50 protein-coding genes, 6 tRNA genes and 1 riboswitch (1 of these 57 running past the window's edge) are annotated in these 57,671 nt (G+C 58.0%); of the genes, 25 read left to right on the top strand and 31 right to left on the bottom strand.

Translation table 11 applies throughout. The annotated features are described in order from the left end of the window. From ACWI6D_RS02735 to ACWI6D_RS02695, 9 genes are all read right to left on the bottom strand, one after another. Positions 1-283, bottom strand: the 5' portion of a protein-coding gene (locus ACWI6D_RS02735) for a diguanylate cyclase (RefSeq protein ID WP_449133578.1). Its footprint begins 1,625 nt before the window's first position; 283 of the gene's 1,908 nt are visible here — the first part of the coding sequence; its start codon is at positions 281-283; its stop codon lies off the left edge, out of view. 273 nt (positions 284-556) lie between these two features. Then, complete coding sequence (locus ACWI6D_RS02730) at positions 557-1,420, bottom strand: alpha/beta fold hydrolase (protein ID WP_449133567.1); 864 nt, start codon at positions 1,418-1,420, stop codon at positions 557-559. A gap of 306 nt (positions 1,421-1,726) precedes the next feature. Then, positions 1,727-3,658, bottom strand: a complete 1,932-nt coding sequence (gene menD, locus ACWI6D_RS02725; protein ID WP_449133566.1) for a 2-succinyl-5-enolpyruvyl-6-hydroxy-3-cyclohexene-1-carboxylic-acid synthase — start codon at positions 3,656-3,658, stop codon at positions 1,727-1,729. Beyond that, positions 3,655-4,944: an isochorismate synthase gene (locus ACWI6D_RS02720; protein WP_449133565.1), complete on the bottom strand. Its 1,290-nt coding sequence runs from the start codon at positions 4,942-4,944 to the stop codon at positions 3,655-3,657. The genes menD and ACWI6D_RS02720 overlap by 4 nt, the downstream gene beginning before the upstream one ends. Positions 4,945-5,197: 253 nt before the next feature. Next, positions 5,198-5,467 (bottom strand): ACT domain-containing protein, encoded by a 270-nt coding sequence (locus ACWI6D_RS02715; protein WP_449133564.1) that lies wholly within the window; start codon positions 5,465-5,467, stop codon positions 5,198-5,200. A gap of 138 nt (positions 5,468-5,605) precedes the next feature. Continuing rightward, entirely contained in the window at positions 5,606-6,403 is a 798-nt protein-coding gene (locus tag ACWI6D_RS02710; RefSeq protein ID WP_449133563.1) for a sulfite exporter TauE/SafE family protein, read from the bottom strand. Between the two features lie 12 nt (positions 6,404-6,415). Further along, the gene (gene folE, locus ACWI6D_RS02705) at positions 6,416-6,997 is read right to left on the bottom strand and encodes a GTP cyclohydrolase I FolE (RefSeq protein WP_129423568.1); all 582 of its coding nucleotides are present in this window, start codon (positions 6,995-6,997) and stop codon (positions 6,416-6,418) included. A gap of 145 nt (positions 6,998-7,142) precedes the next feature. Continuing rightward, positions 7,143-8,084 (bottom strand): exodeoxyribonuclease III, encoded by a 942-nt coding sequence (locus tag ACWI6D_RS02700; RefSeq protein WP_449133562.1) that lies wholly within the window; start codon positions 8,082-8,084, stop codon positions 7,143-7,145. 443 nt (positions 8,085-8,527) lie between these two features. Further along, the gene (locus ACWI6D_RS02695) at positions 8,528-9,007 is read right to left on the bottom strand and encodes a 23S rRNA (pseudouridine(1915)-N(3))-methyltransferase RlmH (RefSeq protein ID WP_303251055.1); all 480 of its coding nucleotides are present in this window, start codon (positions 9,005-9,007) and stop codon (positions 8,528-8,530) included. A gap of 201 nt (positions 9,008-9,208) precedes the next feature. Next, positions 9,209-9,353: riboswitch (glycine riboswitch) on the top strand. Between the two features lie 182 nt (positions 9,354-9,535). Between ACWI6D_RS02695 and ACWI6D_RS02690 the strand changes: the two genes are divergently transcribed. After that, the gene (locus tag ACWI6D_RS02690) at positions 9,536-11,110 is read left to right on the top strand and encodes an alanine/glycine:cation symporter family protein (protein ID WP_302936831.1); all 1,575 of its coding nucleotides are present in this window, start codon (positions 9,536-9,538) and stop codon (positions 11,108-11,110) included. A 229-nt stretch (positions 11,111-11,339) separates the two neighbouring features. Here ACWI6D_RS02690 and ACWI6D_RS02685 read toward each other — a convergent pair whose 3' ends face one another. The 3 genes from ACWI6D_RS02685 to ACWI6D_RS02675 all read right to left on the bottom strand — a co-directional run bounded on the left by ACWI6D_RS02685 (position 11,340) and on the right by ACWI6D_RS02675 (position 15,066). Then, positions 11,340-11,864, bottom strand: coding sequence for a shikimate kinase (locus tag ACWI6D_RS02685; RefSeq protein WP_129423559.1), 525 nt, complete (start codon positions 11,862-11,864; stop codon positions 11,340-11,342). A gap of 82 nt (positions 11,865-11,946) precedes the next feature. After that, positions 11,947-12,864, bottom strand: a complete 918-nt coding sequence (locus ACWI6D_RS02680; RefSeq protein WP_449133561.1) for a DMT family transporter — start codon at positions 12,862-12,864, stop codon at positions 11,947-11,949. 186 nt (positions 12,865-13,050) lie between these two features. Then, the gene (locus ACWI6D_RS02675) at positions 13,051-15,066 is read right to left on the bottom strand and encodes a DUF2207 family protein (protein ID WP_449133560.1); all 2,016 of its coding nucleotides are present in this window, start codon (positions 15,064-15,066) and stop codon (positions 13,051-13,053) included. Between the two features lie 65 nt (positions 15,067-15,131). On the opposite strand from ACWI6D_RS02675, the gene ACWI6D_RS02670 reads away from it, so the two are divergent. Continuing rightward, a tRNA-Ser gene (locus tag ACWI6D_RS02670) sits at positions 15,132-15,222 on the top strand. Positions 15,223-15,271: 49 nt separating this feature from the next. Here the strand turns inward: ACWI6D_RS02670 and ACWI6D_RS02665 are convergent. The 4 genes from ACWI6D_RS02665 to ACWI6D_RS02650 form a co-directional block, all read right to left on the bottom strand. After that, complete coding sequence (locus ACWI6D_RS02665) at positions 15,272-15,628, bottom strand: hypothetical protein (protein ID WP_288284302.1); 357 nt, start codon at positions 15,626-15,628, stop codon at positions 15,272-15,274. After that, a complete protein-coding gene (locus ACWI6D_RS02660) occupies positions 15,629-16,180 on the bottom strand; it encodes a LemA family protein (protein ID WP_288284303.1) in 552 nt (183 codons plus the stop codon). Positions 16,181-16,367: 187 nt separating this feature from the next. Next, positions 16,368-17,330, bottom strand: a complete 963-nt coding sequence (gene ispE, locus ACWI6D_RS02655; RefSeq protein ID WP_449133559.1) for a 4-(cytidine 5'-diphospho)-2-C-methyl-D-erythritol kinase — start codon at positions 17,328-17,330, stop codon at positions 16,368-16,370. Between the two features lie 62 nt (positions 17,331-17,392). After that, positions 17,393-17,902, bottom strand: coding sequence for a nucleoside deaminase (locus ACWI6D_RS02650; RefSeq protein ID WP_201738661.1), 510 nt, complete (start codon positions 17,900-17,902; stop codon positions 17,393-17,395). A gap of 24 nt (positions 17,903-17,926) precedes the next feature. On the opposite strand from ACWI6D_RS02650, the gene ACWI6D_RS02645 reads away from it, so the two are divergent. Then, a tRNA-Ser gene (locus ACWI6D_RS02645) sits at positions 17,927-18,014 on the top strand. Between the two features lie 241 nt (positions 18,015-18,255). Here ACWI6D_RS02645 and ACWI6D_RS02640 read toward each other — a convergent pair. The 5 genes from ACWI6D_RS02640 to ACWI6D_RS02620 all read right to left on the bottom strand — a co-directional run bounded on the left by ACWI6D_RS02640 (position 18,256) and on the right by ACWI6D_RS02620 (position 28,012). Further along, positions 18,256-19,602, bottom strand: coding sequence for a citrate/2-methylcitrate synthase (locus ACWI6D_RS02640; RefSeq protein WP_337368846.1), 1,347 nt, complete (start codon positions 19,600-19,602; stop codon positions 18,256-18,258). Between the two features lie 96 nt (positions 19,603-19,698). Beyond that, positions 19,699-19,848, bottom strand: coding sequence for a DUF5679 domain-containing protein (locus ACWI6D_RS02635; protein ID WP_449133558.1), 150 nt, complete (start codon positions 19,846-19,848; stop codon positions 19,699-19,701). Positions 19,849-19,980: 132 nt separating this feature from the next. Beyond that, the gene (locus ACWI6D_RS02630; RefSeq protein WP_449133557.1) at positions 19,981-23,571 is read right to left on the bottom strand and encodes a hypothetical protein; all 3,591 of its coding nucleotides are present in this window, start codon (positions 23,569-23,571) and stop codon (positions 19,981-19,983) included. 55 nt (positions 23,572-23,626) lie between these two features. Next, entirely contained in the window at positions 23,627-24,937 is a 1,311-nt protein-coding gene (locus ACWI6D_RS02625) for a hypothetical protein (RefSeq protein ID WP_449133556.1), read from the bottom strand. 12 nt (positions 24,938-24,949) lie between these two features. Then, the gene (locus ACWI6D_RS02620; protein WP_449133555.1) at positions 24,950-28,012 is read right to left on the bottom strand and encodes a helicase C-terminal domain-containing protein; all 3,063 of its coding nucleotides are present in this window, start codon (positions 28,010-28,012) and stop codon (positions 24,950-24,952) included. Between the two features lie 153 nt (positions 28,013-28,165). On the opposite strand from ACWI6D_RS02620, the gene ACWI6D_RS02615 reads away from it, so the two are divergent. Further along, positions 28,166-28,810: a hypothetical protein gene (locus ACWI6D_RS02615; protein ID WP_449133554.1), complete on the top strand. Its 645-nt coding sequence runs from the start codon at positions 28,166-28,168 to the stop codon at positions 28,808-28,810. A gap of 194 nt (positions 28,811-29,004) precedes the next feature. On the opposite strand, the gene ACWI6D_RS02610 is transcribed toward ACWI6D_RS02615, so the two are convergent. Continuing rightward, positions 29,005-29,958 (bottom strand): D-alanine--D-alanine ligase family protein, encoded by a 954-nt coding sequence (locus tag ACWI6D_RS02610; protein ID WP_449133553.1) that lies wholly within the window; start codon positions 29,956-29,958, stop codon positions 29,005-29,007. Positions 29,959-30,065: 107 nt separating this feature from the next. Here ACWI6D_RS02610 and rlmN point away from each other — a divergent pair, with 107 nt between their 5' ends. Next, positions 30,066-31,115 carry a 23S rRNA (adenine(2503)-C(2))-methyltransferase RlmN gene (gene rlmN, locus ACWI6D_RS02605; protein ID WP_449133552.1) on the top strand — a complete coding sequence of 350 codons (1,050 nt, stop codon included), beginning with the start codon at positions 30,066-30,068 and terminating at the stop codon, positions 31,113-31,115. A gap of 95 nt (positions 31,116-31,210) precedes the next feature. Here rlmN and ACWI6D_RS02600 read toward each other — a convergent pair whose 3' ends face one another. From ACWI6D_RS02600 to rpmH, 8 genes are all read right to left on the bottom strand, one after another. After that, on the bottom strand, positions 31,211-32,344 hold the full coding sequence (locus ACWI6D_RS02600) for a ParB/RepB/Spo0J family partition protein (RefSeq protein WP_449133551.1): 1,134 nt from the start codon (positions 32,342-32,344) through the stop codon (positions 31,211-31,213). Continuing rightward, positions 32,337-33,086: a ParA family protein gene (locus ACWI6D_RS02595; protein WP_337368849.1), complete on the bottom strand. Its 750-nt coding sequence runs from the start codon at positions 33,084-33,086 to the stop codon at positions 32,337-32,339. The genes ACWI6D_RS02600 and ACWI6D_RS02595 overlap by 8 nt, the downstream gene beginning before the upstream one ends. Before the next feature lie 405 nt (positions 33,087-33,491). Continuing rightward, complete coding sequence (rsmG, locus tag ACWI6D_RS02590; protein WP_449133550.1) at positions 33,492-34,133, bottom strand: 16S rRNA (guanine(527)-N(7))-methyltransferase RsmG; 642 nt, start codon at positions 34,131-34,133, stop codon at positions 33,492-33,494. A 313-nt stretch (positions 34,134-34,446) separates the two neighbouring features. After that, a complete protein-coding gene (locus ACWI6D_RS02585) occupies positions 34,447-34,983 on the bottom strand; it encodes a Jag family protein (protein WP_302717094.1) in 537 nt (178 codons plus the stop codon). A gap of 75 nt (positions 34,984-35,058) precedes the next feature. Further along, positions 35,059-35,850, bottom strand: coding sequence for a YidC/Oxa1 family membrane protein insertase (locus tag ACWI6D_RS02580; RefSeq protein ID WP_449133549.1), 792 nt, complete (start codon positions 35,848-35,850; stop codon positions 35,059-35,061). A 56-nt stretch (positions 35,851-35,906) separates the two neighbouring features. Beyond that, positions 35,907-36,101, bottom strand: coding sequence for a membrane protein insertion efficiency factor YidD (yidD, locus tag ACWI6D_RS02575; protein WP_288284327.1), 195 nt, complete (start codon positions 36,099-36,101; stop codon positions 35,907-35,909). 51 nt (positions 36,102-36,152) lie between these two features. Beyond that, on the bottom strand, positions 36,153-36,479 hold the full coding sequence (gene rnpA / locus ACWI6D_RS02570) for a ribonuclease P protein component (protein WP_288284316.1): 327 nt from the start codon (positions 36,477-36,479) through the stop codon (positions 36,153-36,155). An 11-nt stretch (positions 36,480-36,490) separates the two neighbouring features. Continuing rightward, positions 36,491-36,625 carry a 50S ribosomal protein L34 gene (rpmH, locus tag ACWI6D_RS02565; RefSeq protein ID WP_042432297.1) on the bottom strand — a complete coding sequence of 45 codons (135 nt, stop codon included), beginning with the start codon at positions 36,623-36,625 and terminating at the stop codon, positions 36,491-36,493. 958 nt (positions 36,626-37,583) lie between these two features. Between rpmH and ACWI6D_RS02560 the strand changes: the two genes are divergently transcribed. The 7 genes from ACWI6D_RS02560 (at position 37,584) to gyrA (ending at position 48,419) form a co-directional block, all read left to right on the top strand. After that, on the top strand, positions 37,584-38,705 hold the full coding sequence (locus ACWI6D_RS02560; protein WP_449133548.1) for an ATP-binding protein: 1,122 nt from the start codon (positions 37,584-37,586) through the stop codon (positions 38,703-38,705). 55 nt (positions 38,706-38,760) lie between these two features. Beyond that, positions 38,761-40,389: a chromosomal replication initiator protein DnaA gene (dnaA, locus tag ACWI6D_RS02555; protein WP_449133547.1), complete on the top strand. Its 1,629-nt coding sequence runs from the start codon at positions 38,761-38,763 to the stop codon at positions 40,387-40,389. Positions 40,390-40,751: 362 nt separating this feature from the next. Then, entirely contained in the window at positions 40,752-41,852 is a 1,101-nt protein-coding gene (dnaN, locus tag ACWI6D_RS02550; RefSeq protein ID WP_449133546.1) for a DNA polymerase III subunit beta, read from the top strand. A 16-nt stretch (positions 41,853-41,868) separates the two neighbouring features. Continuing rightward, on the top strand, positions 41,869-42,978 hold the full coding sequence (recF, locus tag ACWI6D_RS02545; RefSeq protein ID WP_449133545.1) for a DNA replication/repair protein RecF: 1,110 nt from the start codon (positions 41,869-41,871) through the stop codon (positions 42,976-42,978). 11 nt (positions 42,979-42,989) lie between these two features. Next, entirely contained in the window at positions 42,990-43,571 is a 582-nt protein-coding gene (locus tag ACWI6D_RS02540; RefSeq protein WP_303251573.1) for a hypothetical protein, read from the top strand. Between the two features lie 141 nt (positions 43,572-43,712). After that, the gene (gene gyrB, locus ACWI6D_RS02535; protein ID WP_449133544.1) at positions 43,713-45,674 is read left to right on the top strand and encodes a DNA topoisomerase (ATP-hydrolyzing) subunit B; all 1,962 of its coding nucleotides are present in this window, start codon (positions 43,713-43,715) and stop codon (positions 45,672-45,674) included. 9 nt (positions 45,675-45,683) lie between these two features. Beyond that, on the top strand, positions 45,684-48,419 hold the full coding sequence (gene gyrA / locus ACWI6D_RS02530) for a DNA gyrase subunit A (protein ID WP_449133543.1): 2,736 nt from the start codon (positions 45,684-45,686) through the stop codon (positions 48,417-48,419). 157 nt (positions 48,420-48,576) lie between these two features. On the opposite strand, the gene ACWI6D_RS02525 is transcribed toward gyrA, so the two are convergent. Continuing rightward, entirely contained in the window at positions 48,577-49,089 is a 513-nt protein-coding gene (locus ACWI6D_RS02525) for a bifunctional nuclease family protein (protein ID WP_129423507.1), read from the bottom strand. A 205-nt stretch (positions 49,090-49,294) separates the two neighbouring features. Between ACWI6D_RS02525 and ACWI6D_RS02520 the strand changes: the two genes are divergently transcribed. The 13 genes from ACWI6D_RS02520 to rpsR form a co-directional block, all read left to right on the top strand. Further along, positions 49,295-49,371: transfer RNA gene (locus ACWI6D_RS02520), tRNA-Ile, on the top strand. A 73-nt stretch (positions 49,372-49,444) separates the two neighbouring features. Further along, a tRNA-Ala gene (locus tag ACWI6D_RS02515) sits at positions 49,445-49,520 on the top strand. 162 nt (positions 49,521-49,682) lie between these two features. Next, positions 49,683-50,243, top strand: coding sequence for a J domain-containing protein (locus tag ACWI6D_RS02510; RefSeq protein WP_129423505.1), 561 nt, complete (start codon positions 49,683-49,685; stop codon positions 50,241-50,243). A 9-nt stretch (positions 50,244-50,252) separates the two neighbouring features. Next, the gene (typA, locus tag ACWI6D_RS02505) at positions 50,253-52,064 is read left to right on the top strand and encodes a translational GTPase TypA (RefSeq protein WP_302936783.1); all 1,812 of its coding nucleotides are present in this window, start codon (positions 50,253-50,255) and stop codon (positions 52,062-52,064) included. A 266-nt stretch (positions 52,065-52,330) separates the two neighbouring features. Beyond that, positions 52,331-53,542, top strand: a complete 1,212-nt coding sequence (locus ACWI6D_RS02500) for a peptidylprolyl isomerase (protein ID WP_449133542.1) — start codon at positions 52,331-52,333, stop codon at positions 53,540-53,542. A gap of 81 nt (positions 53,543-53,623) precedes the next feature. Further along, positions 53,624-54,439, top strand: a complete 816-nt coding sequence (locus ACWI6D_RS02495; RefSeq protein ID WP_288285614.1) for an ABC transporter ATP-binding protein — start codon at positions 53,624-53,626, stop codon at positions 54,437-54,439. A gap of 73 nt (positions 54,440-54,512) precedes the next feature. After that, positions 54,513-54,604: transfer RNA gene (locus tag ACWI6D_RS02490), tRNA-Ser, on the top strand. Between the two features lie 79 nt (positions 54,605-54,683). Further along, positions 54,684-54,776, top strand: a tRNA-Ser gene (locus ACWI6D_RS02485). 327 nt (positions 54,777-55,103) lie between these two features. After that, positions 55,104-55,577 carry a MarR family winged helix-turn-helix transcriptional regulator gene (locus ACWI6D_RS02480; RefSeq protein WP_288285613.1) on the top strand — a complete coding sequence of 158 codons (474 nt, stop codon included), beginning with the start codon at positions 55,104-55,106 and terminating at the stop codon, positions 55,575-55,577. 128 nt (positions 55,578-55,705) lie between these two features. Then, a complete protein-coding gene (locus ACWI6D_RS02475) occupies positions 55,706-56,236 on the top strand; it encodes a hypothetical protein (protein ID WP_449133541.1) in 531 nt (176 codons plus the stop codon). A gap of 375 nt (positions 56,237-56,611) precedes the next feature. Next, positions 56,612-56,905: a 30S ribosomal protein S6 gene (rpsF, locus tag ACWI6D_RS02470; RefSeq protein WP_129423495.1), complete on the top strand. Its 294-nt coding sequence runs from the start codon at positions 56,612-56,614 to the stop codon at positions 56,903-56,905. Positions 56,906-56,962: 57 nt separating this feature from the next. Further along, the gene (locus tag ACWI6D_RS02465; protein ID WP_449133540.1) at positions 56,963-57,430 is read left to right on the top strand and encodes a single-stranded DNA-binding protein; all 468 of its coding nucleotides are present in this window, start codon (positions 56,963-56,965) and stop codon (positions 57,428-57,430) included. Positions 57,431-57,448: 18 nt separating this feature from the next. Next, positions 57,449-57,671 (top strand): 30S ribosomal protein S18 (gene rpsR / locus ACWI6D_RS02460; RefSeq protein WP_449133539.1); only part of this gene is annotated, 223 nt, incomplete at its 3' end.

The following is a 57,671-nucleotide window of genomic DNA, read 5'->3' as shown; positions in this document are numbered from 1 at the left end:
CAACGTAGCGCACGTTGGCAAGGTGCTGCTCGTCGCCCATGCGCAGCGAATGCGTTTGGTGGCCGCCGTCGTGCAGCACCTCTTCGCACACCTTGCGCATGCAGATGCATCCGTTGCCACACAGCAGGCAGAACTGCTCTTCGTCGATGTTGTCGGAATCAAGTAGGCGCACCACCGGGTAGATTTCCCGCAGACGGTCCATCTCGCGGCGGATCTGGTCGTGCGTCACGGCAACGGAAGCTTTATCTTCCGGGTCCGTTTCGTGAATGTTGATGTCTCCCATAGCCGTCACGCCTCTGCTCCTCAGCTGAAAGATGAAAGCGCACTCTATATAACGTAGTCATTGTAATAAAAGCGATACCCCAATACGCGCGAACAGGGAAAAGGGGCAAGCTTGCGAAGAAAAACGCACAACCAGGGGAACAGGGTGCAGCGCAAGGCCGCCTGCGCAAGGGTACGGAGAGGAGCCGGTACCGCTCATGGCGGTCGGCGTTTCCTTTGCCGCGTCCTTGCTGGCATTGGCCCTGCGCCTGCTGCCGGAAAGACTGCACGAACGCTAGGCGACGCTGTGGACGCAGGCGGCGAATGCGGCAGGGTCTTCCAGGTGCACGTTGTGGCCGGCCTTCGGTGCCATGCGCGTTTGCACGATGCCCGCTGCGTGCAGATCGTTGGCGATGCGGCTGTACTTTTCGTCCTTCGCACCCGTGAGATACAGCGTTGAGCAACCGCGAAGCCCCAGGTCACGAAGTGCTTCAGTTGTTTCGTGATACGAAGGCATGCGGTGCTGGCCTGCGCATTCCACGCAACGGGCCAGCGCCTCGGCGTCATTTGCCAGCCGACCCGCTTGGATAAGCGCACGCGTGCGCTTCGGCAGCGAGCGCTGCGATTCGAACAGGGGCAGGTTTTCCCAGTACGTCATGAAGTCGCGCAGGCTTGTCTCGCGCAGGCGGCGCACGGTGGCCGCGTCGCGCTCGGCAGCGGCGACGCGGTCGCTTTCCGTTTTCGGGCCCATGCCGGCGCTTTCAAGCAGCAGCCCGCGCGTTTTCTTCGCGAACGCGGCGGGGCCGGCCTCAAGCAGCGCGCTGAGCGCCACGCGGCCGCCCATGGAATAGCCCACCACAACCGGCTTGCCCGGCACCAGATCGATGAAGTCGAGCAGCGCTTCGCCCATGGAACGCAGGCTGTAGGGCGCCGGGCTTGCCGGCACGGCCGAGCCGCCGTGTCCTACCAGGTCAATAGCGTACACGTCGCGCTCCTGCGCAATAAGATCCATCGCGCCGATCCACGATGACGAGCTTTGCGCGAACCCGTGCACCAGGATGGCCGGCGGGCGGCGGCGGCCCGTTGCGCCCTGCGCCTTGCAATACAGGTAGCGGTAGCGGACGCCGTCGGAATCGAAGCAATCGGTCATCGGTGCCATAAGAGCCTCCCCAGTCTCTTGCAACATTCAAACATGAGCGGCGCGCCTTTCGGCGCTATCTCATGAGGCGCGCGCTTTCGCTCGCATCCACGAGGCCAACCTGTAAGCAACTTGGTACGTCGCAAATCGGCTCAAAACGTTTCATCGTCACTTCGTAGGGTTGAGCGAAAGCTCAACCCGCAATTGAGAGCGCGAAGCACGACACTCCATTCCTGCACGCAAGCGTACAAGCATTTCTGTACAACAACGGTATAGAGAAAGCCGATACGCCGCAGGTCGCCGTCTGCAGGAGCGGCTTTGTGCAGCCTACCAGAAACGGCCGTAACGCTCGCGAATGCCCTCAAGCGGCACCGGCACCTCGATCAGGCTGATGCCCGGCACGTCAAGCGTTTCGCAATACGCCTGGTCAAACGCCTGCAACGTGTCAACTTTCGCATACGGAACGCCAAACGCCGCCGCGGCAGCCTGGAAGTTCACGTCTTGCGGCGTCAAGAACAGGCGCTCGAAATACGCTTCGCTCGACTTCTGCGGAAGCATGTCGAAAATGCCGCCGCCGTTGTTGTTTAACAACACGATGGTAATGCCCAAACGCTGCGCTTGTATTTCAACGTTGCTATCCGGCGTGGTTTCGCCCGGTGTGCGGCCGGCGGCAAGCTGGCGCTGCACGCGCAGCTCGCGCTGCAAGGCAAGCGCGTTGATGTCGTGCAGCATGGTCAGGTCGCCGACTACCAGCGTGGTGCGCTCGAACAGCTGCGCGGCGCCAAGCGCCGTCGACACCGTGCCATCGATGCCGTTCAGCCCGCGATTCGCCAGCACGCACAGGCGCTTGTTGCCCTTCAGGTAGAACGTGTCCACGGCGCGCACGCTCATGGAGTTGGCCGCGAACAGGCACGACCCCTCGGGGGCAAGCTGCAGCACGCGGCGCACGTACGCACCCTCGAACGCATCGGCCTGCTGGTTTGCGGCGGTGTCGGCGGCGAAGATGCGACCGGCGGCCTCGGCGTTGGCGCGCTGCCACGCGGCCGCGAACGCGTGCTCTTTCGCAGCTGCGGCGGCGGGGCCGCCCTCGGTGCGCTTGGCGCGGATCATGCTGCGCGCGAAATCGACGGGCATGGCGCGCACAAACGCCGTGGTGCCCGCGTTCGTGTCGCGCGTTTCCAGCGGGTCCACCACGATCTGCAGCGCGCCCGCTTCCTCAAGGCGGCGCACCCACTGCGTGGCTTTCTTCGAGATAGGATAGCGTCCGAATCGTACGATGACCTGCGGGTTCAGCTGTTCATCGGCAACTTCGCCGCCCGTTTCGAACACGCTGTCGTAGTTTTCAACCAGCAGCTCATCGGGACAGCAGCGCAAACCCGACAGAGGATCGGCCAGCACCGGCATGGCGAACGCGCGTGCGAACTCCATGACGGCCTTCGCGTCCTCGATAGTGGCGCACGACCCTTCGCCGGCAAGCAGCAGAGCGTCGTTCGCCTGCAGCGTGCGCGCCATGTCGGCCGCCGCCGCACCCGCGATGTGACCCTGCGGCTGGACAAGCCCATGAGCCGCGTCGTTTGCGGGGGCGGGAGCAAGCCCGCCGTCGAACAGGTCATCGAGCTTCGTGTCCGGCTTCAGCGGCTCGTCGAACGGGAAGTTCAGGTGCACCGGGCCGCCGAAGCAGGCACCGGCGATGCGCTGATGCGCGGCTTCGGAACCAGCTGCACCACGCGCCTGCGACGGCGGCGGGCAGGCGCCCATGGCCGCGATGCATGCCTCGCGCGCAGCCTGGCGGGCAAAGCGCAGCGACTGCTTATCGGCCGCCGGCAGCGGCATAGCGCGAAACGCGCGCACGTGGCTGCCGTACGCATGCAGCTGATCGCACGTTTGCGGCGCGCCGAGACCCTGCAGCTGCGGCGGGCGGTCGCCCGTCAGCACCACCAGCGGCACACGGGAAGATTCCGCCTCCATGATGGCGGGGTAGTAGTTGGCAACGGCGCTGCCCGACGTGCACACGATGGCGGCAGGGCGCCCCGACGCTTTCGCCAGGCCAAGCGCGAAAAACGCCGCACCGCGCTCGTCGACGTCCACGTACACGCGCATGCGCTCGGGCGCGCGACACGACAGCTCGTACGCCACCATGGACAGCGGGGTAGAGCGCGACCCGGGACTTACCACCACGTCGTGCACGCCCCATTTCGCCAGCTCATCGAAGAATGCGCCCAGAAAACGCGCCGTTTGACGCGGGTCGGCAACCGTCATCGCGCACCCCCGTCCACACCGGCTACCACTGTTTCGGTGCCGCCGCCGAACGCGGACAGCACCGTTTTCAGCTTCAGCGCGATTTCGTCGTACTCGTCGGCAGCGCGGCTTCCGTCAACGATGCCGCAACCCGCGTACACATATCCGATTTCGCCGTCAAACACGCCCGTGCGCAGCGCCACGCTGAACTCGCCGTCGCCGGCGGCATCCACGTAGCCGCACGCACCCGCGAAAAAGCCGCGGTTGTACGCCTCGATCTGGCGGATAAGCATCTTCGCCTCGCCCACAGGCGCGCCCGACACGGCCGGCGTGGGATGCAAATCGCCCATCATCGACCACAAATCGACGCCGTCAAGGAGCTTCGCGCGCGCCGGCGTCATAAGATGCTGGATGCACGTGAGCGGCATGATGGTAGGTTGCGCCGGCACATCGACGCTATAGCACGTGCGGTTGAGCACGTCGCGGATGAAGCACACTACGTAATCGTGCTCCGTGCGGTTTTTCTGGTCGGCCATCAGCGCCGCCGCCAGGCGAGCGTTTTCCTGAGCGTCGGGCGACGTGGGGCACGTACCGGCCAGGCACATGCTTTCCAGATCTGCGCCGCGCTTGCGCACCAGCAGCTCAGGCGTGCAGCCGCAGAAGAACACGTCAGCGTAACGGTACAGCAGCACGGTGCCGTGCGCCGTGCCGTCGATAAGGTTCACCAGCAGGTCTTTCGAGGAAAACGGCTCGGCAGCGCGCACTTTCAAGCGGCGCGAAAGCACCACCTTGTCAACGCGGCCGGCGTGGATAGCGGCAAGCCCGTCGTCTACAGCGCGCTCCCATGCCTCGCGCGAATCAAGAGTCAGCGTGTAGTCGATGCTGCGGCGCGTGCGCGGGCGCGCGGAAAGCGCCAGGCGCGAGAAGCGATCCACACGGCCGGCGTACACCGGGCCAAGCGAGTTGACCTGCAAAAACGTTCCGCGCTCGTTTTCGATAAGCACCACTTCGGGAAGCATGAAGTGCAAGCTGGGAAACGACTGGAACAGCTCGTCGGCAGGCGCCGGGTTGTGCGCGTCGAAGCGGTTGAACGAGAAGAACACCGGCTGTTCGCCCGCCGGTCCGGAAAGCTCGCATTCCGCGTCGTCAAGCGTGGGCAGTGCAATGCAGCGCCCCAGGCCCATGAAGCGAACGGGGCGGTCTTTGCAGTAGTAGACGAACTGGTCCGTGAAGCCCTTTTGCAACAGGCAGAACGCATTGACGATATCGACGTCAAGCGGCTGAGTGAACGAGAATATCCTGGTCATTCGCCATCTCCTTCAATACGAAATGGATAGCTTGCAACTGTTACGGCACTTTTGCATCCATGCAAAAGCCCGGGCCACACACGACCCGGGCTTTCATTTACGAGACGGCGCCCACCTGCAACCCGCCTAACGCAATACAACAGGTGCGCCTTCGCCTTTGAGGCTTCGCCCTGCGCGCAGCCGATTGCAAAAACGCCGTTTGCAAATAGGGTCGAAGCAAAGGCGTACGCCCGTACTTCGACCCCGTCTTCCTTTAAATCTTGTACATGAACTGGAACACGTCTTCGCGCTGAATGGTAATCTGCACGCCCAGGTCGGATGCCACGGCGCCAAGGCGCTCCTGCACCGCGTTGAAGTCGGCCTTTTCCGTGTCAAGCGTGGTCAGCATGGTCATGGAGAACATCTCGCCCAAGATGGTCTGGCTGATGTCGTCGATGTTCGCGCCGCACTCGGCCAGCGCCACGGAAACGGCGGCTACGATGCCGCTGCGGTCCTTACCAAGAACGCTGATAACGCACTTCATGTTTCGTCCTTTCGCTTGCGCGCCGCGGCGCGCCCTCTACGTTCACAACTATAGTACCCGATTGCCGTGCAGGTTTTGTTGCAAGCCGATGTTCCGCGTGAAACATGCTCCGCAAGCGGCGAACGAAAACCAGGCTCTTTACGCCACGAAATCCCAGATGACCTTCACGAAGAAGACTGCCAGCACCACGATGGTAATGGGTCTCGCGATGGCGCCGCCGTTTTCCGAGAAGCTTTTCGAGCCCAGATAGTTGCCCGCGATGCCGAACACGCCCGCCAAAAGCCCCATGGGGATAAGCACCTGCCCATGCAGCAAAAACACCGCCAGCGCCGTGATGTTCGTGGTGAGGTTGATGGCCTTCGTCACGCCCGCGGCCTGCTTGAGGGCCATGTGGGCCGCTCCCGTGAGCAGCAGCATCAGGAACGTACCCGTGCCGGGCCCGTAAAAGCCGTCGTACGCGCCAACGACCAGGGCAACAACCACGCTGATAACAACGGTGCGACGCGGGCTGAGCGCCTCGCGGCTTTCGTCGTCGAACGCCTTCGAACGCATGACGTACACAGCCGTAACGGGAAGCAGCACTAGCAACAGCACGCGCAGGTAGAAATCGGCCACGAACATGACAAGGTTCGAGCCAAGCGCCGAACCTATCAGCGCCGCGGCCACGCACATGCCGGCCGTTTTCCACGGGATGTAGCCCGACCTCGCGAAACGCCAGGTGGTAAGCGTGGTTCCCATGGCCGAGCTCAGCTTGTTCGTGGCGATGGCGGCATGCGTGGGCAAGCCGACGATCAGATACGCGGGCAGCGAGATAAGCCCGCCGCCGCCCGCGATGGCGTCGACGTATCCCGCCAGGAACACCAGCGCGCACAGCAGCGCCATGCCCAGCGGAGCAACGCCGAACAGCTGCTGGCACGCGTCGATCACAACGTCCATCAAACCCTCGCGTTAACGCGCGTCGCGCAGAATGAGCGACATGACCTCGCTTCGAGATGCGCGGGCCGCATCGGTGCTGCCGGCGAACACGCCGCGCACCGCGCTGGTAACCGTGCGGCTGCCGGGCTTCTTCACGCCGCGCATGCTCATGCACATGTGCTCGGCCTCAAGCACCACGGCCACGCCCTGCGGATGCAGCTGCTCCACCAGCGTGTCGGCGATCTGCCCGGTCAAGCGCTCCTGCACCTGCGGGCGCTTCGCGTACACTTCCACCAGGCGCGCCAGCTTCGACAGGCCGCACACGCGGCCGTCGGGCGCAGGGATGTAGGCGATGTGCGCCTTGCCGAAGAACGGCACCAGATGATGTTCGCACATGGAGTAGAACGATATGTCGCGCACGAGCACCATCTCGTTGCAGTGCTCGTCGAACGTCTTCTCGAAATGCACGGCCGGGTCCTCGGTCAGGCCGGCGAACACCTCTTCGTACATGCGCGCCACGCGGGCGGGCGTTTCCTGCAGGCCCTCGCGATCGGGGTCTTCGCCCACGCCTTCGAGAATCATGCGAACGCCGGCTTCGATTTTTGCAGTATCCATGAATCGTTTCTTTCTAGCGGTGAATCAGTGCGCCAGCTGCGCAAACCCCAGTTTTGCAGGGAAGGCGCCGGCCATTCTTGAACTTTTGCATGATACCACGAGCGAGCCACCGCCCACCCGCCCCGCACAACCCGCACACGCTCCCTTAATCCTCCAGTTCGAGGCCGACGGGGCAGTGGTCGCTGCCGAGCACTTCGCTGTAAATGCTGGCCGCGCGCACCTTCGGGGCCAGCTCGTTGCTGACCAGGAAGTAGTCGATACGCCATCCCGCGTTGTTCTTACGCGCATTGAAACGGTAACTCCACCAGGAATAGGCACCGGCCAGGTCGGGATGCAGACTGCGGAACGTGTCAGTGAAGCCGGCGTCGAGCAGCTTCGTGAACTTCTCGCGCTCCTCGTCGGAAAAACCCGCGTTGCCGCGGTTCGGGCCGGGGTTCTTCAGATCGATCTCGTTGTGCGCAACGTTGAAGTCTCCGCAGGTCACCACTGGTTTCGGCGCGGCCGTCTCTCCCGGCTGCGTCAGCGGCAGCCATTGCGTGGGGAGATGCCCCTCGCCCATAGGCGCCGGCTCGGGCACCACGTCAGCGCCGCCTTTGCCCTCGCCGCGCCCGGCTTCAGGCTGCAAAACTACATTGCCGTCGGCGCCTTCGCGCTCTACCGGCACGCCCGCCGGCAACACACCGGCTTCAAGCCCCTTGCAGAAGTCGCGGAACGCATCGTCCCATTCCATGCGGTGATCGATGCGCGCCAGCTCGTTTTGCGCATTCGGCGTGTACACGCACACGAACCAGAATTCCAGGAACTCGCACGCCACAATGCGGCCTTCGTTATCAAGATGCGGAAATCCCAGGCCATGCAGCACTTGTAGCGGCTTCTCCTTCGTGAACACCGCCGTGCCCGAATAGCCCTTGCGCTCGGCGTAGCTCCAGAACTCGCGATAGCGCGGCAGGTCGAGCGTGGCCTGGCCGGCCTGCAGCTTCGTTTCCTGCAGTGCCACCACATCGGCATCGAATTCGCCGACGATGTCCTCGAAGCCTTTCTTCAACACGGCGCGCAGGCCGTTGACGTTCCATGAAATCATTCGCATAGAAGGCGCCCCTTTCGCAGGCAATCATGTTCGCCGACCAGTATAAAGTTGGCGAAAGCCGCGGGCAACGCGCGGCAGGGAGTCGCAGGGGCGTTCGCGCCGAAAACGACAGCGAATTGAATTGCATGAGCGCTTCGATTTCGTAGGGTTGAGCGAAAGCTCAGCCGTTTTATGCAGAGCCCAAAGGGCGCGCCACCATATTCCGAACGCACGAAATTCAAGTCAGCGATGCGCCTTCGGCGCTTTTAGATGGGTCGAGCTTTCGCTCGACTCTACATGTTTGACCTGCAATGTTGCCTCCCAAATGCCCACTGGGCATTTGGGAGTCCCCGCCTCGCCTTCGGCGAGCGGGAACGCGCCCGCTCGGGCGCATAGTTGGAGATTGAACAATCCAGTGGATTGTTCAAAAGCACTTTTCCCGGCCGAGCGGCCGGACTGGGCTGTTATTTATGGTATGGCTCGCCGTGGGAAATCTTTTGCGTTCGATAGAGCTGTTCAAGCAGCACGACGCGCGCGAGGTTGTGGGGCAGCGTGATGGGACCGAACGACAGCAGCTCGTCGGCGCGCCGGCGCACGGCGGTGCTCACGCCATCCGAGCCGCCAATCACGAACGCGAAGTTGCTTTTCCCTTGCAGCATCAGGTTGTCCAGGCGCTTCGAAAGCCCTTCGCTCGAGCGCTCCTTGCCATCGATAGCCAGCAGCACCACATGGGTGTCGGCACCAAGTTTCTCCAGCTCAGCGCATATGGCGGCGCCTTCCTTGTCGCGCGCGCCGTCAACGCCGCCCGCCTTGCGCGGGTCAACGTCGGCAATCTCGCGCACCTGGGTTTTCGCATACGGCTGCAGGCGCTTGAGATACTCCGCGCACGCATCGCTCCAAAAGCGCTCCTTCAGCTTCCCAACCGCCACAACCGTGAACTTCATGCATCCTCCCTGAGCATATATCACTTCGCAATTTCACTTTACTTTACCCTTTTTCCCACCCAATTTTGTCCGCTTGCCCGAAAAAGTAGTGTCCCTAGGGAAGTAGGGTGTTTACAAGTTGTTACCGGGCTGTTAACGTTCATGCCACAATTTCATAGCGTCACCCCGTTGATATGTTCTGGATCGAAAGAAACAGGACAGGCAGGGGCCTCTGGAGAATCCCACATGTGGGTGCCGAAGGGGCAAGACGAGCGCAGGCTGCAAGGCCGAGCCGCATAAGCTTGACGAAGCTGCAGCGGCGAACCGCATCGTTGAAACTCTCAGGCAAAAGGACAGAGAAAAGCATATCGCTTGTCGCAACCGTGAACGTGAATCAGAACTCGGACGTTCACTCGCAGCTTTTCCCTCTCCACAACCACATAGTTTTCAGCAGCCCCGTCGCGTCGCTTCGCAATGCGTACGGTTGCCAACGCGCCCTCGGGTTTCGCAGAGGTTGTATTGGCATTCGAGCAATTGAAGGAGTGAAACGTGGAAGGGTTTTTCGACGTCGCCAATGACGTGCTAACCGCCATCGACGATTTTGTGTGGGGCGTCCCGCTGATGACGCTCATCCTTGCAGGCGGTATCCTGCTGACTGCACGCCTGGCTGGCCTGCAGTTCCGCCAACTGCCGCGCGCGCTGCGCTACATGATGAAGAACGAAAAGGACGGCTCCGGCGAAGTTTCCAGCTTCGGCGCGCTGTGCACCGCGCTGTCAGCGACCATCGGTACCGGTAACATCGTCGGCGTTGCCACCGCTATTGTGGCTGGCGGCCCCGGCGCCATGTTCTGGATGTGGTTGGCAGCGCTGTTCGGCATGGCCACGAAATACTCCGAGGGTCTGCTTGCCGTGAAGTACCGCAGCATCGACAAGAACACCGGCCACGTGCTTGGCGGCCCGTTCTACTACATCGAGCGCGGCATGGGCAAGCGTCTGCCGCAGATCAGCTGGCGTTGGCTGGCGAAGATCTTCGCCTTCTTCGGCATGTGCGTCGGCCTGTTCGGCATTGGTACTTTCACGCAGGTGAACTCCATCAACGGCGCCATCACGAACTTCTTCGACCCTGACAAGGCGGCGTCCGTGACCATCCTGGGCATGAACTACTCCTGGGCCACGGTCATCGGCGGCATCGTGCTTGCCATCCTGGTCGGCCTGGTGGTCATCGGCGGCATCAAGCGCATCGCCAGCGTTTCCGAGCGCATCATTCCCGCCATGGTCGTACTGTACGTCGGCTTCTCCATCATCGTGCTGCTGGCGAACCTCGATAAAATCCCCGGCGCATTCGTGGTGATCTTCGAGTCCGCATTCGGCCTGCGCGCCGCTGCCGGCGGTGCACTGGGCGCCATCATCATCGCCATGCAGAAGGGCATCGCTCGCGGCATCTTCTCCAACGAGGCCGGCCTGGGTTCTGCGCCTATCGCCGCTGCCGCCGCGCAGACGAAGGAACCAGTGCGCCAGGGCCTCGTGTCCATGACCGGCACGTTCCTTGACACCATCATCGTGTGCACCATGACCGGCCTGACCATCGTCATGACCGGCGCATACCAGATTCCCGGCCTTGAGGGCGCAGCCATCACCACCACCGCGTTCCAGACCGGCCTGCCGTTCATCCCGTCGCAGGTTGTCGCATTCGTGCTGATGGCATGCCTGGCGCTGTTCGGCTTCACCACCATCCTTGGCTGGGACTACTACGGCGAGCGCTGCCTTGAGTACCTGAGCAACGGCAACCTGAAAGCCGTAAAGGTGTACCGCTGGCTCTACATTGCCGCCGTGTTCATTGGCCCTTACATGACCGTTTCCGCGGTGTGGACCATCGCCGACATCTTCAATGCTTGCATGGCCGTGCCGAATATGATCGCCCTTATCGTTCTGTCCGGTGTTGTGGCGCGCGAGACGAAAGACTTCTTCAAGCGCCTCAAGGATGCTGACGGCGACGAGGATAAGATGGAGCCGCATGTCGACTACGACAACGTGCCGCCCATCGACAGCCTTACCGATCGCCTGGGCGCCAAGACCGCCCAGGAGGATACCGCAGCAGTTGCACAAGGTTTCGCCACCGCATAGCAGCTGCCTGCCCCTCATGAAAACGCCCCGTGTTTCACGTGAAACACGGGGCGTTTCTTTTTGCCGAAAGGATGCCAGCTCATGCGCCATGCATCGCTGAACTGGGACGACGAAGGGATGAGCAGGAGTTGGGAAGGCCCAAACTGTCCAATCCCTATCAAACAGAAAAGGGGGAGCCGCTTTGCAGCAGCTCCCCCTGATGCGCAATCAAAGTATTCGCAAACGAACCCTATTCCACGCCGGCGTGGGCGAGGGCGTCGGCCACTTTGCGGGCCGCGGCCGTGATGCTCAGGTCGTTCACGTCGACGGTGATGCCGGCATACTGCTCATACAGCGGAAGGCGCTCGTCGTACAGCTCGCGCAGGCTCATGCCGATGCCGCCCTTCAGCACCACGCCGCGCTCCTGCAGATCGCTCAAGCGATGCACCAGCTGGTCGTAGGAGATCTTCAGGTACACCACCGTGCCGATTTCCGCCAGGTGCTTCATGGCCTCATCGGAATACACGGCAGAACCGCCCGTGGCAATGATGCTGTTGTCCGCCTCAAGCTTGCTGAGAATCTGGTTCTCAACCTCGATGAAGCCCTCGGGGCCGCATGCATCGATGATCTTCTGCAGCGTTTTATCGCACTGGTTTTGGATAACGATATCGGCGTCGATGAAGTCCTTCGTCATAATCTTCGCCAACACGATGCCCAACGTCGATTTACCGGAACCGGGCATACCGATAAGAACAACGTTGTTCTTCTCAGCCATGGTGAATCCTCCTTGTTCGGTCACATACGCCCGCATTGTATCACGCGAAACGCCGTGCGCCCGCATCGGTAACAAGCTGTTCTTAATCGGTTGTTTCCCCAGTCTGAGCGCCCGTTTTCTTCTTGAGCGGGAACGTTTCGCTGATTACGATGGCTGCGAAAATCAGCACGAAGCCGACAAGCAGGCGCAAGGTGATCTGCTCGCCGTACAGCGCAATGCTGAACAACACGCCGAACACCGATTCCAGGCTTAAAAACAGCGAAGCCTGCGCGGGCGGGATGTGCGCCAGCGCCACGTTCTGGATGCCGAACGCCACGATGGACGCGAACAGCGCCAGAAACACCAGCTGGCCGATAATGCCCGGCGTGAACACGCCGAATCCCGGGAACGTCTCTAATGCGGCGCCGAACACGAAGCCCAGGCAGCCTTCCGCCACGAACTGCACCGCCGTAAGCGCCAGCACATCGTGGAAGCGCGACAGTTTCGACACCAGCACCATGTGCACGGCGAACAGCAGCGCGCATAGAAGCGTCATGGCCTCGCCGTAGCCCATGGTCATGCCGCCGCTTTGCACGGACACCAGCCAAATGCCCACCAGCGCCAGCACCGCGGCGCCGATGTTGAACACCGTGGGGCGGCGGTGCGCCACGATCCACCACAGGAAGGGGACGATCACGCAGTATGTTGCCGTCAAAAACGCGTTGATGCCGGGTGTGGTGTGCTCAAGGCCGATGGTCTGTGTCCAGAACGCCATGAAATCCGCTAAGCCAAGCGCTGCGCCGGCCAGCAGCATGCGGCCCGAGAACGCCTTGCGCACGCGCTTCCACAGAATCGCCGTCAGCAAAACGCCCGCAAACGTGAAGCGGAAGCCCAAAAGCCAGGCCGGCGGCAGCACCGACACCACGTCTTTCATGGCCACAAAGCTGTAGCCCCAGATGATGGTGGCCACCACAATGGCGGCCTTATACGCCCACGCAGGAATCGCTTTCCCTTTTCCCATTCCCATTCCCTGTCTTTCCCCGTCAACGCCAGGCATCCACTCATCCCGCGAAGTTAAAGGCGTTGTTTTCGCCTTGTCGTCATGCGAAAACAACGCCTTGCTAAACCTACGAGTATTCGACACTTGCGAACCATCGCCAACCTTAAGCTGAATGCGCGGATCACCGCAAACCTTTGCAGTGCGCCCTTATCGAGCGCCACCACCGCCTCCGCCGAAGCCGCCGCCTCCACCACCGGAGAACCCGCCGCCAAAGCCGCCGCCCGACGACGACCCGCCGCTTGCAGCCTGAATCGCCTCATGCGCCGTCTTCGCCGCTGCATCAAGCGAGCTTGACAGGAAGCTGCCCACATCGGGCATCTGAGCGCCCACACCCGATTCCGGAGCAGTGTACCACGCCCACCAGGGCACATACGTCGCCCCATACGACGAATCGACGCTGAACAGCTGCGGCTGCGTGATGCGAAGCTGCTCAATGGCCTTGTCCGCCACGCCAAACAGATACGCGTACACCATGAATTCGCCCCACACCTTCACGTCGGTAGGCGGACGCTCTTCAAGCGAGCTGAAGTCACGCAGCCAATTGCGCAGCGCCTTGCAGTGCGCCACCAGCTCGTTGCCTTCGACGCTGCGACGCGGCATGTTGTTGCCGATGAACACCAAAGCCGCAGCCGTAGGCAGCGTGAAGAACACCGTGAGCATGTTCCCGTCGTTCAGCCAAATCATCAGCCCGGCCAGCGCGAACAACGCTGCCATGACCCACATGACCTTGCGCAGCTTCGCACCCTTCGCCTCGAAGAATTCTTGCGCGTCCGTCGCCTTCGTCAGCGTATCCTGCCAGTTTTCAAGCGCCTTCACGAACGCGTTCGGATGATCTTCGCCGTACTTCTTGATGGAGCCGAACCACACGGCGTTCTGCTTGCCCGCAATACGATCGAACAGCAACGAAAATGTGGCCTTGTCCACGGAATCTACGATGTTGTTCGCGTCCACCAGCTTCGTGACGTAGAAGTCGTTCACCAGCCTGGTCCCGCCGTGCTTCGTCGGCGCTTCGTACGACCCGGCATCAATGCGCACGAGACCTGCCTGCGCCATATGCATAATCGTGGCAGTAAAATCATCAGTGCTCTCCCGATTCCAACGCCACAAGCGCCCAACAACGGCCGGATGAATGCCCTTGCCGGGGACGTCACGCCAATATTTGTCGGTGAAACGCGGCGTGTATTCCTTGCCGTGGCGGAAAAACGCCCACAGCGCCCACGCAAGCACCAACAGGCACACCAACGCGCAGCCCGCAACGTACGCAAACGACATCATGCGCTTCGTGTTCGCCTGATCGGCCCACGTCTGCTCTTCTTTCAGCACCGTGTCCAGGCGCTGCTCGCCCGCATGCAGGCGAAGGGACTTCAGCGAGACGTTCGGCAGCCACGTCGTGGGAACCAGCACGCGCATTTCCGCATATTCGCCCGACTCCACGCGCGGCACCGTGCAGGTGACCGACCCGTCCTGGTTTACCGACACCATGCCCGCAAGCGGTCCATGACCCCATGCGCGCACGTTTTCGCCCGGCTCGATGCTCACGCCTTGCGGCACCGGCAGCTGCAGCGTAGCCGTCACGTTTTCCGATGGAGCCGACCACTGCGAACCCAGGTACTGCCAGTACACCTCGGCAACATCGTCGTACATCTGGGCCATGCTCGTGATGGTGTAATCAAGTTCGACCACCACCTTGCTTGGCTCGTTCCCGAAGAACACGTACACAGTATTTTTCGGCGCATCTACGGAATACGCGTCCTTGTCAGGGCCGCCTTCTTCGCGCCATTTCAGCTCGAACGGCACTTCTGAAACCTGCGACATGGACGACTCGGTGGCACCTTCGCCGTCGACGGTCATCATGCGCACGCCGTTCACCGTGAATTCCGCATTTGACGGCAGCAAATTCAGCGTCCACCACACGGCAGAGTACGAGCCGTCGAAATCGAACGTGCGCTGCTCAACCACGTGCAGCGTTCCGTCCGTTTCCATTTGTGCCTGGATGTCCACCTCCGGCATGATATAGGACTTCGCATGCGCCGGAGCAGGGAAGGCCAGCGTTAGCAACAAGCAAGCTGCCAGCACGAATGCGGCCATAAGCGCGCGCGATGCATCAATGCGCAGCGCATTTTGCGCGGTTTGGCGAAATTGAGGTGGTCTCGTGTATTGCATCGAGAAAGCTCCTTGCATGTTTTGGTCAGTCAAGGTATCATAGCAAACCGCACCTATTATAGCGTGGAGAAGTGACCGAGAGGCCGAAGGTGCTCGCCTGCTAAGTGAGTATGCCCCACAAGGGCATCTAGGGTTCGAATCCCTACTTCTCCGCCACGAACTTCCAGCCCTCGCGCAAGCGGGGGCTTTTCTTTTGCCGTTCGCGCTACTTGCTCCAGGGCCAGCGGCGCAACTTCTTCGCCTTCATGGGCTTCGCGCGGTACGACGGATTGTGCTTGAGGAACACTGCACGGCAAATGCGCGTGATCGCCAGCGCAACCAGCGCTGTCACCATAAACGAGAGCGTCAGGTCCAACACCGCCATGTTCGACTCCGACAACGCATACAGGCTGGCTAATCCGAAAAACGCCGTCAGCACCGTGTTCAGCACGGTGAACGCTTTGATGAGGATTTCCTTCGCACGGGCTGGCGAATAGCGCCACGAAGCCACCACGTACACCACGCCCGCCACAAACGCGAGCACCAGCAGCAAAGGGATGATTCTTGTCAGACGGGCAACCATCTAGAACGTCACCTTGGGAACGCTGTGCGCGGGAGCATCGGCCGCAAAGCTCGGACGTTCTTTAAAGCCCATGGCGCCCGCAATCAGCACCGCAGGAAACGTCTGGATTGCCGTGTTGTACTTCATAACCGTGTCGTTGAAGCTTTGACGCATGTAGCTGATTTTGTCTTCCGTTTCAGACAGCTCCGCCTGCAGCTGCTGAAAATTCTGATTCGCTTTCAGTTCAGGGTACGATTCTGCCACGGCAAACAGGCTTTTCAGTGCGCTGTTCAAGCGGCTGTTCGCGCCCATACGGCTTTCGGGCGTGGTTGCGTTCGATACCGCCGCACGCGCGTGCGTTACTTCTTCAAGCGTTTGGCTCTCGTGCTTCGCGTAGGCCTTAACCGTTTCCACAAGGTTCGGAATCAGGTCAAGACGACGCTGCAGCTGCACGTCAACCTGCGCCCATGCGTTGTCCACCATGTTCCGTAGCTTCACCAGGTTGTTATAAAGCGCCACCAGTGCCACCAGCAGCACAACAACAATCACGAGCAATATGATTGCAATCGTCATAATTTCCCCTTTCCGAGGTTTTCGCTATTGTAGCATCGATGTTTGCACCGGCTATCAAGCAAGCAGAACACTTGCGAACGCGCACGCCAGCGACATGGACCCTTCGCATTACTGCTTGCGCGGACTCTCAAGCACGCCCTATACAACTGCGGCTCCGAATTCTTGAGTGAACTCGAAGCCGCCCGCATTATCGGTTGGTTGTCATTGTTGCCTTGAACGGGCCGAACGTAGTCGTGCGCGACCACCAGCCTTTCGCTTGCGCGCTCGACGATACGCGCGCCGCCGCATCAAACGACTCACACACTGCAAACACCGCCGAACCGCTGCCCGACATCATCGCGTTGCAGACCCCAGGTTGCTCCTGCAGCCACTCGCGCACCATCTTCACGCCAGAGTTCAGCTCTTCACCTGCCTCGGCCATATTGTTCAGCAATGGCACATGCATGGCATACGCTTCTTCTTCTGCTGTTTTGACCAATGCGGCGTCCAAAGGCTGCGGATTCTCATCCAGCTTCTTGTAGGCCGCAGCCGTAGATACGCCGCCCTCGGGCTTCACAATGACCACAAAGTCGTTCGTGATTTTCAGTGAACGCACGAAATGCTCGCCTATGCCGTCGTACTGCGCGCATCCTCCCTTCAGGAAGAACGCGACATCAGCGCCCAGCGTTGCGGCAACATGCTCGATGCGCGGATCCAACACGCTTTCTTGCCACAAGATAGCAGCGCCCAGCAAAGCCGCTGCGGCATCGGAAGAGCCACCGCCCAAACCCGCTTGCGCCGGAATGTGCTTCTCAAGATGCACGCGCACGGTTTCCGTTTCGCCAAGCTCGCGACCAAACGCTTCGGCAAGCTTCACAATAGCCTTCGTCACAATGTTGTGCTGCGGGTCCACATCTAGCGGCTCTAGGCCTTCGTAGCTGCGCGACGTCAGCTGAACGGGCTCGCCAGTCCCCGGAACAAGCTTCATGCGCAGCACGTCGTGCAGCATCAACGTGTGCATGATGGTGGACACTTCGTGATAGCCATCTTCGCGAAGACCCTTCACGTTCAGATAGAGGTTCACTTTCGCTGGAGCAACCAGTTTCAGCGATCCCATGCCGGCGAACTCGCGCGCTTCAACGTCCTGCGCAATGCGAGCGATGTCCATCATGTCCACTTTGTTTTGAAATGTTTCACGTGAAACATCTTGTTGTTCATCATTCCACTGCATCGTTATCGCTCCGTTCGTTTCTTCCTTCGAGCTGCGAAAAACCGTTTCAGAATGCCGGCGCACTCATCTGCCAAGACTCCGGGAACCACCTCGAATGTATGGTTCAGACGCTTGTCGCTGTTGATGGAATACAATGTTCCCAGCGCACCAGCCTTCGGGTCAGGCGCCCCATATACACACCGGTCGATGCGCGCTTGGTGCATCAACCCCGCGCACATGATGCAGGGTTCCAGTGTTACGTACACCGTACAGCCTGTCAGGCGCCAAACGCCAAGCTCTGCCGCCGCTTGTTTCATGGCCACGAACTCCGCATGCCCTGCAGGGTCTTGCTGGGTTTCGCGCACGTTGCATGCCCGCGCAATCACGCGCGGCTCCGCCAGCGGACGCCTTGTCCCCTTATCGATAGGTTGGTACACCACAACAGCACCGATAGGCACTTCGCCCAGATCGGCAGCCCGTTGCGCTTCCTCTAGCGCCATGCGCATGTATTCTTCGTCATTCATAGGTAGCATTATATGGTATCCTACCAACGTTACGGAGGAATGGCCGAGTGGTTGAAGGCGGCAGTCTTGAAAACTGTTGAGCCGCAAGGTTCCGTGGGTTCGAATCCTACTTCCTCCGCCAGATTACACACGCCCGGGCCTCCGGGCGTTTTTATTTTCGAAAGAGCTCGGACGGATTCGAACCGATAAGGTGGTTTCACGTTAAGAAAACGTGCCAGTGGCACGTTTTTAGTGAAACGCCCGACCGAGCTTGCGAGGGAGGGGTGCGGATTCGCGAAGCGAATACGCGAATCCTACTTCCTCCGCCAGGAACTCAAAAGCGCCCGGAACCTCCGAGCGCTTTTTCGTTTCTTGGCTTCGTTTTAGCGTTCTTCCATCGGCGTGTACGCTCGCTTCTTACTGTAAATCGATTTGTAAGCAGGACGAATGATCCGCTTACCGGAAACGATTTCCTCAAAGCGATGAGCCGCCCAGCCCGACATACGCGCGCAGGCGAACAGGGGAGTGAACAAATCCTCGGGAATGCCGAGCATGGAGTACACGAAGCCGGAATACATGTCCACGTTCGCGCACATGTCCTTGTGCGTGCCCTTTTCGTTCAGGATAACCTCGGGCGCCAAGCGCTCGATTTTCTCAAGCAGGCGGAACTCAGCCTCGTATTCGGTACCCACGGCAAGCTTTTCTGCAAAGCGCTTGCAAATGACCGCGCGGGGGTCGGATAGCGTGTACACCGCGTGTCCCATGCCATATACCAAGCCGCTCTTGTCGTACGCCTGCTTGTTCACGATTTTCGCAAGGTACGCCGCCACCTCGTCGTCATTGTCCCAGTTGGCAACGTTCTCCTTGATTTCCTTCTGCATGGCGATAACCTGATGATTCGCACCGCCGTGCTTGCGGCCCTTCAGCGACCCGATGGCGGCCGCATACGTCGAATACGCGTCGGTATCCGCCGAAGTCAGCACATGCGTGGTGAACGTGGAGTTGTTGCCGCCGCCATGCTCGGCATGCAGGCACAGCATGATGTCGAGCATGCGAGCCTCTTCCGGCCTGAACTGGCGGTCGGGACGCAACATGGACAGAATGGTTTCCGCCGTCGATTGCCCAGGAATGAAGCGATGCATGATCATGGAATCGTTGCTGTAACGCGCGCGCATGGCGTAATACGTCAGCACCATAATGCGCGGAAGACGCGAAATCAGCGAAATAGCCGTCGAAATCTCGTGTTGGGCCGAACGGTCCTCGGCATGCGTGTCGTAGGCGTACAGCAGCATCACCGTACGTGCGAGCACGTTCATGATGTCCGGGGGAGTGTCGCGCATGATCATGGAAGCCGTGAAGCCGTCAGGCAGCTCGCGCTGCGCATCGATGGCGGCAATGTAGTCGTCAAGCTGCTGTTGCGTTGGCAGCTCACCCATTAGCAGCAGATAGGACACTTCTTCGTAATTGAAGCGCCTATCTTTCGCATCCACGCCAAGAAGGTCGTACAGGTCGTAACCACGAAGGCGCAGCTCGCCGGTATCGGCCACTTTTTCGCCATCGGACATAACGTAGCCATGTACGTTGGAAATGCCCGTCAGGCCCGCCAGAACGCCCGTACCGTCGTCGTTACGTAGGCCGCGCTTCACGTCGTATTTCTTGTACTTGCTAGCGTCAATGGTGTTGATTTCCCTGAAGTGATCGTACAGGTCGATCTTTTGATCGTTAGCCATACTGTTTCCTTCCCGCTGCGCTTCGCAGCTCCCCTTGCTTCAAAAACCAGCAATGCCCGCACGAATGCGGGCATTGCTGGTTGCTCAGACGATATGTTACTTTGCAGCGCCGATGCGGCAGATGGTCGTGCCGCAGTCGGGGCATTTCCCCTTCGTGATGGGCTTACCGTTCTTGGTGACGCCCTCCACAGAATCTTTCATGATCTTCTTCGCCTTGCATTTAACGCAGTATGCCTCGATAGCCATCTTAAACCTCTCTAGTTTCAATATCGGCGTCGTGGTGCCGACAATCGGCGAACGACTCCGTCGATGTTCACGTTGGCGGACTGCATTATAGGGTAACTGCCTTTGCCGTCCATTACCGACACGTTTCGCGACCTACATATTCTTCAACAACTCCATAAGGAACTGCACGTTATCGTTAAGTTTGCGGTCGTCGATGTTCTCGATCGTGTCGTCAACTTGACCATACAGCGCCGGCTTCGCACCGTCCATGCCCACAAGGTGCATGGCTTGCTGCCCATGCTTCGCTACAAACGAAGCAGCGCTTTCCTCCCACATCATCGAACCATTCGCAATTTTCACACCGCTAGCCTGCGAAGCCTTGCGAATATAGCGCTTCATGCGAGAAGAAGCCTTCGCGGGCTTGAGGTATCCCTCGCGTTCAATCATGGTCAAGTCGCCCGCGCCCAGCGCATCCAGATCGATGATGAACGCACCGCGCAACTCCAATTCGTGAGCCTCCAAGAACGCTCGCATGCCGGCGTTCTGCGCAAGCTCGGAGCCTAGCGCCACGAACCACACCTCGGTATTGATGTCGGGGTTGCGGAACTGATAGACCTCGCTCAGCTCTTCGTCCACCTCAGCGGGGGCAGGAGAGGCGGCCGCAGCCGCTTCGTCTGCAAGCTCCTCGGAGCTGAGGTTCGCGTTCTCCACACGGCGGGACGAGAACGCGCCGCCATGCCACGGACGGAAATGTCGACCATCGTTCGCGTCCTCGGCAACATCGTCAGCATCGAAATCGTCGTTGAAGCCATACTCAGACTGCTGACTTTCCGGCTGCACATCAATCGGCTGCGGCACAAACGCCTGCGTGGCATCCAGCTGGCTTTCCGGCTGCAGGGGAGGCATCATTTGCGTAGACCCCTCGTATGCCACCTGCTCGTCAACTGCATAGTCGCCCTGATACTCGCCGTGCTCGTAATGCTCTTCCTGGAAGCTTTCCCAGCCGCCGCGGGCCTTGCCTACAGCACGCGCCTCGAACTCTTCGTCAACGTCAAGCCAATCCTGAGGAGTGTCCTCCTCTTCTCCCTTGTTGCGATGGAACTTATCAAGGAAGCGACGGAAGCGCGACTTCGGCATCTCCATATATCCCGGGCCTGCAAAAGCGCCCGTCTCGGTGAAATTGTCCTCGTAAGCGGAATCGTCGGCATCGTGCACGTACATGTCCTCAGGGTCCATGGATTGCACCAGCTGAGCGCTCACGGGAGCGAACGAGCCCGTTGCGCCTGCCGTGCCAAGCGAAGCCTGCGCAGCATCCATGCCCGGCTGCGCCTGGGCGACATCAGCAGCTTTGATAGCGCCCGACAACGAGGGAAGGGACGCAAGCAGGGAAGGATGGTCGGCCTTCTGCCCGTCATCTTGTGATTCCTGCGCCTGCGACGATGCGACATCAGCCGAGCCGATGGAGGGAAGCAAGCTCAGCAAGCTCCGAGCAGCCTTCTTTCCCTTCGACTCAACGTCCGCCAGCGGCGCGCGCTGCTTTGCGGCAGCGGCAACGGGGGCCATACCGGGCGCGGTGGCGCCGATGTCGGGCAGCGTTATAGGCGCATGCGCCTGCTCTTCGGAAACCGTGGGGATGTTCAGCGGCGTAGCCTGCAACTCACCAGGAAGCGCCTCGGGCTGCTCAGCGGTCTTCTTCACCATAGCCGATGAATCAACGCGACCGTTTTCGCTGATAGCAGCATTCGTAGCGTCTAGGCGATTATCCGAACGGGGTGCATCGGACTGACGCTGCTGCGCTTCAGCCTGCACCTTGCGCGGGTCCAGAAACGCCGGCATGGGGATATCGCTTACCGGGGGAACATCGTCGATATGAAGCTGCGTCACGTCGATAGGCGGCGTAGCGACCGTCGCAAATGGATCAGCACTTACCGCACGCGGCGCGGAAACGGACTTATCTTCGGCAGCATCTGCGATTTGAGAAGGCTGAGGCTCAGCCGCAACCTGCTCAGACGCGGCGGTTTCGGGCACGGCCTGAAGCTCCGGCTTCTCCTGCACCTGATCGGCGTTCGTTAACTCGACGTCGGAAGCGCCTGCGCCCTGCTCGACGACAACAGGCTTCGTCTCCACAGAAGCAACCGCGGGTTGCACAGGCTCAATGCTGGCAAGCGGCGCGGGCTGCACCGGGTCGATGGTCGCAAACGGCGAAAGCTGAACCGGCTGAGACGCCGAATCTGCAGCAGAAGCTTCAAGAGGTTGAACGGGCTTGATCGTTGCCCACTGCGGAGCCTTCACTTCGTGAATCGTGTCGCGATCTACGTCGATAGCACGCTCAAGCTCGTGTTCGACGATGTTGTTCGCTTTCGCAAAATGACCGGCGCTTTCCGCAACCGCAGCATCAAGCGCACTTGCGTAGCGAGAGCGCTGTACCGGCTTTTCAGCCGTACGCGGCTTCTTAGCCTTCTCTTGGGCCTTCACGAACCAATCGGGCACGCTGTTTGTCGGGCGAACCGGATCCTGCACAGGTTCAGGAATTTCCTCCTGAACAGGCGTCTGCTCCATTTGCTCAGGCGCAGCGACCTGCTCCGGCGCTGCTTCAACAGGCTGCTCGCCTGCAACCTGAGCAGCAAGCGCGGCTTCAGCAGCAGCGCGCTCTGCCGCTGCCTGCTCTTCGGCACGGGCGCGCTCCGCATCGCGGCGTGCGCTTTCCACTGCACGCGCTTCCATGCGCTGCATGCGGGCCTCTTCTTCGGCCTCTTCGCGATCGTGGCGTTCGATTTTTTCGAGATTGCGCTCGACATCCTCTGCGGAAAGACCGCTTACCGGCTTGCCGGACAGCGCCGCAATGGCCGCCTTCGCGGCAACCAGGCTTTCCTCTTCCGGCATCGATGAATGCGGATGACCCGCATACACGAACTCAGCGCCTTCGGGAACCAAACCATTGTCATACGCAGCCTCTTCGCCGTGCATGATGGCGTCTTCGCGTTCGGCGATTTCCGCTTCGCTCACGCGACCCACTCCGATGCGACGCGCAACTTCAAGCAGCGCCGCAACGCCCGATGCGTTGTTGTTGGCACCTTCGTTGTACGCAGCCGTTTTGTGCAGAACGCCAAACACCAGCGGGATAGCCGCAAGAATCATCGCGATAACCACCAGCACCGTGAAAACCGCCGGCAGCGCACCTTCCGCCTGGCCAAGCGCCACACCTTTGATAAGGAGTAGCACGGGAAGTGCAACCAAGGCACCAAACGAAACCTTATTGATAAGCGGCATGAACGAGACGACAGGGGAGGCAAGTTCAGGACGGACCTTGCCAGTATCGTAGCGAGCCACCAAAATCACCTTGCGACGGCGGGCCGAAGATTCTCCCTCGGGCACACCGGGCTCATATTTTGCCACCACGTTCTGGCTTACACCCTTACCAAGAAGCTTCGACAGAACAGGCCTGCCGAACAGCTCCGCCGCAAACAGCGCCGCCGCGGCAAGCGACCCAATCACGCCCACGATGCTAAGTACCGGCACAATCAGCGACAGCAGTGCAAACACCACCGCTGCGCCGCAGCAAATCATGGCCGGCAAATCCGCGTCGCCAACGCCATTGAAATCCTCAATCGATGCAGGCAACCCCGCATCCTTTTGGAACTGCTCGGTAATATACAGCGCCGCCTGCTGCTCTTCCTCGGTGCCCGCCGGGCGCGCGCCGATTTCCTGCGACAAGTACGCGATATGCTCTTTAATCTCCGGCATTATGTTGCCTTTCATTCCTCAACTTCAGCAAGGCATATACGGGTTGAAGTATACGCTATTTGCCTTGTGCCCCCAAATAATCACGTATAACTGCATCACTCGTGCCCGCCTCTGCACGCTTAGCGGTGTAAGCCTTTATCAACGATGAGTATTGCTCGCTATACGCATCGTGGAACAGCTTGTCCATATCCGAAGGGAGCTTCGTTGCCAGCGTTGCCGCTTCCGTTTCGGCCTCGTTGTACCAGTCATTCTGAACAAGCGCTTCCTCTTTGTTTCGGTCTATCAGCGCATCGTCTGCCGCTATGGCATACCCTGCGGCTTCGATCCGCTTTTCGATATACGCCGTCGCCACAGATAAATCTACTTCCGCATGCTCCGCTTGAAATGTTTTCAGCTGCGCAAGGCTATCCGTGAACAATCTATTTGCCTGCTGCGTTTTCTCCTTCGAACCCGCTGGATCGTCGGCTTCAACAAGTTTCGACGCTTCATGCGTCACATCGTCAGCGTCAAGAACGACTGACCAAATGTCCTGACAATGTTGCTCGGCTTCATCAACTTGCAGTGACGCGTCCAGTAATTCCGAGGCCTGCTGCATCATGGCCTGCCTTGCGGCAATCGATATAACCGTTTGATTCGCAATGTCTTTCACCGTCGGGTCCTTCAACCCGTCCGAAGCTTCCCGTGCTCTCACATCCGCCTGCTCAAGAACATCTAAGCAACCAGGTATCTCACTCAGCGTAGATTGCTTCGATTTTTTGCTGTCGTCCGAGAACGGGTCGTTCACAATGCCGTCGATTTGCAGAATCACATCATCTGCCTGCGATACCAGCTCAATCGAATCCATCAGCATTGCTTCATAGCGCTGCTGTTCGGTTACATCAACGTGCCAGATCCATACGCCAATAGCAACGAAAACCATCGTCATCGCGGCAACTGTCGACAAAGCCGCGATGCGGCCCATGCGTCTGCGAGCTTTTCTTCTTGCAACCTCCTCTTCCAACGATATGCGTTTCGTCGAAAGCTGTTTTTGTTTAGCTGCTGCGTGCTGAGCACTGTGTTGACTGGGCTTTCTCGAAACCCTCGCAACCTTGGCTTCCCGCATTTGCTTTCTCGAACCTTCTTGAGCTCGGCGAATGCGGGATGCCTTGCTTGGCAAACCTTCAGATGTTTCACGTGAAACATCTGAAGAAGTTTCACGCCGAGCTGCGCGGTTGCTCACGAATTCGTGAAAGCTAAACCTTTGACGCTTGTTGTCCACGGCATATTTCGCTGCATCCAATACGCTGAATGAAATCTCATTCGACGTGCCCTCGGTGCGCGCTTTGATATGGGCAGCGCGCGCAATCTTATCGTCTCTGTGCTTCATAGGCGAATTCGCTTATGCGCGGCGCGCAGCCTCAAGTTCGGCGACTATCTCGCTTGCTTTCATAATCTTGATGTTCTTGCTTGGCAGCGAATTTAGGAACGTTTTCCCATAACCCTTCGAAACCAAACGATGGTCAGCCAAAATCAACGCACCCGTATCGTCGGCGCGGCGAATCAACCGTCCCGCCGCCTGCTTCACTTCAAGAACCGCAGCAGGCAGCACGTAATGACGCCAAGCTTGATCGTCGCGTTCAGCGCGTTCGCAAGACAGCGGGTCGGTCGGCTTTGCAAACGGAAGCTTCGGAATGACCACGCCTTTCAGCGTGGCGCCCGGGGCATCAAAACCCTCCCAGAAGCTCTTAAGCGCGAACAGCGACAGGTGCTCATCAGCCAGGAAATCATCCCGCAAGCCTTTTACCGATACGCCCCATTTCTGGCACACCAGACGCAAATCGTCCGACTTCAAGCGCGGTTGAACATACTCGAAGCACGTTTCCATTTCACGGCGATTCGTGAACAGCGTCAACATAGACCCCTGCTGTGCGCGATGCGCATCAACCAGCAGCTTTTGCAGCGAAGCCATGTATCCACCGTCATTCGGCTCGGGAATGTCGGACACCACGTATACGGTCATGCTCTTATCGAAGTCATAGCTTGAATCAAGCTGGCACGTTCTTACTGGCGAGAACTCCGACTGCCCCAAGCCCATAGCACTGGTGAATCCGTCGAACTTCCCATTTACGGAAAGCGTCGCAGACGCGAACACCACTGAATGCGTTGATGCATACAGCGTTTCGTTCAACTTAGCGCCAACGTTGACCGGCAAGCCTTCGAGCTTCTCCGCCACGCGATCTCTCTTCCGGCATAGCGTCGCAGAATAGGCAAACGCCTCACCAGGGTTTTCCAGAATCAGCTCGACAGCGCTTACCTGTTCCTTCAAATCAATTGCAATTGAGGCGATCTCACGTTGCACAGCAGCTGCATCTTCGATGTCCTCCAAGTAGGCAACAAGGTTTTGGCACGCAACGATCAGCTTCTCTGCAGTCTCCCTTAACGCAGAACCCTTTTCCGCCACATCGCCAAACGTCGCGGATTTGCGGATATCGTCGTTGATCCACAGCTCAACGATTTCATATCCTTTGCCGCGCTTGTTCGTATCGAAGAACAGCAAGCCCTTAAGGCTGGCGCAGAACGCCTCAGCCGCCTGACGATATGCTTCGCCAGCTGTTTTTCCCTTTTGCGTCAGCGCGAAGAACAGCGTTTCGCTTTCCTCTTTCGCGTCCTTCAGTACCACACGGCGCTCGGCGTGAGCGAACACGTTGCGTCGAGGGTCCTCAGCCGACAGGCGGCGAGCATCACGCAGTATGCTTTCAGCATCAAGCTCAATCGAGAACGCGCGACGCGCCTCTGCTTCCGCACCGTGAGCCTCGTCGATGGCCCAATAGCGAATAGGCGGCAGCAGCCCACCATCTGCAGCCATATCGCAGAACAGCAAGCTGTGGTTCGTAACAAGGATATCTGCCGCCTCGGCACGCTTGCGCGCTCCGTGCACGAAGCACAGGTTCCCAAAGAAGGGGCACTTGCGGCGCAGGCATTCCTGACTTGACGTGGTGATGATTTTCCTTGGCAGCAAGCGGTAATCAAGCTTCAAGCCATCGATGTCGTCGTATTCGGTTTGCTCGATAAACGAAAGAAGCGCAGCCATAGCCGGTGCTTGGGAGAGCTCTTTTCCCTGCACTTCCTTGACTTGCGCGCCGTCTTCCACAACACTCCTGATTTTACGCAAGCAGGGATAGTGCGAAAAGCCCTTCAACGGTGCACATGTCAACGGCTTCGCGTTTGGGTCCTCCTTTGCCAAGGCAGCTGCCAGCGCCGGCACTTCTTTGTACACCAGCTGATCAAGCAGGGCATTAGTTTTCGTTGCCACGCCAACGGTGATGTTGTTCCTTTGAGCGGTTTTCGCCAAAGGAACCAGATAAGCCATCGACTTACCCACACCGGTCCCTGCTTCAACCACAAGGTTCTCGGACGCCGCAAACGCATCGCGAACCGCCATGCTCATTTCGCGCTGTTCCTTACGCGGCTCATACGATGTATACAGCTTGCCCACCAAGCCATCGGAACGGAAAGCTTGCTCGATTTCCTCTTTACTTGGATGCACGATTTCCCGCATCGGATCGGACGCAAGCGCATCGGCATCAATCTTCGGCCTGTTCTCAATCTTTTGCAAACGGTCGCGTCGAAGACCTTGAATCGAAAACATATCGAGAGGACCTGTTGTCCAAGACAACTGCCCAGACGATGTTTCACGTGAAACATCAATCGCTTCAGCTGCTGGCAGCTCGGAAGCCGCGGCGGCATTATCTTCGCTTATCCCGGTATGATCGGCGAAGTAGTTGAACACCGCTTGCGTCGGCCAATGATCGTGAGTTTCAAGAGATGCGATTTTCGCAACAAGCGGCTTCGGCATCGTGTCGACCGCGGCCAGCAAAATACGGAAAACCGCGCATGTTGCCGCAACATCGTCGTCGGCACGATGCGTCGATACCGGTGCACCAAACGTACGCACCAAGTCGATAAGACGATGGGACTTCAAACGCGGCAGAGCGATTCGAGCCAAATCAAGAGAATCGAGCCAAACATTTTGGAGCAGGGGATAGCCGCTTGGATGACGCGTAGTGAACGTTCGATCGAACGCCGCGTTGTGCGCAACCAGCTTTGACGACCCAACGAACTCTACAAGCTGCGCAAGCGCATCAGACGGCGTAGGGGCATCAGCAACATCGGAGTCGTGAATATTGGTCAAATGCGCCACGTCTTCGGGAATCGGCTTCCCCGGGTTTACGAACGTCACAAACCAACCAACGATTTCGCCCTTATCCATGCGGGCAGCAGCAATTTGAGTCAATTCATCATGATTAAACGAAAAGCCTGTGGTTTCCGTGTCAATGACAACGATATCCCGGTCGAACTCACCGAAATCCGCGCGTTGCGCATATTCTGAAAGCTGAGCATATCTATCAATGATTGATTGAGGCGTGCCATCGCTGATATAGGCAAGCAAATCACCTTGCATGGCTTGTTCTTTGTTCTGCATACGAAAGTCCGCCTGTTCTTCTGTTCTATTGCAACCTTAATATTGTATGCCAGTTGGAAGCACCTTGGGCTAGCCTTTCTGGTTCTTCGTTTGTGTTACGCTTTTTCTTGCAACACGTTTAAAAGGAGTCACATGTCTATTGATTGCTATTACGGAGCGTATGCGCGCTTCGACACCATCTCGAAACGCGATGCTGCCGTGCTTATCGGTTCAGACTGCATCATCGGCGATACCTTCGACATCCAGTTCCGCCCATATAAAGGCTCCACGCGAGCTTGGATCGTTAACGCCTTTGGCACCGACATCGGCTTCTTAGACGAGAAGACTTCGCACCACCTCAATGTTTTAGCCGCGCGCGAATGGACTTTACACGCCATTCTTTCCTGCGTTGCCTTCACCGACCAACCCGAACCGGGCATGTATTGGGGAGAGGTTGCCCTACTTTGCTACGATCGCTCGCATGAAAGCGACTTCGACACGTTCGTGACGGAAACCGCAAAGCTTATAGGAAAGGGCATTCGCCCGAAGGTCGACCTTGAAACCCAGGGAATTGCTTCCATCATCCAGTCTCACGGAACCTGGCAACCAAAGCAACGCGTTCCATTTCCGGACACTAACAAGAACACCGCCATTATCAAGAAGTCGCGCGGCACGCTTGATTTCCTTGTTCAGAAAAGCAGGGAAGGGAACAAAGGCTGCTACGTATTGAGTTGGCTCTTCCTTCTTGGGCTCGTAGCACTGGTTATCTTCGCTTTGAAGGGTTGCGGCGTTTTTTAATCCGACAAACTGTTTATCACCCATAAACGCGATTGAAAATAGAAATCTCAACGACACTTAAGATGTTGAGAGCTAGCGTTACATAATATTATCGCCTCACACTCTTGGCCGTAGGGCTAAACACAACAAAACGCCCTGTGCTTCATTTCATCGCAAGCACAGGGCGTTTCAACTACGCATGAAGTTCTTGCCTTCTACAGCTTCTTCTCCTCAAGCGCGCACTCGATAAGCTTCGTGCACAGCTCAGGGAACGACATGCCTGCGGCGCGGGCGGCATCGGGGAGCAGCGACGTTTTCGTCATGCCGGGGATGGTGTTCGTCTCCAGAACCCAGCACGTTCCATCTTCTTCCAGAATAAAGTCGGAACGGGAGGTGCCGCTGCAAGAAAGGGCCTTATGGGCCTTAACCGCCTCTTGGCGCATGCGCGCGGCAATATCCTCCGGTAAATCGGCCGGGCAGATATGTTGCGACCCGCCAACGGCATACTTCGATTCGAAGTCGTAGAAATCGCTTTTCGGCACAATCTCGATAATAGGCAGCGCTTCGGGATTCTGATTGCCAACAACGGCAATCGTGTATTCGCGGCCTTTGATATACCGCTCAATCAGCACTTCGTTATCAATCTCGAAGGCCTTGGCAAGCGCCTCTTCAATAGCTTCAGCGCCTTCAACAACGAACACACCGATGGCGCTTCCCTCGGTGCCGGGCTTTACAACCACCTTTTCGCCCATAGCCTCGATAACTGCCTGGGCATCGACCTGCTGGCCTTTCACCACCGTCATAGAAGGCGGGGTAGGGATGTTCTCACGTTCGTAAAACACCTTCGCCTTCGCCTTGTCCATAGCCAATGCGCTTGACCAAACGCCAGAGCACGTATAAGGAAGGTCAATCAAGTCAAGGAAGCCCTGCATCGTTCCGTCTTCGCCATATTTACCATGCAGGCAAAGGAACGCCACATCAAACGGCTCATCAATAAGCCGCTTCAAATCGCCCTTATCAGCCGGGTCAATCATCTCGACCGGAAAGCCAGCAGTCTCAAGCGCTTCGCGGGCACCCTCTCCAGATGCCAAGGAAATTTCACGCTCGTTGCTCTTGCCGCCGCACAGCAGCGCGACACGGCACGAACGAGGATCAATGTTTGAAGACATGCTCTCCTTCTTTCGTTACAAAAACCGTTTGCTGCAGTATAGCAAACCCATATGTTCGCTTCGTTGCCGGCAGCGCATCAGCGAATGTTTCACGTGAAACAGGTATAATGACCCGCATGAATACACCAATCAAAAATATCCTGCCGTCAGAATTCGATGCTCTCGTTAAAGGGCTTGGCCAGCCGTCGTTCCGCTCGAAGCAGCTCTTCGAGTGGCTGTACGGGAAAGGCGCACAAAGCTACGAGGAGATGACAAATCTTCCGGCAAAATTCCGCGCCCAACTTGCCCAGGAACATCCGCTACACAACGTAGAGGTTCTTGAGCACGCTATCTCAAGCGACGGAACGCACAAGATGATCCTTCAGTATCACGATGGGGTATACGTTGAAACCGTGGCCATCCCCTCGCGAAACGGTGAACGCCTGACCGTGTGCTTTTCAACGCAGGCGGGGTGTCCCATGGCTTGCGCCTTCTGTGCCACCGGTAAAGAGGGCTTGTCACGCAATCTTTTTGCCGGAGAAATCGTCGACCAAGTACTAACCGTTCAACGGCTTCTTGGCCGTCGCGTAAGCAACGTTGTGGGAATGGGGCAGGGAGAGCCTTTTCTCAACTACGACAATGTGCTGGCAGCGTTACGCATCATGAACAGCGACAAGGGCCTCGGCATCGGCGCGCGCCATATCTGCATTTCCACGTGCGGCATCATCCCGAGAATCGAGCGTTTTTCCCACGAGCCCGAGCAATTCACACTTGCCGTATCTCTTCATTCGGCAAGCCAAGCAACGCGACTGCAGCTTATGCCGAAAACGAATTCGTTCCCCTTGCCCGAATTGAAGAGCAGCCTTGCACGCTATACCGAGATCACGAATCGCCGCGTCACGTTCGAGTACATCATGGTAGATAACGTGAACGACAAGGAATCCGACCTGCAGGAGCTTCTACAGTTCTGCAAAGGACTTCTTTGCCATGTGAATCTGATTCCTATCAACGCAGTGCCGGAATCGCCTTTCAAACCAAGCAAGCAGCAGACTATCCAGAAATGGATTGACGTTACCGCAAAACATGGAATCGAGACCACCTTGCGAGATTCACGCGGATCTGACATCGCGGGTGCATGCGGTCAGCTTAAGAACACGTTCACTCAGCAGCATTCCTAATGCAACGAACCCAATAGAACACCTATCAGCACAAGAAAAGGGAGCTATGCAAGGCTCCCTTTTTAATGGCAATCGTTTTGCGAAAACACATCAAATTATGCAAGATTCGAAGCAAGAATGCCTTTAAACAAACGCTCCAAATCTTCTTCGTCCTTGAACTCGATTTCAATCTTGTTCTTGCCATTGACGGACTTCACCTTAACGGGCGTGTCAAGCACATCTTTTAACGTGCGAGCAACCTTCTTGTATTCCTTCGGCACGGGAACCTTCGGCTTAACGTTATCGTTTTTCTTGCCAGAGAACAAGCGCGCCAAAGCCTCAGCCTCGCGTACGGTGAGCTTTTCCTTAACAAGCTTGCGCGTCAGGCGTTCGCGCCCCTCCTTCGTAGGGATGGACAAGATAGCGCGCGCATGGCCCGCCGTGATCTTCTCCTCAAACAGCAGCTGCTGCGCTTCCTCGGGCAGCTCAAGCAAACGAAGCGCATTTGCAACGGTCGAGCGACCCTTCGACATAGCCTGGGCAACCTCCGCCTGCGTCATATTCAGACGCTCCATCATGCGACGATAGCCATAAGCCTCTTCGATAGGATTCAAATCGGAACGCTGGATGTTCTCGATAAGTGCAAGTTCCAACGCCTTGTCATCATTGGCATCCTTGATGCGGATAGGCACTTTGGTAAGGCCAGCAAGCTTAGAAGCCTGCCAACGGCGCTCGCCGGCGATAATCTGATACGAGCCTTCTCCAACCGGCCTGACAAGAATAGGCTGCAGCAAACCGTCCTTCTGAATGGAAGCGGCCAATTCTTCGAGTTCTTCCCGCTTGAAATTCGTACGCGGCTGTTCCGGGTTAGGGGAGACGCTGTCAATAGCAACCTCATCAGTCTCCTGGTTTGCCGCAGGCACAGCGGTGGCAACGGACTCCTGCTGCACAGGCGCCGACGCCGGGCGCGCTTCACGCTGAGCTACGCCTTTGATGGTAACCTCAACGCCGTTGTCCACAATAGACTCAGGCTCTTGCTCTTCGAAAGCAACTGCAGGGGCAGCTTCATACGTTTGACGCGGCTCGGGAGATTTCTGAGCCGGAACGCTTTCACGGATGACTTCACGACGAGGATCGGCCTCAACGCGAACCCTTTGAGGAACGCCTTCCTGCGGAATAGCCTCCTCATATGCACCGCCGAGCAGCGAATTCAAACCACGGCCGAGGCCGCCGCGACCGTTTTTAGCCACGTGCAATCACTTCCTTAGCAAGACTCATGTACGACTGCGCGCCTTTGCCGCTGGGGTCATACAAGGTTATCGGTTGACCGAAGCTAGGAGCCTCGGAAAGTTTCACGGTACGGGGGATTTGCGTCTCGAAAACCAAACGGCCGAAATACGCGCGAACCTCTTCGACAACCTGACGAGAAAGCGTGGTGCGGCCATCGTACATAGTCATAAGAACGCCGTAGATATCAAGCGTCGGATTCAGGCGAGTTTTGACACGTTTCATTGAATCAAGAAGTTTTGTCACACCTTCCAACGCGTAGAACTCGCACTGGATGGGGATAAGCAGCTTATCCGCCGCCACAAGAGCGTTGACCGTCAGCAAACCCAGCGAAGGCGGGCAGTCGATGAATACGTAGTCGTACTTGCCGCGCAGGCTGCCAACAGCGTCCTTCAAGCGGTTCTCACGGGCCATTTCAGCCACAAGCTCCACCTCAGCGCCAGCAAGGTTGATGGTTGCAGGCACCAGGTCCAAGCCCTCGCACACATCGGGAATGACGACTTCCTCGATAGGCACGTCGTTGAGCAGGACATCGTAGATGCAGTTGTTCACTTGGCTTTTCTCGATGCCAAGACCGCTGGAAGAATTGCCCTGAGGGTCAAGGTCGACCAGCAGAACCTGCTTGCCAAGCTCTCCCAAAGCCGCAGAAAGGTTGATAGCCGTGGTAGATTTGCCGACGCCGCCTTTTTGGTTGATGATGGCCATAATCTTCGTCTGGCCAACCACATGCGTAACGGGCTTCTTGTCGCGATACGAGCGGATAGGCGTCGGCTCGATTACCGGGCGCTCTTCAATCGGCTCTTCTTCGACGCTAGGCGTCTCGTGCGGCGTGCGCTCGACAACCTCGATGTGCTCGATGGCAATTTCATCTTCAACGGTATCCGCTTCGACACGTTGTTCCTGCTGAACCGGCTCAGCCTGCTTTTTGTCTCTCCTGAGGCCGTCAAAAAAACCCACAGGAACCCCCTTTCATGGTTTCGATTCCAGTATACCGTGTTTCGAAATGGTGGCGAACAACTGGTGTGCCCAATAAACACTTTTGAACGATTCCAACGAAATCACCAAAAATCAAAGATGCCGCCTCTGCAAGCAAAAGCGGCATCGAAAGCGCTACAGCGGCTTCTTCTGGGCCAAACCCGTACGCCTTGGCAGCTTAAGCTTCGGCTTGGCAACCTTTTCGTAAGAAAGAATCCTGCGACAATTCTCGCCAAGCTCAAACGTCTTGTCGTCCACCAGTTCCATGCCAACCTGCTTCGCCACAACACGTGCATGGTCGAGCTCTTCCTGCTCAACACGCGCCTTGTAGCAAATCAGCCTTCCGCCACGTTGAAGCAGGGGGGAAGCCAGCTCAAGCAGAATGGAAATCTTCGACAAAGCGCGCGCAGTGATAGCCGTGAACTGCCCAGGGCGCTCGCGACCCAAGTCCTCGATGCGGCCAGCGTACGTTGAAACGTTCTGAAGCCCCAGTTCGGAGATAAACCCGTCGAGAATCTGAACCTTCTTTGCTACGGAATCAACCAGAAGCGCTTCACGGCCCGACTCGATGGCAAGTGGAATGCCCGGGTAGCCCGCACCCGTGCCAATGTCGGCATAGCGTCCTGCAGGGCAGGCATTCAAAGCATCCAAGCCAAGCAGAGAATCTTTCACATGCAGCAGCATTCCGTCTTCCCAAGACGAGATGCGCGTGATGTTCGTTGTCTTGTTTGCTTCGATAACCAAAGAAAGGTGCTTCTCAAGCAACTCGTCGTGCATATCGTATATTCCTTATCGCTTATCGTTTCACGTGAAACATACTTTACCGGCTTGCCTAGATAAATGAAACAACGCCTCGAGGGAACGCGGCGAAAAAGAAGAAGAGCAACTCGAGGAAAAACCGCTACCTAAGAAGAAGGGGCAGTCTGGCTTGAACGCCTTCTAGTCGACCCACGTCGCACATGTCCGCAGCCGTTAAAAACTACCTCAGAGCTTTCAAATTAAGACGCCAAACAAATCCGCTCTATCCCACAAGAGTAAACAAAAAGGCCGCGTATCAACGCGGCCTTTTTAACATTTCGCAAGGGAAACGCTACAGAGGCAAAACCACCACGTGGCGGGAAGCGCCCTCGCCCTCGGAAGCGGTCTCTACGCGATCATCGTCGCGCAGGGCAATGTGCACGATGCGACGCTCATACGGCGTCATGGGACGCAGCTTCACGCTGCGATGCTGCTTCGCCGCCTTGGAAGCGGCGTTGCGGGCGATGGACTCAAGCTTCTCGCGCTGGCGGTTCTTGTAACCCTCAACATCGACGATAACGGGGTAGCGGAAGCCCATCGTGCGCACCGTGATGGCCGACACCAAGAACTGCAAAGCGTCCAGCGTCTTGCCGTGGCGGCCGATAAGCACGGCCAGGTCGTCGCCGGTGATGTCGAGGATAAGCTCGCCTTCGTCGCCTTCGTACTCGTCGATGGTCACCTCGCCCACATCAAAATGCTTGAGGATGTCCTGCAACGTGGCGATTGCGGTATCGGCGATGCGGTCAAGGTCCTCATCGGTGATACCGTTCTCTTCGGCCTGGGCGTCGAGAGCCTCTTCTGCGGCCTGTTCCATGTTCTCTTCTGCCATAACAGCTCCTTAGAACTAAAAACTACAATGCGCTGTGTTTCACGTGAAACACAGCGCATCATTACGCAAATCGGATTAAGCGTGCTTCTTCGAAGTGTCTTTCTTCTTCGGGCGCGGCTTCTTGGCCTTGCGCGTAACGTCCACTTCGATCGGCTTGACCTCGATGGTCTCCTCTTTCTCGGCGTCGCGCTTCTTCATGATACGCATCGAGATTTGCTGCTGGCAAACACCGATGATGGAAGACACGCCCCAGAACAGAAGAACGCCGGCGGGAGAAGACCAGCTGATCCACAGCATGAACAAGCTCATGATGCCGGCCATCATCAGCGTCTGGTTACGCTGCGGGTTGTCCTTCTGACCCATCTGCATCAAAATCATAGGTAGGAACGTAGCGCCGGCGAAGATCACCATCAGGATAAGGTAGGGAACGAACGTGCCGAAGCCCTCAGCGAACGCGCCGGACGGCGTCATAACCAGGTTGGGGACCAGGCTGTAGAACTGGTAGCCTTCGTCAGAACCCATGTAGTTGGGCATTTCGCGCAGAACCTGGAACAAAGCAATGAAGATAGGCATCTGCAGCAGCATGGGCAGGCAGCCAGCCAAGGGGTTGAACTTCGCCTCAGCATACAGCTTCTGCATTTCCTCCTGCATGCGCGTGGGATCGTCGGCGAATTTCGTCTGAATCTCCTGCATCAAAGGCTGAACCTTCTGCATCTGATACGACGACTTCGTCTGCTTGTGCATGAGGGGCGAAATTATCAGTCGGAAGATGATGGTCACGACGATGATGGCCAAGCCCCAGTCTTGGCAGAAGCTGAAGAAGAATTGGATAATGTCAAATATCCAGTTCTTGAATACTTCCCACATACTATGGATTTCCTTCCTTTAGTCGACAAAAGCCGCCGACTACGCGCCCGACCCCCTTACGGGACAGGATCGTAACCGTGCGGCCCTCCAGGTCGACACCGTAGAATACGTTTTACCGTCAGCCTTAAGCCTTTTGCGAAGCCGTAGCGCTGAAACGCAATGAGCCCGTATTCCGAGCATGTTGGAACAAAACGGCAGCAAGAAGGGAACATGGGCGAGATTGCAGCCCGGTAAAAAGTGATGAGAAGCATTGCTACCTTACAAGGTATGCTTTCAGACCCCTTTTTCATTCCAATCAGTTCCTACCGCATTCCTGCGCGTTTCAGTGCCTCGTCACACGCTGTGAGCACTTTACTATACTTGGCACGGCAAATACCCGACTTCGCGAGAAATACTACATCGTAGCCAGGGCATGGGCCGCCCAGTTCGTGGCACACGGCGCGCATCCTGCGCTTCGCGCTGTTGCGCCACACCGCATTGCCCGATTTCTTACCTGCAACAAAAGCAACACGACCACTGGGGCCGTGCTGCTTTGCTGGTAACACTATGAGCGTAAGGTACGGTGTACGCAGGCGCTTTCCGCTAGAGAACAGATCGGAGATGTCCGCTTTGGACTTGATCGTCTCCAATCTAGAGCTCTTTACACGCAAAGACGCTTACGGCCCTTAGCACGACGAGCAGCCAGAACCTTGCGGCCGCCCTTGGTTGCCATGCGGGCACGGAAGCCGTGGCACTTGGCACGCTTACGAGTGTTAGGTTGATAGGTGCGCTTCATATCGTTTCCCTTTCATGGTTTAGAGCAACTTGCTGAGTATAACCCGCTGAGCACAGCTGTCAAAGGTTTTTTACCTACATATGGCAACGTGTGCACAAGATGACCATATCACGAAAGCCCACCTGCGGAAACAGGCTATTTTTCAACGACCGCAGAATGCCAGGGTGCAGCGTGGTGGAAAAACCGCACAACGGTGCCAAGGCCAAGCGGCGGAAAAGCCTCGTCTCTGCCCCTGGCACAGAGAGCGGTAGAAAAGCAATCCCGCAACGCGCAAGGCAAGTGCCTGCCAAGATGGCAAGAAGGGGAAATCAAGCAACAAGAGAGGTTTTTCATCATCGAAGCGTTTCCGCGCGCAAAGAAGGAAAGCGTGGGTAGCGGAATCCGTTGTGGAAAATGTTGAAAACTTCGGAACAGCCTGAAAACCGGTGTGGAAAACACTGAGAAGAAGTGGTCAAGGAGAGCCGAAGAGCGCTTTTCGCCACATCCTTGTTCAGCCGTTGTCACCAGGTAAAAGAAGTCTCGCAGCCATTTGAACAGGCATTTTATAAACACTGCAGAAGTTCTTCTCCTTTCCTGTTCGTGAAACCATCCGCCTCTTGTGGAAACAACGGAGGAAAACGACGAACCGCAAGCGATGAGAAAAAATCAAGGGGAATCTGGCTTTTCCACCCCATCTTTCAACAAACAAGAATCGAATTCCACCGAAAGGAATTCACTGGAATTCACGGTTTTCGATGCGGTTTTCCACAATTGATGAATGAAAAGTGGAAAACTTCGAAAACATGAGGTGACTAACAGTGAAAAACTTTCAAGCATTCGTGGTTTTTCCACAATGGATTCAGGAATTTCCCCAGATGAATAGAATCTTGGAACGAAAGAAGGTACACTTTTTAAAGAATTTTCCCGAAAATGTGTAAAACTTTGGAAAACGACGTTGTGGAAAGTGGTAAAAGCGCAGATGGACCAGCAAAACCAGACTCACGAAGAGCTCGAAAACAACGAGGAGCCTTTTGATTTCACACACGTGAATTCGATCGCGCGCATCGCGCTATACGATGACTTGCTCAGCGCGCCGCACGTAACCGAGATCCAGCCGGCGCCCACCGCAGAGTTCATCGAGAACCTCGCCACAAGTGTTTATCAGCAGTCGAAAGCGGCAGGCGGAACCATTCCGTACACCGTCATCCGCGAGGTGTCGGAAAACTTCATCCACGCGCGTTTCCAAGAAGCAACCGTATCCATTCTCGACAACGGCTGCACCATCCGGTTCGCCGACCAGGGCCCGGGCATCGCGTGCAAGGACCGCGCGCAGCTACCCGGATTCACCTCGGCAATCGAGCCCATGAAAAGCTACATCAGGGGAGTAGGGTCGGGATTGCCCATCGTGAAGGAGTACCTCGACTTCACTCACGGCACCATAACGATCGAAGACAACCTTGGTAGCGGCTCGGTGGTCACCATCAGCGCAAACGGCAGCAGACCGGAGCTTTCTGAAGAGCTGAAGCTCGAAAGCGAGGCCGCCGAAACCGCCCCGGCGCCGCGATACCACATCGCAAGCGGCGACGAGGCGCCGGAGCCTGTTGCGGCTCCGCGATACAACGTCGCACCGGAACCCTATGCGCCAGCAAACCAAATACCGCAGCCTGCATACGCGCAGCAAGCGCCCATGCAGGCGCCGGCCTATCCAGCTCAAGGCGTCGCCCAACCGCAGCAGCCTTACCCCGCAGCACAAGGTTACGCACCGCAACAACCTTATGGCGGGGCGGCGCCAGGCTACGGCAACGCATACCAGCAAGCAGCCCCTTATCCTTATGCGCAAAACGCGCAGCAAGCGCAGCCCGCAACGTTCAACGCCGGCCCTAGCCTGGCAGCCCTTAACCAGCGCGAGCGGGATTTCCTCAACGTGTTTCTCCACGAGGGAGCCTTGCGCGTGACCGATTTGGTGGCGCTGACCGGTGTTGCGCAGTCAAGCGTTTACAACGTGCTCACGAAGCTTGAAGGCGAAGGTATCTTGGAGAAGACGCGCGATAAGCGCCGCCAGCTCACCGCCGTCGGCAGGCAAATGGCGCAACAGCTGTAACCGCAGCGCCATAGACGAACGAAGGCCACACAGCGAAAGCGACAGGGAACATCATATGAACAGCGAGGAAATTCAGCAGATCTGGGCGGAGGTGTGCAGCCGCGTCAAGGGTTACGAGGGAATCGTCCCCTCGCAGATCGACGCGTTCTTCTCCATGTTGCATCCCCAAGCTGCCAGCGACGGCTTTATCATGCTGACGGCGAACACGGATTTCATCAAAACGTGGATCGAGCGCAACTACATCGACTACATCAAGCGCGCGCTTGAAGAGCTGCGCGGCGTGCCGTTCACCGTCATCATCGAAGTCGACCGCACCCAAACGGCAGCTCCCGCAGCCCCCGCAGCACCTGCCGCCCCGGCGGCGGCACCTGCCCCGCCTACAGCACCGGCGCCGCAAAGCGCTCCCGCGCGCGCCGTTGCCGCACCGCCTTCGCCCTCGGCAGAAGCAATCCCGACACCGGCGTCTGCCCTTCAGGCTGCGCAGCAACCAGTTGTCGCGCCTTCCCCAGCGGCCCCGATGCCAGCAGCATCAGCCAACGCACCCGAGCAGCCCAAAGAAACAAGCGGGCAAACCCAAGAGCAACCTGCCACGGAAGAGCACGCCGAAGCACCGGAATCAGACAACTCCACGCCGCTTTCCACCCTCACGTTCGAGAACTTCGTCATCGGCGATTCGAACCGCCTGGCCTACTCCATGGCAACGGCAGTGGCTGAAGCGCCAGGCAAGCCGCACTTGAACCCTTTGTTCATCTACGGCAAATCGGGCCTGGGCAAAACGCATTTGCTGCGCGCTATCCAGAATTACATCAACCGCAACATGCCGCAGCTGCAGGTGGTCTACAAGGACTCGGCCGAGTTGCTCGACGACTACACCGAGGCATCGGCGGCGCACGACACCGAAAAATCCAGCTACAAGAACTTCAAGACGTCATACGAAGACGCCGATGTTCTGCTAGTGGACGACGTGCAGTACCTGCAAGGCAAAAAGCAAACGCTCGACATCATGTTCCAGATTTTCAACAAGCTGACTAGCCAAGGAAGGCAGGTCGTCCTGTCGGCCGACCGCGCGCCGAAGAACATCGACATCGACGAACGTTACAAAACGCGCTTCAATTCCGGCGGCACGTTCGACATCCAACCGCCTGAAATCGAAACGAAACTGGGCATCGTGAAAAGCTTTATCCGCGAATACCAGGAACAAGAAGGTTCCATGGCGTTCACCATGCCCGCCGACATACAAACGTACATCGCCGAGAGTTCCAGCTCGAACATCCGCGAGCTGAAAAGCGCCGTGACGAAAGTCATCTTCCAGATGACGTACGGAAACCAGCCGAACATGACGCTGGCCGATGTGCGGGCGCTGTTGGAAAACCACTTCTCAGGCGGACCGAGCAAACGCCTGAACGCCGAGGACATCCAAAAAGCCGTGGAAGGCTTCTACAAAGTCAGCCACGCCGAAATCGTCGGCAAAAGGCGCAGCCGCAGCATCACGAACGCCCGCCAGATCGCCATGTATCTGTGCAGGCAGCTGCTTGACATGCCCTACGAGAGCATCGGGAAGAAATTCAACCGCGACCACTCGACCGCGTTGTATTCCGTGACCATGATCGAAACGAAGCTGAAGGAAAACCGATTGCTCAGAGAAGAAATCGAGGCGCTGCAGCAGATCATTCGCGAAGCATAACGTGAAACACCAGGCGCGTTTCGAATTGTTTCACGTGAAACATCGCTTCCGACCTGCGCTTTTCCGACCATTGAGGAAAACATGCCGAAAAGGTTGAGGAAAGCAGAAGAAAAGTAGTGCAGTGAAGGGGAAAGATAACGAAGTCAATAAAAGCGGTTAATCGAAGGAGCACATCATCCACAACGAAACTCGAATAGTTTTTGAAGTCTGAAGTGGGGTTTTGAAAGTTCTCAACAATTCCACCGCCCTTATTAATACTACTATTCAAAAACCTATTATTTAAATCAAGCCTTTAGAAGATAATAAGTACCTCACTTCAACAAGCGCAGGGAACAGCAACCAACTGAGAGAAAGAGAAGCCTGTGAAATTCAGCATTAACCAAGCAGAGCTGCAAGACGCCTTAGCCGTTGTTCTCAAGGGCATCGCAACCCGTTCAACGTTGCCCATCCTGTCCGGCATTTACCTCAACGCGCAAAACGATCACGTGACGCTCCAAGCCACGGACTTGGAGCTGTCCATTCAATACACCATCCCCGCGCTCATCGAAGAAGAAGGGCGCTCGGTGTTCCCCGGCAAGCTGTTCTTCGACATCGTGAAGAACCTGCCCGATGCCGCCGTGCATGTTGAGACGCTCGATGAGGCTGCCGTCATCACGTGCGACGCGTCCTCGTTCTCTATCAAGACGCTTGACGCCGAGGATTTCCCCGGCTTCCCGCATGTTGACACGCAGCAGGCCATTTCCATCCCGTTCTCTCAGTTCTCGTCGATGGTCAAGCGCGTGGCCCGCGTTGTATCGAAAGACGAAAGCCGCGCCATCCTCACCGGCGTGCTTATCACGCTTGAGGGTGTGACGCTGAAGATGGTCGCGACCGACTCGTACCGCCTTGCCATCACCGAGGCGCAGCTTGACGAGCCTGCCGCCGAGGGCTTCCAGGCCGTCATCGCCGGCTCGCTCTTGCAGGAGCTTGCTTCCCTGAACCGCACGGACGACCCGCTGACCATCGCGCTGGCCGAGAACCAGATCGTGGTGACGTATCACGACACCGTGTTCATCAACCGCCGCATCGAGGGCAACTTCCCAAACTATCGCCAGCTGCTTCCCGATTCGTACAACACGCGCGTGCAGCTGAACGTGTCTCATCTGGTGTCGGGCGTGAAGCGCACGTCCATCTTGGGCCAGCAAAGCTCGCCGGTGAAGTTCGCCATCGACGTGGATAGCCAGACGGTGCAGCTTTCCGCCGCGGCACAGGACGTGGGCAGCGCCCAGGAAACCCTGACGTGCCAGGGCGAGGGCGAGAACGTCGAAATCGCGTTCAACTACGCTTACGTGCTTGACGGGCTGGGGTCTGTGGGCACCGACAACGTGTATCTTGAGGTTCAGACGAGCATGAAGCCGGGCATCTTCAAGGCGGCGGAAGGCGAGAACTTCCTGTACCTGGTCATGCCGGTTCGCATCTCCTAAAGGCTGAAAACGCGGCATGGACCTTCGCATCACCGATATCTCGTTCCGGGATTTCCGCAGCTACGAGTCGTTTCACCTTGGCGGCATAGGGCCCCTTACCGTGTTGGTTGGCCCTAACGCCATTGGGAAGACGAACGTGGTGGAGGGTATCCAGCTGCTTACCGCGCAATCGTCGTTTCGCCATCCGACGGGCGTGCAGCTGGTGCGCGAAGGGGCGTCGCTGGCGCAGCTTTCCGCCGAGGCCAGCGACGGCAACCGCCAGCTGACGCTTGGACTGGCCATCGAGGCGGGCAAACGGCGCTTCACGCTGAACGGAAAGCCCAAGCGCGCCGTCGACCTTAAAGGCGTCATCCCGTCGGTGGCGTTCACACCCGACGACCTTGAGCTGGCGAAGGGGTCCATGACGGGCCGGCGCAACGCCCTTGACGGCGTGGGGTCGCAGCTGTCGAAGAACCACTACCTTATCCGGCGCGATTGGGACAAGGTGCTGCGGAACAAAAACGCGCTGCTGAAAGACGAGGCGTCCCCGCTTCTGATCGAAAGTCTGAACGACATGATGGTGACGTGCGGCGCGCAGCTTGTGTGCTATCGCGCGGCGCTGTTCGAAAAGCTTGGGCGAGCTATGGCGTCGCACTACCACGACATCACGGGCGGCTGCGAGCAGCTTGCGGCGCGCTATGCGCCTTCGTGGTACGAAGAGGGTCGCTGGATCGAGCCGGGCGTGCAGCTTGAGCGCGACAAAGTGCGCGAGGAGATGGCTGCCGCCCTGAAAAGCCAAGCGGCAGCGGAACGCGCGCGCCGGCGAAGCTTGATAGGCCCGCACGCCGATCGCATCGAATTCTACGTAGAAGGCCGCCCCGTTGGCATATATGGAAGTCAAGGGCAGCAGCGTTCGGTGGTGCTAGCGTTCAAGTTGGCGGAAGTGACGCTTATTTGCGACCTGCTGGGGCAAAAGCCGGTGCTTTTGCTCGACGACGTTATGAGCGAGCTTGACGCGCAGCGCCGCGCATCGCTGGTGAAGTTCGTGCCCGGGGACATTCAGACGTTCATCACCACGGCGAATCTGGCGTATTTCGACGACGACGTGTTGGCGGCGGCGCGCGTGGTGCGCCTGCCCATGGAGTAAGGAGGCCCGGCATGGCTCGATTGGGCGATGGGCTGCAGCAGCTTTTGCAGGGCCTGGGGGAGCAGGGCGCCCAGGCTGCCAAATCGCGCCGCGTCGCGGAAGTCCATGTGCGTTGGCGCATGGCAACCGAGGCGGTGTACGGTTCTTCCGCGCCGCTTATCCTCGATCACACGAACGCGGTGTACATCATGCGTCCCGACAAGGCGAACGACCCGGCGGCGGCCCGCGTGCCGCAGGGCAAGACGCTTCTGGTGGTGTATTGCGACGACGCGATGGTTCGCTCGGACCTTGATGCGCGCCAGGAGATGCTCAAGATGCACCTGAACCGCCAGGGCGAGCACGTGGAGGCGTTTTCCATCAAGCCGGCCCGCTTCGACATGAAGGCGCGCCATCCGTTTCGCGAAGACGCCCAGCGTGCAACGGCCGCGTCCTCGCGCTCTGCAGCCAAGCCGCTTATCGACCACGATGCCGCCGAGCGTTTGCGCCAGCAAGCGCAAACGGTGGAGAACAAGCGCCTGCGTGAATCGATTCTGAACGCTTTAGACGCAAGCGAGCAGCCGCCAACTTCAAAAAACGGCAAAAGTGCCCTCTAAAACTAAAAACACGGCTCTAGCGGCTTCTGGTGGCCTGTAGAGGCTATGAAGTCATGTCTCATCAAAAGCGTCTATGATAAAATCTATAAGTTCTAGATTCAGCTAGGATATGGCAACTGTTATCCAAAAAGGAGCGTGTCAGTGGCAGCAAAACCTGATCATTACGACGGCTCGGACATTCAGGTCCTCGAAGGGCTTGAGCCTGTCCGCAAGCGTCCTGGCATGTACATCGGCTCGACGGGCCCGCGCGGCTTGCACCATCTTGTTTACGAGGTGGTCGACAACGCCGTCGACGAGGCGCTGGCCGGTTACTGCAGCCATATCGAGGTGACCATTCATCCCGATAACTCCATCACCGTCACCGACGACGGCCGCGGCATCCCGGTTGACCTGCACCCCAAGGAGAAAATCCCCACGGTCGAGGTGGTTCTGACCGTGCTGCACGCCGGCGGCAAGTTCGGCGGCGAAGGGTACAAGGTGTCCGGCGGTCTGCACGGCGTGGGCGTGTCGGTAGTGAACGCTTTGTCCACCAAAGTTCAGGTGAACGTGCGCCGCGACGGCAAGGAATATCAGATCGCCTTCGACCACGGCGTGACGTGCGAGAAGCTGCACGAAGTGGGCACGTCGGAGCACACCGGCACCACGGTGACGTTCTGGCCCGATGCCGAGATTTTCACCGAAACGACCGTCTTCGATTACGGCACGCTTGCCGCGCGCTTCCGCGAGATGGCGTTTTTGAACAAAGGCCTGAAGATTTCGCTGACCGACGAGCGCGAAAACCCTGATGCCGTGCTGTCCGATGCCGCACCTGAGCCGCATCGCGAGGTATTCCAGTACGAAGGCGGCATCATCGACTTCGTGAAGTTTTTGAACAAAGGCCGCGAAACGCTGAACGACCCCATCTACTTCGAGGCGGAAAACACCGACGGCACCGTCGAGGTGGCCATGCAGTGGTCCACGTCGTTCTCGGCGAATTCGGTCATGGCGTTCGCAAACAACATCAACACGCACGAAGGCGGCACGCACCTAGACGGCTTCAAGCAGGCCGTCACGCGCACTATCAACGAATACGCGCGCAGCAAGGGCATCCTGAAGGAGAAGGACAGCAACCTGTCCGGCGACGACACGCGCGAGGGTTTGGCGGCCGTCATCTCCGTGAAGCTGCACGACCCGCAGTTCGAGGGCCAGACGAAAACGAAGCTGGGCAACAGCGAGATTCGCCCGCTGGTGCAAAACGCGGTGACGCAGGGCTTGGCCGAATACCTTGAGGAAAACCCGGCGCCGGCCAAGCGCATCATCAGCAAGGCCACGCAGGCGCTGAAGGCGCGCGAAGCGGCACGCAAAGCTCGCGAGATGACGCGCCGCAAGGGCGTGCTCGACTCGTTCGCCCTGCCGGGCAAGCTGGCCGACTGCTCGTCGAAGAAGCCCGAAGAGTCCGAAATCTTCATTGTAGAGGGCGATTCGGCAGGCGGCAGCGCCAAGCAGGCGCGCGATCGCAAGACGCAGGCCATCCTGCCGCTGCGCGGCAAGATTCTCAACGTCGAGCGCGCAGGTTTGCACCGCGCCCTGTCAAGCGACACCATCAGCTCGCTCATCACGGCCATCGGCACGAACATCGGCGACGATTTCGATGCCGACCAGGCGCGCTACCACCGCATCATCATCATGACCGATGCCGATGTCGACGGCGCGCACATCCGTATCCTGCTGCTGACGTTCTTCTATCGCTACATGCCGGAGCTCATCAACCGCGGCTACGTGTACATCGCCTGCCCGCCCATCTTCGGCGTGAAGAAGAAGAACACCCGCTCCACGAAAATCGAGCGCTACATCTACGACGAGAACAGCCTGGGCCGCGAGCTTGAGGCCATGGGCGGTTCGGAGAAGTTCGACGTGCAGCGCTACAAGGGCTTGGGCGAGATGGACCCCGACCAGCTGTGGGAAACCACCATGGAGCCGGCCACGCGCACGCTTCTGCAGGTCAGCATCGACGACGCCGCGGAAGCCGAGCGCACGGTAAGCGAGCTTATGGGCGACCAGGTGGAGCCGCGCAAGGAATTCATCCAGAAGCACGCGCGCGACGTCCGCTTCCTGGACATTTAGGAGAAATGAATGGCAGACAACACTGACAACCGCGAGGGCGCAGGCAGCGAGGAGCTTCCCGACGACCTGAAGCGCCTGGTGGACGCCGCGCAGCAAGACGCGGAAGACACCGACGCCCAGGAAACGGCGGTCGAGGCGCCTGGCCACACGGTCACCTCGGGCCCGGTTTCCGAGGAAGACAAGGCGCGCTCGCTTATCGATATGTCCACGATCGCGAACCCGCACGGCTCGATTATCGAGGATGCTAACGGCGGCGAGGGCACCACGGTGCGCGCAGCGTATCTGGGCAAGGAAATGGCGGCTTCGTTCCTGGAATATTCCATGAGCGTTATCGTCAGCCGCGCGCTGCCTGACGTGCGCGACGGCCTGAAGCCGGTTCACCGCCGCATCCTGTACGCCATGAACGAGTCCGGCTATACGCCGAACCGCCCGCACATGAAGTCGGCGCGTACCGTCGGCGACGTTATCGGTAAGTACCACCCGCATGGCGACTCCGCCGTGTACAACACGATGGTGCGCTTGGCGCAGCCGTTCAGCATGCGCGTGCCGCTTATCGACGGCCACGGCAACTTCGGCTCCATCGACGGCGACTCCGCCGCAGCAATGCGTTACACCGAGGCGCGCCTGGACAAGGCGGCTATGGAGCTGTTGCGCGATTTGGACAAGGAAACGGTCGATTTCCAGCCAAACTACGACGAAAGCCTCGAAGAGCCCACGGTTTTGCCGGCGCGTTTCCCGAACCTGCTCGTAAACGGCTCGAACGGCATCGCCGTTGGCATGGCCACGAACATCCCGCCGCACAACCTGGGCGAGACGATCGATGCCACGTGCCTGATGCTGGACAACCCCGAGGTCACCACGGCCGAACTGATGAAGGTGCTGCCCGGTCCGGACTTCCCGACCGGCGGCATCATCATGGGCAAGAAGGGCGTCCTTGATGCGTACGAAACCGGCCGCGGCAGCTTGACCGTGCGCGCCAAGTGCGAAATCGAGGAAGGCAAGAACGGCAAAAGCTCCATCGTGGTCAAGGAGATTCCTTACCAGGTGAACCGCCAGCGCCTGCTTGAGAAGCTTGGCGAGCTGGTGCGCGAGAAGAAACTCCCCGAGATCGCCAACATCCACGATGGCGCCGACCGCCACGGCATCGACATCATCATCGAACTGAAGAAAGACGCCATCCCGCAGGTGGTGCTGAACAAGCTGTTCAAGCACACGCAGCTGCAGGTGGGCTTCGGCGTCATCATGCTTGCGCTGGTGGACGGCGTGCCGCGCGTTTTGTCCCTGAAAGAGACGCTGCACTACTACATCAAGCACCAGGAAGACGTCATCGTGCGTCGTACGCGCTATGAGCTGGCGAAAGCCGAAGAACGCGCGCATATCCTGGAAGGCTTGGTTGTTGCACTCGATAACATCGACGAAGTCATCAGCATCATCCGCTCGTCGCAGACCGACAAAGAGGCGGCAGCGCGCCTGACCGAGCGCTTCGGTCTGACCGACAAGCAGACCACCGCCATTCTCGAGATGCGCCTGCGTCGTCTGACCGGCTTGGAACGCGAGAAAATCGAGGGCGAACTGGCCGAACTGCGCGAGAAAATCGCGTACTACAACCGCGTGCTGTCCGACCCTCAGCTGGTGCACGACATCATCAAAGAGGAACTTCAAGAGGTCAAGAAGAAGTTCGACACGCCGCGCAAGACGCAGCTGTCCGAGGCTGCGAAGGATCTTGACGTCGAGGATCTTATCGCCGAGGAGAACATGGTGGTCACGGTCACGAAGGCCGGCTACGTCAAGCGCCTGCCCGTAGCCACGTACCGCCAACAGAAGCGCGGCGGCAAGGGCATGCAGGCCGTGAACCTTAAGGACAACGACTACGTCGAGCACCTATTCGTGGCGTCCACGCATTCCTACATGCTGTTCTTCAGCACGAAGGGCAAAGTGTATCGCCTGAAGGTCTACGAGCTGCCCGAGGCATCGCGCCAGGCGCGCGGCACGGCCATCGTGAACCTGCTGCCGCTTGAGAAGGGCGAGACCATCAGCGCTGTCATCGCTACGAAGGACTTCCCGGCTGACGAATACCTTATGTTCGCCACCGAGCACGGCATGGTGAAGAAGACGTCCATGGAGCAGTACGACCGCACGCGCCGCGACGGCCTTATCGCCATCAACCTGAAGGACGGCGACAACCTCATCAGCGTGCGCCGCGTGGCGAAGGGCGAGAACGTCATCATGGTGTCGTCTGCGGGCAAGGCCATCATGTGGCCCGAGGATGAAGTGCGCGCCATGGGCCGCGGCACCATGGGCGTGCGCGGCATGACGGTGCCGCCGATTGCCAAGGTGCTGGGCATGGAGATCGCGCGCCCCGACACCGACCTGTTCGTGATCACGGAGAAGGGCTACGGCAAGCGTACGGCCATTTCCGAATACCCGTCGCACCATCGTGGTGGCCAAGGTGTGTTCACGATCACCATGACGGAGAAGAAGGGTCTGCTGGCGGCCATGAAGATCGTCGGCGCCGACGACGAGATCATGATTATGTCCGAAGAAGGCGTTGTTGTGCGCACGCCGGTCGATGGTATTTCCGAGCTTGGCCGTTCCACCCAGGGCGTTCGCGTCATGAACGTTGCCGAGGAAGATCGCGTCACGGCGGTTGCCATTTCGGCTCGCGGCAAGGCGCAGGGCGCTGCCGCCGACGATGGCACTGGCGAGATGGACGAGTCTCAAATCGATGAGATGACCGAGGAATAGACAAAAGCCGATTGCTTCCCTCGAATCGAAGAAAGCCGCCTACGGGCGGCTTTCTTTATGCTCTGAGCACTTGATTGATGGATTGAGCTAGTCAGCTACGTTGGCTAGTAACTGCGCCCGGAATCGCGCTTAGCAAATGTTTCACGTGAAACATTTGCTAAGCGGAGAAGTCATCGGGGCTGATGTTCGAGATGAACGAGTGGAACTCTGCCAGTTCCTGCTGAGTTACGGGCAGTCCCGTTTTGTTGCGAACGATGTAGGGATAGGACGCGCGTTCGAGAACGGATTCTTCGATGAACAGGGGAGCATCTTGCCGCAGTGCCAGAGACACGGCGTCGCTTGGGCGGGCATCAAGCTCGACGATCCTGCCATGCTGCGAGAGAAAAAGCTTGGAGAAGAACATGGCGCCTTGAACGTCGTTGATGAGGACATGATCGATGCGGGCATCAAGATTCGTAATCGCGTCAAGGAATAAGTCGTGCGTCATAGGCCGGGTCATCTTCGTGTGCTCAAGCGCGATGCTCAGCTGCGTTGCTTCGGCAACGCCAACCCATATGGGAACCACGCGGTACTTGCCGTCAGAGACGCTGTCTTCAAGCGGACGCAAGACAAGGGCAGAGGGTCCAGGCGCGCTGGTGACGATAAGCGTTTGAACGACAATCGGTATCACGAAACAGCCCTCCTTATTATATGAGTTGAAAACTCATATAACGTATTCCCCTGCAACCCTTCAAGCGTGATTATAGCCATAAAATCACGCTTGACCTGCGCTTTCTTCAATGAATACTGGCCAGAAAAAATTTTTCTCAAAAGTTGAAAATTCTTCTTGACCATCCGTTGAGGGGGTGGTTATAATAGACGAGCACTTTTCGAAAGGGCCCGTAGCTCAGTTGGTTAGAGCGCACGCCTGATAAGCGTGAGGTCGCTGGTTCAAATCCATTCGGGCCCACCAGTATTTGCGATAAACGCTCCACCGTGAGCCGAGTTTGCCGGTGGAGCGTTTATTATTGTTAAGTGCAGCCAATGGGGGTTTAGCTCAGCTGGGAGAGCGCGGGCTTTGCAAGCCTGAGGTCAGGGGTTCGATCCCCCTAACCTCCACCATGGAAGTTTGATTGCAGGTCTGGTAACGGGCCTGCAATTTTTTTGCCTGCATTGCGGGGGAGCTTCTTTTTTTGCAGGTGTGATTTTTGAATCGCAGGCATGGTGCCTGCGATTTTTTATACCATGGCAAGCGAAGAAAACCGCTCTATCAAGCGAGGTGCTATGAACCGACTGGAAGCGCTGCGTACGTTGGGCCTTGACGAGGACGCAACGGACGAGGATATCAAGACCGCCTACCGCGAGACGGCCCAGATTCTGCACCCCGATCGCTTCGCAACGAACAAGAAGCTGCAGGAACGCGCTACGGAACAGTTCAAGAACCTGCAGGAAGCCTACGACTACCTGACGTCGTCGAAGGGGCGCAAGGGCTCGCGTGCCGCTTCAGGCGCTTCCTCATCGGCCCGTGCCGGCTATGATGCCGACGATGCGCGCCTTGCCGGCATAGCCGCTGCTCGCACGCAGCTAGTTCGCCAGCGCGACGCCGTGCTCGATGAGCGCCGCAATGGCATCGGCATGGCGGTTGTGGGCGGTCTGGTGGCTCTGTTCTGCGGCCGGCGCCCTTTCGGGTTGTTCGGTGTGGTTGCGGCCATAGCGTCTACCGCGGCCATCTGGGGCATTGTGCAGGTGGTATCATCTCAACGTTCTATCGCTACGCTTAACGAGCATATTGACGAACTGAATAAGGAAGAGCGCCGCATCGCGCAAGAAATGGAAGAGGAGTAACACAACCGTATGAAGCAAGAAGGTCTACGCAACGTCGCTATCATCGCTCACGTTGACCACGGCAAGACCACGCTGGTCGACCGCCTGCTGTGGTCGTCCCACGTGTTCCGCGAGAACCAGGAAGTTCAAGAGCGCGTTCTTGACTCCAACGACCAGGAGCGCGAGCGCGGCATCACCATTCTTTCCAAGAACATCTCCATCCACTACAAGGGAATCAAGATCAACGTCATCGACACGCCTGGCCACGCCGACTTCGGCGGCGAGGTGGAGCGCGTGCTCAACATGGCCGACGGCGCGCTGCTGATCGTCGACGCCTACGAAGGCCCGAAGCCCCAGACGCGCTTCGTGCTGTCCCACGCTCTTGAGCGCGGCCTGCGCATCGTGGTGGTGGTGAACAAGATCGACCGCCCCAACGCCGACCCCGAAGGTGCCGTTGACAAGGTGTTCGACCTGATGGTTGAGCTGGGCGCATCCGACGAGCAGCTTGACTTCCCCGTGGTGTACGCCTCTGCCGTGAACGGCTACGCGCGTATGGACCCCGAGGACGGCAACATGGACATGGTGCCGTTGCTCGACACCATCATCAACGAGATTCCGTGCCCCGACGTTGACGTGGACGGCCCGGTTGCCCTGCAGGTGTGCACCGTCGACCACAGCAGCTACGAAGGCCGCATCGGCGTCGGCCGTCTGCACAGCGGCACGCTGCACGAGAAGGAGCAGGTGCTTGTGGTGCAGCCCGACGGCAACGAGTACAAAGCGCAGATTCGCAAGGTGTACACGTTCGAGAACCTGGGCAAGCAGGAAGTTCCCGAGGCCCACGCGGGCGACATCGTGGCCGTCATCGGTGTTGAGGCCGCAGACATCGGAGATGTCATTACCGATCCGGAAAACCCGGTGGAGATGGAGCCCATCGCCGTTGAAGAGCCTACGATGGCCGTTGTCTTCGAAGCTTCCACCAGCCCGCTTGTGGGCCGCGAAGGCGATATCGTCGGTGCTCGCCAGCTCAAAGAGCGCCTGATGCGCGAGAAGGAAAGCAACATTTCCATGCGCATCGACGAGACCGAGGACAAGTCTGGCGTGCGCGTTGCCGGCCGTGGTGTGCTGCATCTGTCCGTGCTTATGGAAACCATGCGCCGCGAAGGCTTCGAATTCCAGGTCGGCCGCCCGCAGGTTGTGTACAAGACCGACGAGCACGGCAACAAGCTCGAGCCTATCGAGGAAGCCACCGTCGACGTGCCGAACGATTACTCCGGCAAGGCCATCGAAGTCATGGGCACTGCCGGCGGCATCATGGAGGACATGGCGTCTGATGAGAACATGACGCACCTGACGTTCAGCATCCCGTCGCGCGGCACCATGGGCCTGAAAACCCGCATCCTCAACGCAACGCATGGCGAAGCGGTGCTGTTCCACCACTTCCGCGAGTACGGCCCTTACTCCGGCGAGATGGAAGGCCGCAAGAACGGCGGCATGATCGCCATGGCAACCGACAAGGCGGTTGCATACGCGCTCGACACGCTGCAGCAGCGCGGCCGCCTGTTCGTTAAGCCGGGCGACGAGTGCTACGAGGGCATGATCGTGGGCGAGTCCGCCAAGGAAGGCGACATGGTGGTTAACGTGTCCAAGACGAAGAACCTGGGCAACCAGCGCTCCTCCACCGCGGACAAGGCCATCCAGCTGACGCCGCCGATCACCTTCACGCTTGAAGAGGCGCTCGAGTACATCGAGGACGACGAGCTGGTGGAGATCACGCCGCAGTCCATTCGCCTGCGCAAGCGCATCCTCAGCACCATCGAGCGTAAGAAGGCTGCGAAGAAATAAAACTGCAACTGCTTATGCCGCCGCGAAACAGTGAAAGCGACTGTCGCACGGCTAAGAGAACGCATGAAAAAGACGGCCCCTCGGGGCCGTCTTTTTTCGTCAGATTACGCCAAATGATGTAGGAACCCTTGGGTACTGTGAAACCTGCATGGGCATATTGTGCTGTGAAGATAACTCTGATGAGCGCTGTGGGAAAATGCGCACGAAGCATTTCAGATTAAACCGCCTGGTATAAAGCGGTTTTGGCAATTCTGAGGAAGGGTTCTATGAAGGCATCTCGCATTATCTCGACGGTTTGCGCGATGGGTTTGTCGGCGGCCTGCATCATGGGCGTTGCCGGTTGCTCCAGCAACAACCAGTCATCCGGTTCCGGCGCGGTGGCAGCAACCATCAACGGCACCAACATCTACGAAGATACGGTGACGGATTACATCCAAAGCGTGCGCGAGCAGCAGGGTCTGACTGACGAAGACTCCTGGGGCAACTACCTGGCCCAGATGGGTACCGACCCGGCAGGCGTGCGCGAACAGATCATCAACACGTACGTCACCCGCGAGCTTATCAACTCCGGTGCCGAAGAGAAGGGTATCACCGTCGACAGCTCCGAGGTGGACAGCTACGTCGACAAAATGAAGGCCAACTACGATAGCGACGACAAGTGGCAGGCCGCGCTTGAGCAGGCGGGCATGACCGAGGACGAGTATCGTTCTGAAATTGAGCTGCAGCTCAAGGCGAAAGAGCTGTACAACACGTTCACGTCCGACGAGCAGCCTTCCGATGAGGACATGCTGCAGTATGCGCAGATGTATGCAAGCGCGTACGATGGCGCGAAGCGTTCCTCTCACATCCTGTTCAATTCCGATGACGAGGCAACCGCTCAGGAGGTTCTGGACAAGATTAACTCCGGCGAGCTTGATTTCGCCGAGGCTGCCAAGCAGTACTCCCAGGATAAGGGTTCTGCCGAAAACGGCGGCGATGTGGGCTGGGATAAGACCAACTCCTTTGTGCAGGAGTACACCGATGCGCTGAACGGCCTTGAGAAAGACCAGGTCAGCGGCCTTGTTAACAGCACATATGGCATTCATGTCATCAAGTGCACTGACGTGTTCAACGCACCGAAGGAAACCGCCGATGACGGTACCGAAACGGTGAAGGTGACCAGCATCGACCAGATTCCTACCGAGTGGCAGGAATCTATCAAGGAGTCGCTGCAGTCTCGGGGTCAGACCACGAACTACCAGAATTGGCTGAGCGAGAAGAAGGATTCCTCCGACCTGCAGATCAACGACATGCCTTCCGGCCTGCCTTACGACGTGGATATGTCGAAGTATCAGACCGATACGTCCGACAGCTCTTCGACGTCCGATGAGTCCAGCAGCGATGGTGCTACCACCGATTCGGCGAATACGGCCGATAACGAGTCGACTGCCTCTACCGAGGGCGATGCAAGCACCACGAAAACTTCTTCCGCAAACTAGCCGTTAACGGCAGAAACACGTACATCAGAAGGGAATCCGCAGCACTGGGTTCCCTTCTTTGTTTAAGCCAGGATGGTAACTATGAATGAACAAATGCAAGCAGCTGAGCCGCTTTTCGAGCTCGAAAACGCTGAGGTGGTGCGCCAAAGCAGGACGATCCTTCATGTGGATTCGTTCAGCCTGGCGAAAGGGGAGAACATCGCGCTACTCGGCCCGAATGGCGCCGGTAAGTCCACGTTCGTGAAGCTGATCACGCGCGAGGTGATGCCACTGTATCGCGAGAAGCCTCCGGTGAAGTTCAACGGGAACCCCCGCGCCACGCTTGACGAGGTGAAAAAGACGCTTGGCGTGGTGTCGTCGACGATGCAGTCGCAAATCAACGTGCATCTGCCTGCCGTGGACATTGTGGAAGGCGGCTTGTTCGGCACGTTGGGCTTGCCGCGCCACGTGCACCCCGACGAGCGTTCGCACGCCAAGGCGCTTGAGGCCATGGAGATGCTGGGTGTGGCGAAGCTGGCCGACCAGGACATCATGACGATGTCGAGCGGCCAGGCGCGCCGCGTGCTCTTTGCGCGCGCGTTGGTGCACGACCCCAGCACGCTGCTGCTTGACGAGCCGTGCACGGGCCTTGATCCGGAAGGCATGTACTACGTGCGCTCGAGCATGCGCGATTTGGCGCGCGCGGGCAAAGGCATTGTGCTGATCACGCATTATCCTGAGGACATCATTCCCGAAATCAGCCGTTTGGTGCTGATCAAGGAAGGCAAGCTGTTCGCCGATGGTGCGAAGGAGGACATGCTTACGGACAAGGTTATGAGCTCGTTGTTTGACGTTCCGCTGCAAGTTGCAAAAAATGGCAAAAATAATGAGTATTATTCCCTTGTGAGTTCGTACTAAATGAGGTAAACTACTAAACCGCTGCATGGGCACATGAGAAACAACATGAACGCTGTGCAGAACGTAAGCAAGCGGAGAGATGACCGAGCTGGCCGAAGGTGCACGATTGGAAATCGTGTATACGCCAAAAGCGTATCTGGGGTTCGAATCCCCATCTCTCCGCCAGAATTATCCCGGCGGAACCTTTATGGTAACGCCTTTTTTATACAGTCGGCTTTGAAAACCGGTCGGCTGCACCCCATGCGGAGGGGTGGCAGAGTGGTTGAATGCGGCGGTCTCGAAAACCGTTTCACCGGAAACCCCGGTGACGAGGGTTCGAATCCCTCCTCCTCCGCCACGCGATTTTAGGTTCCTGCAATTGCAGGGACCTTTTCTTTTTCCAGGGGTCTTGCTGAGGATTCGGACCGAGAGGCGAGGGTCTCTCTGGTTCGAACTTGCCTTTCGAGCGCGTAGGGCATCTTGCGGGGTGTCTAAAGATGTGGTCCTGATATGCGAATCCGCAATGCTGTCGGGTTGATATTCGTAATTCGTGAATAATTTAAACTGCAGAATAACCTGCGAAAATATTAATCCGCGAAGTGTTTGTGTATAAAGCGTTTCACGTGAAACATCGACATAAGGCACGTCCTATACTTTAGCCACTCTCCAAATGAAAGGACGTACCATGAACGAAGCCGCAAAGTCTCTTGCGCAACTGAAGAAAGCAAATAAGCTGGTTCGCCTGGCGTTCCATAAGAACGGCCCGAAAAGCTACAAGCGCGGGCAGGGTGCCCTGCTGCGCGCCCTGCTGGAAAACGACGGTGCCCCGCAGCGCGAGCTGGTGAAGACGCTCGGCATGAACCGCAGCAACCTGAAGGACGTCGTGAAGAAGGCGCAGCGCAACGAGTACGTCACCATCGAAAGCGTTGACGAGCCGCGCACCTACGCCGTCAAGCTGACCGACCTTGGTCGCGAGCTTGCCGAAAAGCGCGTCGCCGCGAACGATCGCACGGCCGATGAAATCTTGTCCTGCTTGACCGCCGAGGAGGTCAAGCAGCTCGACGCCATCACCGAGAAGCTTATCGTTGCCATGAAGGAAAAGGGCATCAGCGGCAAGAAGAAGGGCTACAAGGTTCGCCGCAAGAAGCATCGTCGCTAAAGGTTGCGGGATTTCAACGATTCCCACATCAAATAGGTACCTCTCACAGCAAGCCGCGCTACACTGGATGCATCATAGATGCATGCGGGAGCGCGGCTTCCCTTGTTCAAGGAAGAAAGGATGCACCAATGGCAGACCGTGTTGTTGAAAGCTCTGACGATCAGGTTCCCGAGATTCCCGAAGTACTGGAAAAGGTATTGCTGTTCTCGCTTGACGAAGCGAAGGAAAAGCTGACGCAAAGCAACGAAGTGGTTCCCTTCACGTCGCTGGTGGTGAAGGACAACCTGTTCATTGAAAGCCACCCCGGCGAAACCGTTGACGCTTGCTTTGCGGCGGCGCAGCATACGGTGCAGCACGCGCAGGGCGCGCAGGCATATTCGTTCTGCTACGACGGTTACGTCGAAATCGACGAAGGCACGAAAGACGCGCTGGTAGCCGAAGGCGGTGTCCCTGGTGCTGACCAAGGCTTTGCGGTTGGGTACCTTTACGAGCAGAACGAAGACGGCACCATCACGTTCGAGGAGGAGCCTGCCTACATCGGCCACGCCCCGAACTTCATGATTGCCTTGAAGGCTCCTGGTGAGTACTCGGACGAGGAGATCGACGAGAAGTACACCGCCGAGGAAGAAGCCGAAGGGGAAGACGAGGCTGAGGAATAGCACGTTTCCCGGCTAAAGTCGCATTGCGTATGGGAAGGCTGTAGCCGTTAAGATATCTGCAAGGTTTTGCGCGCATCGGCGCAACATGCGCATACAAACAAACGAGGTTCGTCGGCAAGGTCTCGACGAACCTCGTTCGCTATATCGGCAAAAGGTCTGCAAGGTTCGTGTGCCATCATGGCAGCTGCGGTCGGGATGCGCTACTACGTTTGCAGGTGCTGAACAGGCGATATGTGATGAAAAGATGCAGATGCGCTCGTAATGGATGTTTGTCTGGAACAGGAAGCGGCCTTTTGCTAATATAGACGGGCTAATTCCTGCCCCGGTGTATGCCTTCACCAGCCCGGGGCCGTAAAGTCCAAAGGAGGTGAGCTGATGAAGGCTTACGAACTGCTGTTTTTTGTCGCTCCGTCTACCGACGAGGAAACCCGCGCAAATACGCTGAACCGTATCCAGGGCGTGATCACTGCTGCCCAGGGTACCGTCGACAACGTCGACGAGTGGGGCAAGCGTAAACTCGCTTACGAGATCAATGGTCTGACCGATGGTGTCTACACCCTCATCGATTTCCACGCTGATCCCGCCGAGGTTGCAGAACTCGATCGCGTGCTTCGCATCACTGATGCTGTTGTTCGCCACATGATCGTGAAGCGCACCGACCGCGATTAGGATTTGACGTAGGGGCCTTCTCGTCATAGGCCCCAGCATGAGAAGAGGTAGATTCACATGAGCATCAACCGAGTAATGATCAGCGGAAATCTTACGCGCGACGCAGAGCTTCGCTCTACGCAATCCGGCATGGCAATCCTGGGCTTTGGCGTGGCGGTCAATGACCGTCGCAAGAACCCCCAGACCGGCGATTGGGAGGATTACCCGAACTTCGTCGATTGCACCATGTTCGGTACCCGCGGGGAAAAGCTTCAGCAGTACCTCACGAAGGGCACGAAAGTGGCCATCGAAGGCAAGCTTCGTTACAGCTCCTGGGAGCGTGACGGTCAGCGCCGCAGCAAGCTTGAAGTGATCGTTGACGAGTTGGAGTTCATGTCGAGCCGCAACGGCGCGAACCAGGGCTACGACAACGGCATGTCCGCTGGCTACGCCCCGCAGCCTCAGCCTATGATGGCTGCTCAGCCTGCTCCGGCACCGATTATGAATGCCTCTGCTTCGGTTTACGACGAAGATATCCCGTTTTAAGCGAAAGAGGTTTACGAAATGTCCGATTACGCGAAGCAGCCTCGTCGCAAGTACTGCCAGTTCTGCAAAGAGGACGCGGAGTACATCGACTACAAAGATACTCAGATGCTGCGCAAGTATGTTACCGACCGCGGGAAGATCAAGCCGCGCCGCGTGACGGGTGCCTGCACCCAGCACCAGCGTGACATCGCGAACGCCGTGAAGCGCGCTCGCGAGATGGCTCTGATGCCCTACGCGGTTC

The sequence above is a fragment of the Senegalimassilia sp. genome, assembly GCF_977052095.1.
Note: the sequence above shows the minus strand (reverse complement) of the source record. Positions and strands in the feature narration are given on the sequence as shown.

What these genes read in the sequence shown, in the direction of transcription:
- ACWI6D_RS02700 (WP_449133562.1), bottom strand. Translation starts at nt 8,084, where the DNA reads ATGCGAATGATTTCATGGAACGTCAACGGCCTGCGCGCCGTGTTGAAG.
- ACWI6D_RS02680 (WP_449133561.1), bottom strand. Translation starts at nt 12,864, where the DNA reads ATGGGAAAAGGGAAAGCGATTCCTGCGTGGGCGTATAAGGCCGCCATT.
- folE (WP_129423568.1), bottom strand. Translation starts at nt 6,997, where the DNA reads ATGGATACTGCAAAAATCGAAGCCGGCGTTCGCATGATTCTCGAAGGC.
- gyrA (WP_449133543.1), top strand. Translation starts at nt 45,684, where the DNA reads ATGGCAGACAACACTGACAACCGCGAGGGCGCAGGCAGCGAGGAGCTT.
- ACWI6D_RS02640 (WP_337368846.1), bottom strand. Translation starts at nt 19,602, where the DNA reads ATGGCTAACGATCAAAAGATCGACCTGTACGATCACTTCAGGGAAATC.
- ACWI6D_RS02665 (WP_288284302.1), bottom strand. Translation starts at nt 15,628, where the DNA reads ATGGTTGCCCGTCTGACAAGAATCATCCCTTTGCTGCTGGTGCTCGCG.
- ACWI6D_RS02630 (WP_449133557.1), bottom strand. Translation starts at nt 23,571, where the DNA reads ATGCCGGAGATTAAAGAGCATATCGCGTACTTGTCGCAGGAAATCGGC.
- menD (WP_449133566.1), bottom strand. Translation starts at nt 3,658, where the DNA reads ATGACGGTTGCCGACCCGCGTCAAACGGCGCGTTTTCTGGGCGCATTC.
- rsmG (WP_449133550.1), bottom strand. Translation starts at nt 34,133, where the DNA reads ATGCACGACGAGTTGCTTGAGAAGCACCTTTCTTTGGTTATCGAAGCA.
- ACWI6D_RS02465 (WP_449133540.1), top strand. Translation starts at nt 56,963, where the DNA reads ATGAGCATCAACCGAGTAATGATCAGCGGAAATCTTACGCGCGACGCA.
- rpsF (WP_129423495.1), top strand. Translation starts at nt 56,612, where the DNA reads ATGAAGGCTTACGAACTGCTGTTTTTTGTCGCTCCGTCTACCGACGAG.
- rlmN (WP_449133552.1), top strand. Translation starts at nt 30,066, where the DNA reads ATGACCCGCATGAATACACCAATCAAAAATATCCTGCCGTCAGAATTC.
- ACWI6D_RS02635 (WP_449133558.1), bottom strand. Translation starts at nt 19,848, where the DNA reads ATGGCTATCGAGGCATACTGCGTTAAATGCAAGGCGAAGAAGATCATG.
- ACWI6D_RS02675 (WP_449133560.1), bottom strand. Translation starts at nt 15,066, where the DNA reads ATGCAATACACGAGACCACCTCAATTTCGCCAAACCGCGCAAAATGCG.
- recF (WP_449133545.1), top strand. Translation starts at nt 41,869, where the DNA reads ATGGACCTTCGCATCACCGATATCTCGTTCCGGGATTTCCGCAGCTAC.
- ACWI6D_RS02495 (WP_288285614.1), top strand. Translation starts at nt 53,624, where the DNA reads ATGAATGAACAAATGCAAGCAGCTGAGCCGCTTTTCGAGCTCGAAAAC.
- yidD (WP_288284327.1), bottom strand. Translation starts at nt 36,101, where the DNA reads ATGCTTCTCATCACTTTTTACCGGGCTGCAATCTCGCCCATGTTCCCT.
- ACWI6D_RS02730 (WP_449133567.1), bottom strand. Translation starts at nt 1,420, where the DNA reads ATGGCACCGATGACCGATTGCTTCGATTCCGACGGCGTCCGCTACCGC.
- ACWI6D_RS02595 (WP_337368849.1), bottom strand. Translation starts at nt 33,086, where the DNA reads ATGGCCATCATCAACCAAAAAGGCGGCGTCGGCAAATCTACCACGGCT.
- ACWI6D_RS02625 (WP_449133556.1), bottom strand. Translation starts at nt 24,937, where the DNA reads ATGAAGCACAGAGACGATAAGATTGCGCGCGCTGCCCATATCAAAGCG.
- ACWI6D_RS02620 (WP_449133555.1), bottom strand. Translation starts at nt 28,012, where the DNA reads ATGCAAGGTGATTTGCTTGCCTATATCAGCGATGGCACGCCTCAATCA.
- ACWI6D_RS02715 (WP_449133564.1), bottom strand. Translation starts at nt 5,467, where the DNA reads ATGAAGTGCGTTATCAGCGTTCTTGGTAAGGACCGCAGCGGCATCGTA.
- ACWI6D_RS02685 (WP_129423559.1), bottom strand. Translation starts at nt 11,864, where the DNA reads ATGGCTGAGAAGAACAACGTTGTTCTTATCGGTATGCCCGGTTCCGGT.
- ACWI6D_RS02510 (WP_129423505.1), top strand. Translation starts at nt 49,683, where the DNA reads ATGAACCGACTGGAAGCGCTGCGTACGTTGGGCCTTGACGAGGACGCA.
- ACWI6D_RS02560 (WP_449133548.1), top strand. Translation starts at nt 37,584, where the DNA reads ATGGACCAGCAAAACCAGACTCACGAAGAGCTCGAAAACAACGAGGAG.
- ACWI6D_RS02540 (WP_303251573.1), top strand. Translation starts at nt 42,990, where the DNA reads ATGGCTCGATTGGGCGATGGGCTGCAGCAGCTTTTGCAGGGCCTGGGG.
- ACWI6D_RS02650 (WP_201738661.1), bottom strand. Translation starts at nt 17,902, where the DNA reads ATGCTACCTATGAATGACGAAGAATACATGCGCATGGCGCTAGAGGAA.
- ACWI6D_RS02500 (WP_449133542.1), top strand. Translation starts at nt 52,331, where the DNA reads ATGAAGGCATCTCGCATTATCTCGACGGTTTGCGCGATGGGTTTGTCG.
- ACWI6D_RS02475 (WP_449133541.1), top strand. Translation starts at nt 55,706, where the DNA reads ATGGCAGACCGTGTTGTTGAAAGCTCTGACGATCAGGTTCCCGAGATT.
- ACWI6D_RS02615 (WP_449133554.1), top strand. Translation starts at nt 28,166, where the DNA reads ATGTCTATTGATTGCTATTACGGAGCGTATGCGCGCTTCGACACCATC.
- ACWI6D_RS02710 (WP_449133563.1), bottom strand. Translation starts at nt 6,403, where the DNA reads ATGGACGTTGTGATCGACGCGTGCCAGCAGCTGTTCGGCGTTGCTCCG.
- ACWI6D_RS02585 (WP_302717094.1), bottom strand. Translation starts at nt 34,983, where the DNA reads ATGGCAGAAGAGAACATGGAACAGGCCGCAGAAGAGGCTCTCGACGCC.
- dnaA (WP_449133547.1), top strand. Translation starts at nt 38,761, where the DNA reads ATGAACAGCGAGGAAATTCAGCAGATCTGGGCGGAGGTGTGCAGCCGC.
- typA (WP_302936783.1), top strand. Translation starts at nt 50,253, where the DNA reads ATGAAGCAAGAAGGTCTACGCAACGTCGCTATCATCGCTCACGTTGAC.
- ACWI6D_RS02480 (WP_288285613.1), top strand. Translation starts at nt 55,104, where the DNA reads ATGAACGAAGCCGCAAAGTCTCTTGCGCAACTGAAGAAAGCAAATAAG.
- ACWI6D_RS02720 (WP_449133565.1), bottom strand. Translation starts at nt 4,944, where the DNA reads ATGACCAGGATATTCTCGTTCACTCAGCCGCTTGACGTCGATATCGTC.
- rpmH (WP_042432297.1), bottom strand. Translation starts at nt 36,625, where the DNA reads ATGAAGCGCACCTATCAACCTAACACTCGTAAGCGTGCCAAGTGCCAC.
- ACWI6D_RS02695 (WP_303251055.1), bottom strand. Translation starts at nt 9,007, where the DNA reads ATGAAGTTCACGGTTGTGGCGGTTGGGAAGCTGAAGGAGCGCTTTTGG.
- ispE (WP_449133559.1), bottom strand. Translation starts at nt 17,330, where the DNA reads ATGATGGACATCGCTCGCATTGCGCAGGACGTTGAAGCGCGCGAGTTC.
- ACWI6D_RS02610 (WP_449133553.1), bottom strand. Translation starts at nt 29,958, where the DNA reads ATGTCTTCAAACATTGATCCTCGTTCGTGCCGTGTCGCGCTGCTGTGC.
- ACWI6D_RS02580 (WP_449133549.1), bottom strand. Translation starts at nt 35,850, where the DNA reads ATGTGGGAAGTATTCAAGAACTGGATATTTGACATTATCCAATTCTTC.
- ACWI6D_RS02660 (WP_288284303.1), bottom strand. Translation starts at nt 16,180, where the DNA reads ATGACGATTGCAATCATATTGCTCGTGATTGTTGTTGTGCTGCTGGTG.